A 57,671-nucleotide genomic window follows, 5' to 3' on the forward strand; every position below is an offset into this window, starting at 1 on the left:
TTCAGGGAGATCCTGTTGATTGTAGCGGAGAGTGGCGACTCCGGAGGGATTAGCGAAGCTCGAAGACCCTGGACTGAGCAAAGCGAGGGAAGCGGCTGAGAGCAAGCCCCTCGGAAAGCGTCCGCTCGCAGCGGAAATCAACTTTACATAGTTAATTCTATTGTAAAATTAAAACTGTAGGCAAACCCCATGATTACTGGAGTTTGTCTACAGTCTGAACACTCCGCACTTAGAGTAGTGTTTAAAACGGCCATCCGAACAAATAGCCGAGGGTTATGCATATAATACCTGAAACGGTTGTACCGAGTGAGGAGAACAGCATATATCGTTTTACAGCCATGCCGCTCATTCCTGAAAAGCAACAAACAAAATGACGCATTCCTGGAACGAAAAATCCTAATGTCACAGTCCAGGAACCATAGCGCCCAAACCAGCGTTCCACTCGCAGTACGCGCTTTTCGGAAAGACCAACCCATTTACCAAATCGCTCAACGATGGGACGTCCGACTTTTTTTCCAATGGTATATGTTACAAGTGTCCCGATGAACACACCTAAAATAGCAATGGTCATAGCCCCTACGAAATTGAGGAGCCCTGCAGAAGACAAGTATCCAGTAAAGACAATTACGAATTCATCCGGCATGGGTAAACCGAATATTCCGAGCGCTAGAAATAGAAAAACAGCAAAATACCCGTAATGGGTAACGAAATCTTGAAAAACACTCACTTGCATCCCTCTTTTGTCACTTCATTGATGATCACGTTCGTGGTTGCCATTGACCAATCGGGTCTCCAACATGAATCGCACCTTTTTCTTGAATTGTAGCAGAGAAATGGGAGTCGCCTGCGACAAATAACAGAATCGTTGAGCCGAATGAGAAATACCCAAAATCCTCTCCTTTTTTAGCTTCTTTGGAAGAAGAGTAGAGCTGTACGGAGTTTACATTGAGTGCGCCTACTTTTACAAGTGCTAATTTGTCATAAGTTGTTGCAAGCTCTGTTATCAGTCTATAGTTTGTTTCAAACGGTTTGTCTCCGTATGTCAGTCCCATTGTATTAACAGGATATGATTTATTTCCAAGTGCGTAGCGGTTTATGACTGTACCATCCGCTGGGTAATGAAAATGATGATAATCTGCTGGGGACAAATAGAATACAAAGTACCAACCATTTTTATAAGCAGATGCCCTCTTTTCATCCATGAATATTTCATTTATACTGTATGTATGACCTTTAATTGTAAATTGGTGTCCGTCTTCCACACGTCCATACGAACTTAGCTGTCCGTCACAAGGGGAAATGAGAATTTCAGGCGACTTATTGAAAGGCCGTGCTCCGGATTTTAGGGTGCGAGTGAAAAATGCTTGTAGGCTGTCATAGTGTTCTTTCGGATATTCCATTATGGACTCATCGATTTTATAGGCTTTTGAGTAGGTCTTAATAAGAGGTTTACTTAGACGTGAGGCTGACAAATGACGAAGGATACAAGATGAAACCGGGTTGCCTGTCAATTCCACTAATGATTTTAGAAGTTTCTTTTTCAATACTGTCACCATCTTTAACTAGTATTTATTATAAGGAGGTTTGCTATGTTTTCATTTAGATATATTGATTATACTAAAGTGAAGGCCCAACTGGCGAATGCAATTACTTTAGTCAATTTAAGTTTTGGTGTTATTGCTATTATACTAATTTCACGAGACTTGTCACACATGAGTTTGGTATTTATTTTTTTAGCCGCATTATTCGATCGTTTTGACGGTATGACTGCTCGTCACTTCCAAACAGAATCTGCTTTTGGAAAAGAATTAGATTCCTTGAGTGATATTATTTCGTTTGGCATCGCGCCAGCAGTTCTTATCTACCATTCAGCTTTATCTGGAATGCTTTGGGTAGGGCTCGCAGCGACGATTATCTATATTGCTTGTGGGGCGGTTCGCTTGGCTCGTTACAATGTTGAAGAGTTCGACGGAGTATTCCGTGGCGTTCCAATTACAGCTGCAGGTGTTATTTTAACGGCATTGTATTTCGCAGTTCCATATGTGGCGGCACCTTATCTTGTCATCGCAATGCTCGTACTGTCTTGGGCAATGGTTAGCAACTTTAAAATTTCTAAAGTTTAATGACCGACCTCTTCACTTAGCTACTTTCACACAATTGAGTGAAGAGGTTATTAAATTGAAGAATAATCTGGTCCGTGTTATAATTTTATTCGTTAAAAATGGAGGCGTACCCAAGAGGCTGAAGGGGGCTGACTCGAAATCAGCTAGGGCGTGCAAGCGCCGCGGGAGTTCAAATCTTCTCGCCTCCGCCATACATACATTGAACCGTCTTTGCGACTATGCGAGACGGTTTTATTTTGTTTTGGAGTGCACATATAGGAGCGTCCCCCTGTTCGTTCCATTCTCCTTACCAATCTGCTATTCTTAGAGTAGATAATCTACGGAAAGGGATGATTGAAATGGCAGGACCTGCTTTAAAACAACTACATTCTCACCGCGCTATTCACGAAGGCGGACTATCTGGTGCAATCGGAAAAACGGAGTTGCTGATTGACTTCCTTCAAGAAGGAGATCAGAAAAATGCTGAACGCGCGGCCAATGACTTAGTGGATTACTGGAAGACTCGAGTAATCAGTCATGCGGATGCAGAAGAGGACGGGTTTTATCAAGAAATCGTTACCGAAAATCCTACGATGGAAAAATCAGTTACACAGCTAACGCGTGATCATGATTTGATAAGAATTATTGTAGCAGACATAGAAGTGCTTAGAGAGACGGAAGGGATTAGTCCGAGCGTCCTTCAAAAGTTTTATGCGCTATTGGTAGTGAACGAAATCCATAGTCGTGAAGAAGAACGTCTGTTATTTACAGAGTCGCCTTCAAAAGACGCTTGAACCGTATAGACTTTTCTTGCATGTCTTCGCGCAAAGAGACGAATTTCCAATGAAAGGAGGACACTAAATGATGCAACAAGCACTTGCCGTACTCGCTGAAAAATTCGGGTATACTTCATTCCGGACAGGACAAGAGCAAGTCATCCAGCATGTTATGGGTGGACAGGACGCTCTGTGTGTCATGCCAACTGGCGGCGGTAAATCGTTGTGCTACCAAGTTCCGGCAATGTTATTAGAAGGAACAGTCCTCGTCATATCCCCACTCATTTCCCTTATGAAAGATCAGGTAGATGCACTGTGGCAGCTTGGGATTCCAGCTGCGTACATAAACAGTACATTATCATCTGAGGAATATTTCGGTATTCTTGAGAACGCGATTGCAGGACAGTATCGGCTCCTCTATATTGCACCAGAGCGATTAGAGTCCGAATCATTTCTGAGAGAACTAAGTAGAATGAGCGTGCCGATGATCGCAATTGATGAAGCGCACTGTATTTCGCAATGGGGTCATGATTTCAGACCGAGTTATAGAAATATTACTCGCGTATTGAACTGTTTTGATGAAAAACCAGTATTGCTTGCTTTGACTGCGACAGCAACGCCGAACGTTCGGGAAGATATCCGTGTGCAACTAGGAATTCCGCTAGAACAGACGGTGATGACAGGATTTGAGAGGTCAAATTTAGTGTTTACTGTTGTAAAAGGCCAAAATCGGGAGAAGTTCATCAAAGAGTTTGCAAGTAAAAATAAAGACGAAGCTGGAATTGTTTACGCGGCAACCCGAAAAGCAGTCGAGAGTATTTATGAGATGTTGAACCGCTCTGGATTTGAAGTGGCGAAGTACCATGGAGGAATGTCAGATACAGAACGTCATCACGAGCAAGAACGTTTTTTGAATGATGAAGCGACGGTGATGGTCGCAACAAATGCGTTTGGAATGGGAATTGATAAGTCGAATATCCGATACGTCATTCATTATCAAATGCCGAAGAATATGGAAAGCTATTATCAGGAAGCAGGACGTGCAGGGCGTGACGGACTCGATAGTGAATGTGTGCTCCTTTTCGCATCGCAAGATATTCAGACGCAACGTTTTCTGATTGACCAATCTCCTGATCCTTCTAGAATTCCAGCAGAACTCGAAAAGCTTCAAGGAATGATCGATTATTGTCATACAGAAAATTGCTTGCAGCAATACATCGTGACATACTTCGGTGAAACAGAGGCTCCGAAATGTGGGAGATGTGCTAATTGCACAGATACGCGTGAGCAGATGGACGTGACGCTGGAAGCCCAGAAAGTGCTGTCATGCGTCATTCGAATGGGACAGCGGTTCGGCAAGACGATGATTGCTCAAGTGCTGACTGGCTCTAGGAACAAAAAATTGCTGGACTTTAAGTTTCATGAACTGACGACATATGGATTATTGAAAGAAAAAAATGCGAAGGAAGTTTCCGATTTTATCGAGTTTCTGATTTCAGCAAACTGTTTACAAGTCGAAAACGGACAGTTTCCGACGATCCGGGTAGCAGAGCGTGGAAAAGAAGTTTTGCTTGGCAATGATAAGATTATGCGAAAAGGCTCATTTGTCTCGAAAGTACTTACAGAAAATGATCCATTGTTTGAACAGCTTCGACAACTGAGACGTCAGCTTGCTCAAGAGGCTGGAGTCCCACCATTTGTTGTATTCTCGGACAAGACCTTGAAGGATATGGCGATAAAGAAGCCAGCAACGTCTGCTGAGTTTTTAGATGTTGTGGGTGTTGGACAAACGAAGCTTGAGATTTATGGAGAGGCGTTCATCGAAGAGATTCAATCTTTTCAACTCCAAGAGATTTGACGATTTACTATTTCAAAAAAATATACAAAACAAAAAACATGCTAGATAAGCATGTTTTTTGTTTTGTTATCCGTTATTCTTCGTAACTTATTTGCCATTCGATACCAAATTGATCCTTTACTTTACCGTAGCATTTACTGAAAAAAGTCTCTTGTAACTCCATGGACACGTAACCATTCTGTTTGAGCTTTTCAAACGAGGAAGTAAGTTCATCCGTATCATCACTTACAAAAGCTAAGCTGATGTTATTACCAACTACAACAGGTGATCCAGGAAATGTGTCTGAGAACATGATCACGTCGTTTTTTATTGTAAGACGTGTATGCATAATGAGATCTTTCGCCTCTTCAGGTAAAGGGTATTCGGGATTTTGTGGTGAGTCACCAAATGACATAAACTCCGGTTTTTCAGTTTTGAAAACGTCTGCATAGAATTCCACTGCTTGGCGGCAATTTCCGTTAAATGTTACATATACATTAATCCCGATAGGAACCACTCCATTCTAATTGTATCAGACAAGTCTGTCTGCTTATCATATCATGTCTGCTATTTGAACGGTATTAGGAATGAACAGGAGTTCCAAAGATCGAGAACAAGATGAATGGAGTACTAAAAACCTTGGAGATGTAATGCGTCCCCGAACGCATGGCCATCTAATATAATCTCTTTGGATGAATCGTTTTAGTGAACCGTTGCTGTCCGTTGTTTGAACAAGCCATAAATGGTATAGGCTGCAACGAGTAGCAAGAGCACACCAGTAAAGGTGAATGCACCTCTGAAATTCAAATTCAATGCACCGATCGTATACGATCCTGCGACGACGCCCATTGAGAAAAATGCATAGAAATAGCCGTATGCTTTTCCGCGGTAGGCGGCTTCTGAGGAATCGATGAGCAATGAGTTGATGGATGGGAATAGAAATGCAAATCCGATTCCATATAATGCCATAGTTCCATATAGACTAATAAGCTCGTCTGCCTGACTTAAGAGCAACATACTGACGCCCATTAAGGAAATTCCAAATGCGAGTGTAATCATTGGTCTCACCCGATCGAAAATCCGGTTAATCGGCAATAAAAACACTAAAATTGCCACAATACCGAACGTGCTAAGAAGTGTGCCTGTGGTTTTTGTATCAAAACCAAGTGCTTCGACCTTTAACGGAAGAATAAGCGCTAGGACACCTTGTGAAAACATAAGGAAGAATGCGCCGGCAAAGGCACGTTGAATTCCTGGATGGCGGAACATTGCCCCAACATGTTTCTCCTTAGATTTTTCTTCTGACTTTTTGACCCTTTTCACTGAACGCAATAGCAGAAATGCTAGAAATGCTAGTATTGCCATGATGACGCCGTTCACGAGCATGATGAGAGGAGTCCCCTTTAATGGGTTCCCGATGATTGAAGCGACAATTCCGCTATAAGCAGGACCTGCAATCGCAGCCAATCCGACAAACGCTCCGGAAATTGCAACACTTTTTCCGCGTTTTTCAGGTTGAGCACGGTTAGCTAGAAATGTGAACGCAGCAGGGATGATCAAACCATTCGTAAAGCCATGAACAAAACGGACACCAACAAGTAACCAAGCAACATGGACTGTTGAATATAGCGTTAACGCTAAAGCGTTAGTTAAAAGTCCGATTAGCAAAATGAGGAACGGACCTCTCTTATCAGTAACAAAGCCCGAAATGACATTCCCGAACACGTTTGCGAGAGAATAAGTACCAACAACTAGCCCCGCTACGAAGGTGGATGCACCTAGAGAAAGAGCAAAGGGACTCATGATCGGTAGCTGGGAGAACAGATCAAAAAATGAAAAGAAAACGATTAAATAAACAAAAAATCGCATACATACGCCTCGTTTCGAGATTTCATAAACCATGCTTATTTTATCATGTTAAGGGTTTAAATCAACGTACAAGATTAAGGAATATGGAACAAACCGCACGATGTGTGACGAAATTGTAGAAAGTCATTCTAGTAAAGAAAAAATAGCAATCTAGCGAAAAAAACTGTAAAATAACGAATAGTCAAACGAAATGGGGGAATAAGACATGGAATCGAAGATAAGAATTGGAATCGCAGGTTATGGAAACCTAGGTAAAGGGGTGGAGTTTGCGATTTCCCAACAACCCGATATGGAGTTAGTTGGTATTTTCACGAGAAGAGATCCTAGTAGTGTTCAACCAGTCGGTGACAGCGTATCTGTGTACCAGTTAGCAGATGTTGAAAAGCATGTGGATGATGTGGACGTCATGATTCTTTGCGGAGGGTCCCGTGCAGATTTACCTGAACAAGGTCCTGCACTCGCAAAGTTGTTTACAACGATTGATAGCTTTGATACACACGCTAAAATTCCTGAATACTTCGATGCTATCGATGCAGCAGCGAAACCATCGGGCACAACAGCAATTTTGTCTGTGGGATGGGATCCAGGCCTGTTTTCATTGAATCGTTTATACGGAGAAACTGTTCTTGCTGACGGTGCCACATATACATTTTGGGGAAAAGGTCTTAGCCAAGGTCATTCCGATGCAGTTCGTCGCATTAACGGCGTTAAAGATGCCGTTCAATATACAATCCCTTCTGATGAAGCGATTTCAAAAGTTCGAGCAGGGGAACAACCAGAGCTGTCAACGAGAGAAAAGCATGTCCGGGAATGCTATGTCGTATTAGAAAAAGGCGCAGACGCAAATACTGTGGAAGATACCATAGTTACCATGCCAGATTATTTTTCTGACTATGACACAACTGTTACCTTCATATCTGAAGAAGAAATGCAACAAAATCATAGTACGATGCCGCATGGAGGATTTGTCATTCGTAGTGGAAAGACTGGAAAAGGCACAAACCAAGTGATGGAATATTCGTTGACATTGGATAGTAATCCTGAATTTACTTCAAGTGTTCTTACAGCATATGCACGAGCTGCATACAGATTAAATAAACTTGGACAACATGGTGCGAAAACGGTGTTCGACATTCCGCCAGGTCTTTTATCGCCTAAAGATCCTGCTCAACTTCGAAAAGAATTGTTATAAGATTACCCTGTATACTTTGAAAACAAGATAATTTGTACTATACTAGGAACGTAATTACTTAGGGGGGCGAAGGATTTGGCTAAAATGGATGAAACACTACACATGCTCAAAGAATTAACAGATGCAAAAGGGACGGGCGGAAACGAACGTGAACCACGTGACGTGATGAAACGCTACATCGAACCATTTGCAGATGAGATTGACCAGGATGGACTTGGTTCACTAATAGCCAAACATACTGGTGATGCAGAAGGTCCTAAAATTATGGTAGCAGGTCACCTCGATGAAGTCGGTTTCATGATTTCAAGAATTGACGACAAAGGATTCCTGAGCTTCCAAACAATCGGTGGCTGGTGGTCACAAGTTATGCTCGCTCAACGCGTGACGATTGTAACGCGTAAAGGAGATTCCATTACAGGCATCATCGGTTCTAAACCGCCACATATTCTTCCTGCTGAAGTACGCAAAAAACCAGTGGACATTAAAGATATGTTCATCGACATCGGTGCTTCATCTCGTGAAGAGGCAATGGAGTGGGGCGTTTTACCTGGAGATATGGTCGTTCCTTACTTCGAATTCACAGTCATGAACAACGAGAAATATTTGCTTGCAAAAGCATGGGATAACCGCATCGGTTGTGCAATTGCAATCGACGTTATGAAAGAACTGAACAAACAAGGTCATCCTAATACACTGTATAGTGTTGGAGCGGTCCAAGAAGAAGTCGGTCTCCGTGGCGCTCGAACAGCGGCGAATAAAATCAAACCGGATATCGGGATCGCAGTAGACGTCGGAATCGCTGGGGACACACCAGGAGTTACCGCAAAAGAAGCGGCAGCAAAAATGGGAGACGGCCCTCAAATCATTCTCTATGACGCATCTATGATCGCGCATAAAGGCTTACGTGACTTTATCGTCGACACTGCTGAAGAAAACGGCATTCCTTATCAATTCGACTCCATGTCAGGTGGCGGCACAGATGCTGGCTCAATCCACTTGAGTGGAAATGGCGTTCCTTCAATTGCAATCACTGTAGCGACTCGCTACATCCACAGTCACGCGGCGATGCTGCACCGTGACGACTATGAAAATGCTGTGAAACTCATCGTGGAAGTCATTAAAAAGCTTGACCAAGAAACAGTAAACAAGATTATTTCTGAATAAAAGAGGGAAGAGGCAGATCAGAACCTGGTCTGCCTCTTTTAATTTTCAATAAAGTATAAAAATACAGTTGACTTTATAATTATTCATAATTATACTGACATTAACCAATTTTATTCACGGAGGATGATTAGATGACAAGCGCATTCGAACTGAAATACATGGAAAAGCAATTGAAGGGTAAAGACTTTTTAGCAATTGAGGATTTTTCATCTGACGAAATTAACTTTTTGTTAGATCAAGCGACGAAAATGAAGAAGGATTTTTTAGCAGGTGACGCAACTAAACCGCTTGAAGGAAAAACTCTCGGAATGGTCTTCGAAAAAAATTCGACGCGAACTCGTATTTCGTTCGATGTAGGCATGTTCCAGCTTGGTGGGCATGCATTGATGATGAACCCGACGGAATTGCAAATTGGACGTGGCGAGTCGATTGCAGATACAGCGAAAGTGTTCTCTGAATATCTAGATGGGGTGATGATTCGCGCAAACTCGCATGAAATGGTAAAAGAATTCGCAGACAACGCCTCAATCCCTGTCATTAATGGCCTTACAGATAAATTACACCCGTGCCAAGCACTTGCCGATTTACTTACCATCAAAGAAGTGAAAGGTAAGCTTGCTGGATTAAAACTCGTTTACATCGGGGACGGCAATAATGTAGCACATTCGCTACTCATGGCGGCTGCTAAAATGGGCATCCACACAGCAATCGCTACACCAGTCGGTTATGAAATGGATGCTGACATTTCAAAGTCTATCGAAAAAGCAGCCAAACAGTCCGGCGTGACGATGACCCAATTGAATGATCCTATTGCCGCCTCAAAAGACGCTGACATTTTGTATACAGACGTGTGGGTGAGTATGGGAGACGATGAACAATCAGAACAGCGACTTTCAGATTTCGAAGGATTTGAAATCAACGAAGAACTAGCTTCTCACGCAAAATCTGATTACACATTCATGCACTGTTTACCCGCACATCGTGGTCAAGAAGTTTCCGGATCGGTCATCGACGGCACACAATCTGTCGTTTTCCAACAGGCAGGTAACCGCATGCATGCGCAGAAAGCTTTGCTAGCTGCTTTGCTGTAATAAGATATAAAAAAGGGATCGCAATTCACCTAATAGGTGTGTAGCGATCCCTTTTTTTGTTGGAGTCACTGTGCAGCAAATGCGTGCTCGAGTTCTCCAGTAATCTTCATCTTTTCCTGATCATCTGCGCGTTGCCACAACTTCTCAAAGAACACGCCTAAGCCAGGAAGCAGATGTTCTTCACCACGTGCAATCGCGTCATCGACTACCCCGCGAATGTCTTGAGCTTTGTTATCTGTCATATTAGCTGTAATAGCGTCCCTGATTTGAAAATTCATTCATCTGACCTCCTTTCCGCGTACTTGAGTTTAGTATCGCCAAGAGAGCTTGTCTTTGATACACTGAAAAGAAAAAAAGGAAGTTATCCCAAACTATGAAACGTATTGAATCTACGCAAAATGCACTTGTGAAACATTGGAAAAAACTTGTTACGACAAAAAAAGAACGCGAACGGTCAGAAGAATTTATCATCGAAGGGCATCATCTAGTTGAAGAAGCGTTAAAGATTGAAGGTTCCGTGCTTCACATTATGTTTCGGGAAGATGTTGAAATTCCATTTGAACTGGAAGAGTCTTCGATTCAAATCATTGAAATGACGAAAGCGGTAGCTGCAGAAATTTCAGAAACAGAACACCCACAAGGAATTTTTGCACACTGCAAACAGCCGATTCCTTCAGAAGACCTGTATTCAGAATGGAAACGCCTTCTGTTCATCGACGCTGTCCAAGATCCAGGAAACATCGGTACGATGATCCGTACAGCAGATGCTGCTGGAATGGACGCTGTGATTCTTGGTAAGGGGTGTGCCGATCCTTTTAACCCGAAAACTGTCCGTTCTGGGCAAGGTTCCCATTTTCATATTCCAATCGTAAAAGGGGATTTGAGTGAATGGATTGAACGTGCAAAACAAGGCGGTCTGCAAGTGATTGGAACAGGTTTGCAACAAGCAAAAGATCATTTCACAGTGGACGCAATGCCAGCTTTTGCACTTATTATGGGAAATGAAGGGGCAGGAGTTTCGGATGAATTCCTCGAACAGGCGGATACGATTGTTAAGATTCCATTGTATGGAGAAGCAGAATCATTGAACGTTGCTGTCGCAGCTGGCATCTTGCTCTACACATATGGACGCCGCTAAGACGTTCAAGTATTGAAGTATGAAGCGAATTCCGCTATACTGATGAGGTATACAAGAGCAACAGACAACAAAAGTGTTGACCGGGAAGAGGAAACAGAACATTTGACGATAGGGAATCCATACCTTGACTGGAAGTATGGATGGTCGAAACTGTTACCGTTCACCCCGCGAGCTGCCTTCAGGACCAGCATTTCGCTGTAAAGATGAGCCGGCTACGGACCGTTATTCCGAAGTTGAGAGATCATGTGCACGACCGGCATGATAATCAGGGTGGTACCGCGAATTCGTCCTCGTCCCTTTTTTAGGGGACGAGTTTTTTATTTTGTTAAGGTTTGTTATGTGACAGTGTTGAATTGCGTTTCAGGCGGACACTTTCCGAGGTGCTTGATCTCAGCCTCCTCGGAGCTTCGCTTCTGCGGGGGCTTCGAAAACACGTGCGCCTAACGCTTCGCTTTTACTCGCAAAAGCTGTTCTTCGTCACAGCTTTCGCTGAACCCTCAGGAGTTGCCGCCCTGCACTCCATTCAACGGTTATATGTCCAAAAGAAGTTACTTTAAAATCTACTTAACAAAGCTATTTTGAAAGGAGAATGACAATGGAGCAGCAGCTGGAACAGTTAAAACAGGAAGCACTGCAGAAAATTGAAGCCGCGGCGTCTGTGAAAGAACTGAATGACGTTCGCGTAGCTTATTTAGGAAAAAAGGGGCCAATTACAGACCTCTTGAAAGGAATGGGGAAACTTCCGGCAGAGGAACGTCCTAAAATGGGCGCACTCGTCAATGTCGTTCGTGAAAACGTCACGACTTCTCTAGAAGAGAAAATGGAATTGCTGGAGCAGCAAGCCGTTAATGAAAAACTTGAAAAAGAAACAATCGATATTACACTTCCAGGTAGACCCGTTAAACTCGGCAATCACCACCCGCTGACACGAGTCGTTGAAGAGATCGAAGACTTCTTCATCAGCATGGGATATGAAGTGGCGGAAGGTCCTGAAGTGGAACAAGACTACTACAACTTTGAAGCTCTGAACCTACCAAAAGGTCACCCAGCACGAGACATGCAGGATTCATTTTACATCACGGAAGATGTTTTGTTGCGTACCCACACGTCACCTGTCCAAGCGCGGACAATGGCCGCTAAAAAAGGGGAGCCCATCAAAATCATCTGCCCAGGTAAAGTGTATCGTCGAGATAGCGATGACGCGACACACTCTCACCAATTCACACAAATCGAAGGTCTCGTCGTAGGCGAAGACATCCGTATGAGTGACTTGAAAGGGACGCTCGCATTATTCGCGAAAAAGATGTTCGGTGAAGAACGAGAAATCCGTCTTCGTCCAAGCTTCTTCCCATTCACAGAGCCTTCTGTAGAGATGGACATCTCATGCTTCAAATGTGGTGGTTCGGGCTGTAACGTTTGTAAGAAAACTGGCTGGATTGAAATTCTTGGAGCTGGTATGGTACATCCGAATGTACTTGAAATGGCTGGATATGACCCTACCGTGTTCACTGGATTTGCGTTCGGTATGGGACCAGAACGAATTGCAATGCTGAAGTATGGCGTCGAAGACATTCGTCATTTCTTTACGAACGATATGAGATTTATATCACAATTTAACCGCACAGAAGTGTAAGGAGGAGACCCCATGTACGTATCAACGAAATGGCTAGAAAACTATGTAGATACAAAAGGCATCGCACCTGCGGATCTTGCTGAAAAGATTACACGTGCGGGCATTGAAGTCGATACGATTATCGACCGTTCTGAAGGGTTGACCAACATCGTCGTCGGACACGTTGAATCATGTGAGAAACATCCGGAAGCGGACAAATTGAACATTTGCCAAGTGAACGTCGGCGAAGAAACGGTTCAAATTATTTGTGGTGCACCGAACGTAGCCACAGGACAAAACATTATTGCTGCACTTCCTGGCGCAAAATTGCCAGGTGGCATGAAGATTAAAAAAGCAAAACTTCGAGGAGAAGTGTCAAACGGCATGATCTGTTCTCTCCAAGAGCTTGGTGTTGAAGGAAAGACTGTCGCAAAAGCTTATGCAGAAGGTATTTATGTATTACCAGCTGACGCTAAACCAGGTACAGATGCGCTTTCATTACTCGGATTGGATGACGTCATCTTGGAATTCGATTTGACACCGAACCGCTCAGATGCACTCAGCATGCTAGGCGTTGCATATGAAGTTGGTGCGATTTTGTCTCAAGATGTTAAGCTTCCGAAAATTGAGTACGCAGCTTCAAACGAAAAAGCAGAAGATGTCTTGACGCTGAAAGTAGAAGCGAAAGAAGACAATCCAATGTACGTTGCGAAAGTCGTGAAAAACGTCAAAGTTGCAGAATCACCACTTTGGCTTCAAAACTACTTGATGGCTGCTGGTGTTCGTCCTCATAACAACGTTGTCGACATTACGAATTTCGTATTACTCGAGTACGGTCAGCCATTACACGCATTTGACTACGATCGTCTAGAGACAAAAGAAATTGTCGTTCGTCACGCTGTTGAAGGTGAAAAGATTACGACACTCGATGCCGTCGAGCGTACGTTGCGTGCAGGGCAACTCGTTATTACAAATGGCAAAGAGCCAGTTGCGCTTGCAGGTGTTATGGGTGGAGCGAATTCAGAAGTTCATGATGGCACGACAACAGTTGTCATTGAATCAGCTTATTTTGCGCCTGCATCTGTTCGAAAAACTTCAAAAGACGTCGGCTTGCGCAGCGATGCAAGTACTCGTTTAGAAAAAGGGGTAGACCCGAACAGAGTTGCAGAAGCAGCAGAACGTGCGGCTCAATTATTGACGGAGCTTGCTGGTGGAGAAGTGTTGGCTGGAGCTGTTCAATTCGATGAGTTGAATAAAGAATCCGTTCGCATTTTATTGTCACCAGATTATGTGAACCACCGTCTAGGGATGAAGATTCCAATGGACGAAATGGTTTCGATTTTAGAACGTCTTCAAATTCCTGTGGAAGCAGCGAATGGACAATTAATCGTCGATGCTCCTACACGCAGACAAGATTTGCGTATTAAAGAGGATTTGATCGAAGAAATTGCACGTCTCTACGGATACGATGAAATCCCGATGACACTGCCGATTGGTGAAAGTGTCCCAGGAGGATTGAACAGCTTCCAGGAAAAGCGCCGTCTCGTTCGTCGCTATATGGAGAGTGCTGGTCTTTATCAGGCGATCACGTATTCACTAACTTCGCGTGCGGAATCTCAAAGCTTTGCACTGGAGACAGCTCCGGTAACAGAACTTCTTATGCCGATGAGTGAAGATCGAAGCGTATTACGTCAAAGCTTGCTTCCACATTTGTTGGAGGCAACGACTTACAATGTAGCTCGTCGTATTGACACGGTTTCTTTATATGAGACAGGTTCTGTGTTCTTAGGAACGCAAGAAGATGGACTTCCTAAAGAGGTTGGTCATGTTGCAGCAGTGATCACTGGCAAATGGGTGGATCACGCTTGGCAACAAGAAAATAAGAAAGTCGATTTCTTTGTGATGAAGGGAATCGTCGAAGGGCTGATGGATACACTCGGCCTTACTGAGAAAGTAACATATGCGAAAGCGAATCATGATGGCTTGCATCCAGGTAGAACAGCGGACATCTTGTTGAATGACGTGGTGGTCGGTGTGCTCGGTCAATTGCACCCATCTGAACAGAAAAAGCGCGATTTGAAAGAGACCTATGTGACGGAAATGAACTTAGCGTTGCTGCTTGCTGAATCAGCTGAAGCACTCGTGTATGAGCAAGTTCCACGCTATCCTTCGATGTCACGTGATATCGCCCTAGTTGTTTCGAAAGACGAGGCAGCAGGGAGCTTGATTGACATTATCCAAGAAGCTGGAGGCAAGTTGTTGAAAGATGTATCTGTATTTGACTTGTACGAAGGCGACAAAGTGGATGAAGGCATGAAGTCACTCGCATTCTCGTTGACGTATTTCGATGCAGAACGCACGCTGACAGATGAGGAAGTTGTCACGCGCCACGACAAGGTACTCGCTGCACTGAAAGAAAAATCAGGCGCAGTGTTACGAGGATAATTCTAGATGAAAAGAGAGAGAACCGGCGAATTGCCGGTTCTCTCTCTTTTTTGTCTGTATGAGATTTAACAATGTACCCGCCCGTTCCGAGTTGGAACTCGCTCGTTCTGGCAGGCAACCCGCCCGTTTTGAGTAGGAACTCGCTCGTTTTGACAGGCACCACGCCTGTTCCAATAGCCTGCTTGACGCGAGAATATAATATAGGTCGAACCGTCATCGGATTCGCGACCAATTAATCCCTTACTCTCTCCAAACCTAGATCCGAGATTAAATTTGTTCCTCATTCATGTAAACTATTTTGAAATTAAGCACTTGGACCTCGTACCTAATGAAAGCTCAAAGTGAATTGTGTCAAAAACGTGATAATGCTATTTTCGACCAAAGCCTTCCCCTTCTATGGAAGAACCGATACACTAAAGAAAAAAGAGGTGACAACATTGATTTATAAACATCGAACCAAACCACGACTTTTAAGTGGACTACTAGCTTTAGAGAAACGTCTTTCGCCAACACACGAAAAATATGAGTACATCCAGAATGAGGTTTATAAAACCCGTGCCGGTTATGGAGGCGAGCAAGAATACGATCGCTATATGAAAGAAGTCCGGACTGACTACCCACATGCCATACTCCACGATCTTTCCCTACAACACGAAGGTATCCATTTTCAAATCGACTCACTATTCATCACACCAGACTCCATCATCATCTCAGAAATAAAAAACATCGCCGACAAAATTTTCATCAAAGCCAAACCTACACAATTTATGAAGCAACTGCCTGACGGAACACGGTTGCTATTCCGAAGCCCAATTGCAGAAGTGGAACGTAAAATTCAGTTTCTCGAAAAGTGGTTAGCTAGCCGTAGTGTTCATGTGAAGGTAAAGGGGCTCATTGTATTTGCATATAACAATGAAATGTTTATTGAAGAAAAGCCATCTATGGAAGTAATTACTGCCTATGAGGCACCTACTTATTTTCGTTCATTGACCCCACAGACCCAAATTTTAGAAGAACGGGATATCGCAAGAATTGCAAAAGCGCTAGCGCGCGGACATAAGGAATACAATCCATATCCAATAACTGAACGATATAAAATAGCCGAACGTGATATTAGGAGCGGGGTATTTTGTTCAAGATGTGAAATTCCAGCAATTATGAGATGGTCCGACTTAAGATGGGATTGCCCAGTCTGCGGTGTACGTGAAATCGGGAGTCACCAAAATGCAGTGGTAGATTGGTTTATGCTAATGTCCGGACCACTGACCAATCGAAAGTTTTGTGAATTCACTGGGATCACTAATCGCCACACTGCCAAAAGAATGCTAGCTCGCTCAGATATTCTAAGGCGAGGGCAGGGACGCGGCAGTCGTTACACATCATTAACATAACATTATTGGATAAGTTGAAATACAAGTGATGTTTTGTGCGCTTCGCTTTGCGAAGCGTTTTCGTCTTTCCGCAGAACCAGATGATTTTGTTACACGCCCTCAGGTTTCCTGTTCCTTGCCCGCGGCAGGCAACTTTTCTTAAATCGTATCCTAGCTCGCGACCAATCAATTCCCTCAGTTCAAAACCAAGATTAATTGGTGTTGCTTCGCTCCGCTACGCATTTAGTGATGGATAGCGGGGGAGTAAGGACTGCCTCACTATCCATTACTAGCCTGAACCCGCCCGTTCTTCCGAGCAACCCGCTCGTTCCGACGAAGAACCCGCTCGATTTCCCGAGCAACCCGCCCGTTCTGCGCCAAACCCCGCTCGTTCTTCCGAGCAACCCGCCCGTTCCACGCCAGAACCCGCTCCATCCCTCAAAAATCACCCCTCACCCCTCACCCACGCTTCTTAGCAGCCAACACCGCCGCTTTCTTCGCATTCGCAAAGTGCCACTTCGTCATCGAACGCAAAAATGGTTCGCCTTTAGAAAGTAAAATCGAGGCTGCGGTTTCATCCACCTTCTTCCCAGCACCTTTAGGAAGTGTTCGTCCCGCCAATCCACTCAATCGGTCCATTTCATCCAAAAACGCAACCCGCGCGATAATCGATGCCGCTGCAACGGCGACATGTAGCCCCTCCGCCTTCGTTGCAAACAACACATTTTCCCGCACAATCTCACGTTCATTCTTCAAGTGGTTGTAATACACACTGCGCTCCGCGAACTGGTCTATCAAAATGTAATCTGGATGCTCATCTTCTATTTTACGCAACACATGACGTATTGCCTGATTATGCAACAACGCTTTGATTTTTCCTTGGGACCAGCCCTTTGCTTGTACTGTATTGTATTTTTCGTTTTGTAGTGTGAGCACACTATACGTCAACACGGATTTCAAATCCGGAGCAATCGATCTCATGTAGGGGTCTGTCAGCAACTTGGAGTCCTTCACTCCAAGTTCTGCGACTAGAGGAATCTGTTCCGCACGCACATAACATGCGCAAACCGTCACGGGACCAAAGAAATCTCCAGTCCCAGTTTCATCGGACCCAATTACAGAAAGTGTCTCAAGTCGATCGGGAAGGGGAGCTCCTTTCACAACAACTTTTTTCTTCGGAGCACCCGAGCTCGAACTAGCTTCCAAATCAGACTGCCATTTCGCAGCTTCCACTTCAGCACCACCCCCTTGAAACAAAACTTTCCCCGAACGATATGCAGTGATCGATGCATTGGCAGTTTTTGCTGCAAACACCACACCAGGGGCATTACGTGTCACACGATCACTCGCATAATACGCTTTTAACTCAGTCAATTTTTTATCAGACAAAATTATTACAGAATTCGACATACAAATCACCCTTTCAAACCGTACATTCTAAAACGTTTTGTATAGTATACCGTGTACAGAAGAAAGCACAAAAATAGTTAGCTGGCAATGCCTATGTTCACAAATAAACCTTTTTCGTGGTATGATTAAGTTCATAGTTTTGGGCAGGAGGTTATGGCAGTGGAAAAAGAACAAAAAACACGGATTACCATCGATATATACGGTCAAACGTATACCATCATCGGGACCGACTCGTCTGCTCACGTTCGGCAAGTGGCAACACTCGTGGACGACCGAATGCGTGAACTCCGTGCGCATAATCCGTATTTGGATACGACGAAAGTTGCTGTGCTAACAGCTGTCAACAGTGTACATGACTATTTGAAGTTACAAACTGAAAAAGAATTACTTGAAGAAGAATTGAAAAAGTTGAAGGGCTGACGGCTGCTAATGTTAGATATACTTATATTATTTCTATTGGTTGGAGGACTGATTACAGGCTTTAGAAGAGGATTGCTTGTACAAGTCTTACATATGACAGGTTTTATCGTTTCGTTTATCGTTGCATACGCGTATTACAAACAACTTGCGGATAAATTCGTTTTATGGATTCCATATCCGGGAGTTACCGCAGAGTCCAAGTTAAGCTGGTCATTTGGACAGTTGGATTTGGATCAGACGTTTTATAGGTTGTTAGCATTTATCCTGATTTTCTTTGTTGTTAAATTCCTACTGCAACTCTTTGTATCGATGTTCGACTTCCTGAAACACTTGCCTGTACTTGGATTCATCTCGCGTTTCTTTGGCGCGGCATTAGGATTTGTTGAGTTCTATATTATCATTCTATTACTCATTAGTTTCCTTGCTTTGCTGCCAATCGACTTTGTTCAAAAATTATTAGATTCTTCTTTACTGTCGAAAACCATGTTCGAGCATACACCGGTCATTTCAAACGCAGTAAAGGAATGGTGGTACGTTTACACAAAATAAGTCTGACCAGCTTCCCCCCCGAGCGGCGGGAAGCTTTTGTGCAGTCAGGGAACGAATAGAAAGAGGAGGTTTTGTTGATGAACAAAAAAGTGATCATACAAACGTTGGAAAAAATTGCACTTTATATGGAATTACTCGGAGAGAATCATTTCAAAGTTGGCGCTTTCCGTAAAGCAGCGAACGTCCTTGAAGTCGACCCAAGAAGCCTCGCTGAAATGGATGATATTTTGACCTTGAAAGGAATCGGAAAGGGAACAGGTGCGGTCATTCAAGATCTAATCGACAAAGGTGAGTCAGACCTATTGAACGAGCTTCAAGAAACCGTTCCAGCAGGAATGATTCCACTGCTTGAAATCCCTGGCCTTGGGGGCAAGCGAATTGCGAAACTCCATGAAGCACTCGGTATTGATTCAATAGAATCGTTAAAAGAAGCTTGTGAGAAAAACGAGGTGAGCGCTCTTCCTGGTTTCGGTAAGAAAACGGAGGAAAAGCTACTTCATGAAATTGAACAGCTTTCTCAGCGTAAAACCTCATTCCCACTTTGGCAGATGGTTAAATTCGTTGGACAAGTTGAGCCGATTTTGGATGAAATCGAAGAAATTAGCAAATATTCAGTGGCGGGAAGTTACCGCAGAACGAAAGAACAAAGTAGTGACATGGATTTCATCATCGTGACAGATACACCTTCAGTTGTCCGTGAAAAGTTGCTGAAACTACTTCCTACTTTAGAAACGATTGCAGCAGGGGACTCAAAGCTCTCCGTAACATTGGAATTGGAAGAAATCATCGACGTCGATTTCCGGTTCGTGACAGACACACAATATGCAAGTGCGTTGCATCATTTTACAGGTTCAAAAGACCATAACGTAAAAATGCGGCAACTCGCAAAATCACGTGGTGAAAAAATTAGTGAATACGGTGTCGAGCAAGAGGACGGAACGGTCTTAACGTTCGAATCGGAAGAAGACTTTTTCGCTCACTTTGACCTACCGTTCATCCAACCAAACTTACGTCAAGATGGTCGGGAATTGGATCGCATAGACGAATTAGACGGTTTGGTCACACTTAGTGATATTCGGGGCGACTTCCACATGCATACGACCGCATCTGACGGAGGATATTCGATTCGTGAAATGGCAGATGCATGCAGAGAACGTGGGTACACCCACATGGTAATTACAGACCACTCTCAATATTTGAAAGTCGCGAATGGGCTAACACCTGAACGGCTATTGGACCAATTGAAAGAAATTCGGGAAATCAATGAAGAGTATCCAGACATTGAAATTTTTAGTGGGACCGAAATGGATATATTGCCGGACGGTACTTTAGATTTTGACGATGAAGTACTCTCGCAACTCGATTTTGTAATCGCATCCATCCATTCGAGTTTCAGTCAATCCCAGGAACAAATCATGGAGCGATTGCATTCGGCAATGAAAAATCCACACGTCGATTTAATTGCCCATCCAACAGGTCGTCTCATTGGAAAAAGGGATGGTTACAATCCGGATGTGCCTCAATTGATCGAATGGGCGGCGAAATATGGTAAGATTCTAGAACTAAACGCGAGTCCTCATCGCCTTGATTTAGACAAAGAATACTTAGAAATGGCGCAAGAAGCTGGCGTCAAGATTTCGATCAATACAGATGCCCATGCGAAGGAGCAATTGGAGCTCATGGCTATTGGCGTAGAGTATGCACAAAAAGCATGGTTGAAAAAAGATACAGTTGTCAATACCTGGTCATTAGATCAGTTCAAACAGAGAATCGTCGATAAGTGAAAGGAAGGGATCCGCGATGGATTCACGCGTATTAAAAACTTTAGAGTTTGACAAAGTCTTAGCCCAAGCGGCACAGCAGTGTACGTTCCCTGCTGGACGTGCTGAGATGGAAAAATTGAAACCGGATACCGACTTTGAAACGGTAAAACGCCTTTTGGAAGAAACGGACGAAGGACTTGCTATTTTACGTGTACGAGGTAATGTTCCGATGGGTGGAATTACGGACATCCGACCGCATGCGCGTCGTGCACAAATCGGAGGCGTCTTAAGTGCGCAAGAATTGATGGAAACTGCGTCAACCATTCGAGCGAGCCGTATTTTCCGTCAATTCATTGAAGCGGTTATACAAGATGAAGAAGTGGAAATTCCTAATTTCATCGCAATTAAAGAAGCAATGCCAATCGTCACCGGTCTTGAACATGAAATCAATAGTGCAGTCGACGAAAACGGACGCGTATTGGATAGTGCATCCAGTGCCCTGCGTTCAGTCCGTCAAAGTCTACGCATTCAAGAAGGTAGAGTCCGTGAAAAATTGGAGAGCATCATTCGTGGGAAAAACGCGGCGAAGATGTTGTCCGATAGTATCGTGACCATTCGGAATGAACGATTTGTGATACCTGTGAAGTCCGAGTACCGCAGTCATTACGGCGGCGTCATTCATGATTCGTCTTCATCAGGTCAGACGGTATATATCGAACCTGATGCAGTCGTGCAAGCAAATAACGAAATCCGTACGTTGAAGTCAAAAGAAAAAGAAGAAATTGAAAAAATTCTTCGAGAGCTTTCTGCAATTGTTCAAGAACACGCTCATGAGTTGTTCATCTTAGTCGACCAGCTTGTGAAAGTGGATGTCATTTTAGCAAAAGCAAAATACGGAATGGCGAATAAATGTACGAAGCCAACAGTGAACCAAGACGGCTATATGCGCCTCGCAAAAGCCCGTCATCCACTATTACCGATCGAAGAAGCAGTGGCCAATACGATTGAATTCGGAAAAGACATTACCACGATCGTCATTACTGGACCGAATACAGGTGGTAAAACCGTGACATTAAAGACCGTCGGACTGTGTACATTAATGGCACAAGCCGGATTACCGATTCCAGTGTTAGACGGTTCGGAAATCGCTGTTTTCGGATCCGTTTTTGCCGATATTGGTGACGAACAATCCATCGAACAAAGTCTCAGTACGTTTTCATCTCACATGGTCAATATTGTTGATATCTTAAAGAAATTCAATCATGATTCGCTCATTATTTTCGATGAACTCGGTTCAGGAACTGATCCACAAGAAGGGGCAGCACTCGCAATCTCTATTTTGGATGAAGTCCATGGAACAGGTGCGCGAGTAATGGCGACCACGCACTATCCTGAACTGAAAGCTTACAGTTACAACAGAAATGGCGTTGCGAATGCAAGTGTAGAATTCAATGTCGATACATTGAGTCCAACGTATCGCTTGTTAATAGGCGTTCCAGGGCGTAGTAATGCATTTGAAATTTCAAAACGACTTGGTCTTGGAGATCATCTAATCGAGCGTGCCAAAACGTTCACTGGAACGGACCGTGGTGAAGTTGACTCGATGATTGCTTCCTTAGAATCTAGTCGTGTTCAATCTGAAAAAGACGCAGAACGCACTCATGCTTTACTTTTAGAAACCGAATCGTTGAAAAAAGAGCTTGCTGAAAAACTTGCTGAAAACGATGAGATGCAAACCCGTTTAACTGAAAAAGCGAAAGAGAAAGCCAAAAAGATTGTTGAAGAGGCAAGGCTCGAATCCGAAGCAATCATTTCGGATCTACGTGCGCTTAGGATGACTGCCGGTGCATCAGTGAAAGAACACGAACTCATTGAAGCACGAAAGCGTCTTGAAAATGCTTCACCGAAAGAAGCGAAAAAGAAAGTACTGAAAGCGAAAGCGGCTCCACGTCCGTTACAAGTAGGCGATGAAGTCAAAGTCTTAAGTTACGGTCAAAAAGGAACACTCGTTGACAAAGTATCTGATACTGAATGGGTTGTTCAAATCGGTATTCTAAAAATGAAATTGGAGCAATCTGGGCTGGAATTTGTAAAGCCTGAAAAAGAAAAGAAAATAGTAGCGTCCACTGCAATACGTGGTCGTGATCAGCATGTTAAACTGGAGCTCGATCTTCGTGGCGAACGTTATGAAGATGCAATCAGAAGGACAGAGAAGTATTTGGATGATGCATTGTTGTCCAATTATCACCAAGTGTCCATTATCCACGGGAAAGGAACAGGTGCACTCCGTCAAGGCATCCAGACCTATCTTAAAAAGCATTCACGTGTGAAAAATTTCCGTTTTGGTGATGCAGGTGAAGGCGGACTTGGTGTAACTGTTGTAGAGTTGAAATAATTTTTATAGGAAAAGTGAAACCTATTCGAGGCTCATTCGTACTCGTTAAGACATCACCGTAAAGGGGCCAACGAATAATGTCAAAGTCTGGGTTTTGGAGTCATCCGTTAGTAGAAACAGCCGGTTATTTTAGTACCGTCGTCCTTTGTCTCGTTGTTTCAATGGTCATTTTTGAGATAGTGACAAAATACAGGTGTTGGGATGAAATAAAAAAAGGAAACTTAGCTGTTGCTTTTGCAACGGGGGGGAAAATATTCGGTGTTGCTAACATTTTTAGATATTCAATCGAACAGCACAACACGCTTCCACAAATGATCGGGTGGGGTTTGTTTGGATTTACATTACTCATTTTTGCCTACTTGCTGTTCGAATTTTTAACGCCGATGTTCAAAGTGGATGAAGAAATTGAAAAAGATAACCGTTCTGTAGGATTTATTTCGATGATTATTTCGGTCGGATTATCCTTTGTTATTGGTGCAAGTATTTCATAAGAGTATGTTCAGTAGGAGACGATTACGCAAATGGAAAAATTATCGAAAATATTACTCGCATTGTGCGTGTTATTTATCGCCTTCGGTATTTGGTGGATGGTCAAGCAAACCCCGTAACTCTCGTAGTTACGGGGTTTGCAATTCCTTCCATTGTTAACGTTGTAAACGCCTTCATTTTTCGCTATACTTAGTAAAGAATGAATATTCTATGAATATACTATGGAAAAGGAGGCTGTTTCATGACGAACAAACCATGGCTTTCACAGTACCCATCTGAAATTCCTGCGGTTATCGACTTTGTTCCGATCCCTCTTCAAGAATATTTAACCCGCACTGCGTCCAAGTATCCTAAAAAGAATGCAATTCACTTTTTAGGTAAAGACATTACGTTCGGAGAGTTTTACGAATCCTCTTTGAAGTTTGCGAACTACCTACGGAAGCTTGGAATTGAAAAAGGCGATCGAGTCGCCATCATGCTACCGAATTGTCCTCAAAATGCCATTGCCTATTATGGGATTTTGTTTGCAGGAGGTATCGTTGTTCAAACTAATCCACTATACAAAGAGCGTGAAATCTCGTATCTGATGTCAGATTCAGGCGCCAAGGCAATTATTACGCTGGATTTACTATTTCCTCGAGTATCATCAATTTTAAAAGAAACACAGCTGGAAAACATTATTGTAACTAGCATTAGAGACTACTTACCATTCCCGAAAAACGTCATTTATCCATTCATACAAAAGAAAGAAAACGGTATTGTAGTGAAAGTGGAACACCGAGGAATCCATCATCTATACACTGAAATCATGAAGTCGACACAAGCAGAATCGATCCAATTGGAATTTGACTTTGAAAAAGATATTGCTTTGCTACAATACACAGGGGGAACTACGGGGCCTCCAAAAGGAGTCATGCTTACGCACAAGAACCTGATTGCAAACGCGGAAATGTGCAACGCATGGCTGTACAAATCCAAAGAAGGCGATGAAGTCGCTATGGGAATTTTACCGTTCTTCCATGTCTATGGGATGACGACTGTGCTCATATTCTCAGTCATGTGTGGAAACAAAATGGTTTTGATCCCGAAATTCGATTTCAAGACAGCACTAAAAGAAATTGACAAACAGAAGCCGACGTTATTCCCAGGTGCACCGACAATCTATATTGGCTTGCTTAACCATCCAGATGTTGCAAAGTACGATTTGTCGTCGATTAAAGCCTGTTTGAGTGGGTCAGCTGCACTTCCAGTAGAAGTGCAAGAGAAATTTGAAAAGGTGACAGGTGGGAAACTGGTAGAAGGATATGGTCTCACAGAAACATCTCCAGTCGCAATTGCTAACTTTGTATGGGAAGGTCAGCGGAAACGAGGTTCCATTGGGGTACCATGGCCAAATACGGACGTCGCTATATTACCACCAGATTCGGCTAATCCGATGAAACCAGGTGATGTAGGAGAGATTGCCATTAAGGGGCCACAGGTGATGGCTGGCTATTGGAATCGCCCCGAAGAAACAAAGGAGTCATTCCGTGAAGGTTGGTTTCTAACAGGGGATCTTGGTTATATGGATGAAGATGGCTTCTTCTACGTCGTTGACCGGAAAAAAGACATGATTATCGCAAGTGGTTTTAATATTTCACCACGAGAAATCGAAGAAGTACTATATGAAAACGAAGCGATTCAAGAATGTGTGGTCGCAGGAGTACCGGATCCTTATCGCGGGGAAACCGTGAAAGCCTATATTGTCTTAAAAGAAGGATATTCACTGACAGAAGAAGAACTAGATACGTATTGCAGAGCAAATATGGCGTCATTCAAAGTTCCGCGGATTTATGAGTTCCGAGATGAGCTTCCGAAGACCGCTGTTGGGAAGATTCTAAGAAGAGCTTTAGTAGACGAAGAGAAGAAGAAAGTCGAGCAGCAACAGCTTACATCCTAACTAAAAGGCTTGACTAAAAACTAAATAACTATTAATATGAAAATATGAATGAACCATCATTCATATTTTCTTTTTTATGGTGGTGAGAAAAATTGAAGCGTGAAAAACCGAAATATAAAAAAATTGTGGACGCCGCTGTGTCAATTATCGCACAAAATGGGTACCACCAAGCACAAGTGTCAAAGATCGCAAAAGAAGCAGGCGTCGCAGATGGTACCATTTACTTGTACTTCAAAAACAAAGAAGACATCCTCATTTCTGTATTTCAAGAGAAGATGGCGGTTTTTGCAGACTACGTAAAAGAAATTTTAGAAATGGATTTATCCGCCTCCGACAAGCTTTTTAAAATGATTGAGAACCACTTTAAAGTGCTGCACGACGATCGCAACTTAGCCATCGTCACACAACTGGAACTACGGCAATCCAGCAAAGAACTCCGTTTTCGTATCAATGAAGTACTAAAAGAATACTTAACCTTATTGGATGCATTGCTTCGAGAAGGAATCGAAAGTGGGGAGTTCTCTCCAGATCTCGACATCCGACTCGCTAGACAAATGGTTTTCGGCACAATTGACGAAACCACAACATCCTGGGTCATGAACGACCAAAAATACGACCTACTCGAACTAGCCCCAAGAGTACACAAACTACTACTCTCTGGCATGAAAGGGTAACTTTTTTTCTTTAAGATTGAAGAATATTGTTTTGCTAATAAGAATCCGTTGATTGTAACGGAAGATGGCGACTCCGGAGGGATAAGCGAAGATCGAAGACCCTGGACTGAGCGAAGCGAAGGAAGCGGCTGAGATTGAGCCCCTCGGAAAGCGTGCATCTGGAGTGGAAATCAACCCAGTTAATCGACTATATGTAAACTAAATTGTCGCAACAAAGTGGAAAATCTTTATTTTTAAGAAACTAGTATGCTATCATTGAAGGCGCTTCCATTTTACAAATCATCATAGCAAACCGTACTGAAAAAGGATGGGATGACATGGATTTTTTGAAAGTCTCAATTGACCAAGGGGTCGCCGTCGCAACTATCAACCGTCCCCCTGCTAACGCACTCTCAAGAGCGCTCATTCTAGAAGTTGGCGACTTACTAGAGCAACTGAAAGACATCGATGAAGTACGAGTTATCGTCCTTCACGGAGAAGGCAAGTTCTTCTCAGCTGGAGCCGACATTAAGGAATTCACAACTGTCACTTCAGGAGCGGAATTCTCAAAACTGTCATCAGACGGTCAACGCATCTTCGAGAAGTTGGAAACCTATCACAAACCAGTGATCGCAGCCATTCATGGTGCAGCATTAGGTGGAGGTCTCGAGCTTGCCATGGCTTGTCACATGCGTTTTGTAACTGAAAACGCAAAACTCGGTCTACCAGAGTTACAGCTTGGCCTAATTCCTGGCTTCGCTGGAACACAGAGACTTCCAGGATATGTAGGGAAAGCCAAAGCAGCCGAAATGTTGCTGACGAGCGATCCGATTACGGGACTTGAAGCTGTGAAATGGGGACTCGCGAACCGCGTCTTTGCTGAAGACGTGATGCTCGCTGAAACGATGGCGATCGCACACAAAATTGCAAAGAAGAGCCCAGTAGCTATGAAGGCTGCATTGGCCATGCTTCAATTCGCCAAAGACGATTCCTATCATAAGGGCGTCGAGGCAGAAGCGAATTCGTTTGGAGAAGTATTTGTATCAGAAGATGCCAAAGAAGGCATTCAAGCATTTATAGAAAAACGTGAACCTAAATTTAATGGACGATAATACGTCAAGGAGGTCTGCAGTATGAACATTTATGCTTTAGTAAAACGTACATTTGACACAGAGGAAAAGATCGTTGTAAAGAATGGTGCCATTCAAGAAGACGGTGCGGAATTCATCATTAATCCGTACGATGAGTATGCTGTTGAAGAAGCGATTCAAGTTCGTGATGAGCATGGTGGGGAAGTAACTGTTCTTTCACTTGGTGGAGAGGATGCTGAAAAGCAACTTCGCACAGCACTCGCAATGGGCGCGGACAAAGCGGTATTGATCAACACAGAAGATGATCTGGATGAGATGGATGAATTCTCAGCATCTAAAATCATCTCTGAATACTTAAAAGACAAAGATGCTGATTTGATCATCGCTGGTAACGTTGCGATTGACGGTGGATCTGGTCAAGTTGGACCACGTGTCGCAGAACTTCTGGGCATTAACTATGTCACAACAATAACTGATTTAAAGATTGATGGGACATCAGCAACACTTGTCCGTGACGTTGAAGGGGACTCAGAAACAATCGAAACTTCATTGCCACTTCTCGTAACAGCTCAACAAGGATTGAACGAGCCTCGTTACCCATCACTTCCAGGAATCATGAAAGCAAAGAAAAAGCCTCTTGAGGAATTGGAATTGGATGATCTCGATCTTGATGAAGATGAAGTCGAAGCAAAGACTAAGACAATCGACATCTTCATGCCACCAGAAAAGGCAGCAGGTCGTGTCCTCGAAGGCGATATTTCTGATCAGGTAAGTGAATTGGTAAATCTATTGAACAAAGAAGCGAAAGTCATATAATACCAGCAATTTAAACCGTTCTAGGAGGGACTCTATATGTCTAAAAATGTATTAGTACTTGGCGAAGCTCGTGAAGGCGAACTGCGTAACGTCTCATTTGAAACGATTGCTGCAGCAAAAACAATTTCAGGAGGCGGAACAGTGACAGCTGTTCTCCTTGGTGACTCTGTTGAAAATCTAGCTCAAGAGATGGTTCATTACGGCGCGGATCGCGTTGTAACGGTTGAACATCCTCACCTGAAGCAATATACGTCAGATGCTTACAGCCAAGCGTTCATGGCAGTCTATGAGCAAGAGAAGCCAGATGCAATTGTCTTGGGTCATACGGCGATGGGGAAAGACCTTTCTCCGAAACTTGCAAGTAAACTAAGCTCAGGACTCATTTCTGATGTGACTAAGATTGAAGGAGAAGGCGATGCAGCTGAGTTCATCCGCCCGATCTATTCAGGAAAAGCATTTGAAAAAGTTCAAAGCAAGGGTGGACTTCTATTCATCACGATCCGTCCAAATAACATAGAACCACTTGCGAAAGATGAAAGCCGTTCAGGTGACGTTTCATCATTGACAGTCGATATTACAAATCTTCGTTCTGTAATTGCAAACGTTGTTCGTAAATCTACTGAAGGTGTAGATTTGTCAGAAGCGAAAGTAATTATCGCTGGTGGACGCGGTGTGAAGAGTGAAGACGGATTCAAACCGCTTGAAGAACTTGCACATCTGCTAGGTGGAGCTGTTGGAGCTTCACGTGGTGCATGTGACGCGGATTACTGTGATTACTCCTTGCAAATCGGACAAACAGGTAAAGTAGTTACACCTGATTTGTACATTGCGGTAGGAATCTCAGGCGCAATCCAGCACATGGCTGGAATGTCGAATTCAAAAGTAATCGTTGCTATCAACAAAGATCCAGAAGCGAACATCTTTAAAGTAGCAGACTACGGTATCGTAGGTGACCTATTTGAAGTTGTGCCAATGATGATCGAAGAAGTTAAGAAACTAAAAGGTTCACCAGCTGTTTAATCAGTTGATGAAATAACGGATCGATTTGAGAGAGCAGAAGTGGTTCCTTCACTTCTGCTCTTAAGTATTTGTAGATGAAATTGAGCTAGGAAGGTAGTAGGCAGATATTTCGCCTGTTGAATAGCTGCATGGTATAATCACTACATAGTTGTTACCTATAAAGGAGGACTTACCCAATGGCTATTTTGAATGCAACAGATGCAGATTTCACAGAGATAACTAATGATGGTGTAGTACTTGTTGATTTTTGGGCACCGTGGTGTGGACCTTGTAAGATGATCGCTCCAGTTCTTGAAGAGTTGGATGGCGAAATCGAAGGGAAAGCAAAAATCGTTAAAGTAAACGTGGACGATAACCAAGAAACAGCAAGCAAGTTCGGCATCATGTCAATCCCAACATTGCTCGTTATGAAAAACGGCGAGACTGTTGATAAAGTGGTTGGCTTCCGTCCGAAAGAAGAACTCGCTAAATTGGTTGAGCAACACGCATAAGTTTACTATCTCAAACCGGGTCCCTTTTCTAGAGGAACCCGGTTTTTTTGGCAGGTGATTCTAGATGAATGAATTGATCCAAAATAAGCTTGCAATCCTTCCTGATATGCCTGGCTGTTATATGATGAAAGACCGTCAAGGGACTGTGATTTATGTGGGCAAAGCGAAAGTTCTAAAAAACCGTGTACGCAGTTATTTCACAGGCTCCCATGATGCGAAAACACAGCGGCTTGTGACTGAAATCGAAGACTTCGAAACAATTATCACGTCTTCTGATATTGAAGCGCTGATCCTCGAATTGAATTTGATCAAACAATACGATCCAAAATACAACATCATGTTGAAAGATGATAAAACGTATCCGTACTTGAAGTTGACTGCTGAAAGACATCCTAAACTAATTGTCACACGCATTGTGAAAAAGGATAAAGGACGATATTTCGGACCGTATCCGAACGTTACGGCAGCGACGGAAACGAAGAAATTATTAGATCGGTTGTATCCATACCGTAAGTGCCATACGCTTCCGGATCGTGTTTGTCTGTATTACCATTTAGGGCAATGTCTTGCACCTTGTGTGTACGATGTTCCTAAAGACACTTATAAAGAAATGACAGATGATATTGCTCGCTTCTTAAATGGTGGCTATAAGTCTATGAAAAAAGAGCTTACTCAAAAGATGAGTGATGCTGCTGAAAATCTCGAGTTTGAACGAGCAACTGAATATCGTGACCAAATCTCTAACATTGAAACCGTCATGGAAAAACAGACGATGACGATGCATGATTTTAAGGATCGGGACATTTTTGGCTATGCTGTTGAAAAAGGCTGGATGTGCGTTCAAGTATTTTTTGTGCGTCAAGGAAAGCTTATTGAACGTGACGTCTCTCTTTTCCCAGTCTATCGAGATCCAGAAGAGGAATTGTTGACATTCATTGGACAGTTTTATGGAAAATCATCTCATATTAAACCGAGTGAAGTGCTGTTGCCACCAGGTATTGACCGGGAGATCGTCGAACAATTGCTGGATGTACATGTCTACATTCCTCAACGAGGGAAGAAAAAAGATTTGGTTCAGCTTGCAAATAAGAACGCATCCATTTCATTGAAACAAAAGTTCCAGTTAATCGACCGACAAGAAGAGCGGACGATTGGAGCTTGTGAAGAGTTAAGCGATGCGATGAACATCTCAATTCCATTGCGAATTGAGGCGTTTGATAACTCCCATACTCACGGAGTGGAGCCAGTTTCAGCAATGGTTTCATTTGTCGATGGAAAACCGAATCGTAAAGACTACCGGAAATACAAGACGAAAACCGCGGCGGCACATGACGATTACGGCGCAATGCGCGAAGTCATACGTAGACGGTATACGCGTGTCCTAAAAGACAATTTGCCATTACCAGATTTAATTGTCATTGACGGTGGGAAAGGGCAGATGGGCATTGCGCGGGAAATCATTGAAGATGAGTTAGGACTATCTATACCGATAGCCGGGCTTGCGAAAGATGATAAACACCAAACTGCGCAATTACTATATGGATCACCACCTGAGCTGATCCCATTAAAGCGTTCCAGTGAAGCGTTCTATTTACTTCAACGAATCCAAGATGAAGTCCACCGTTTCGCAATTACGTTTCACAGGCAACGGCGCGATACAGGTTCTCTTGTATCGGCGCTGGATGGATTGCCGGGAGTTGGTCCTAAGCGTAAGCAGAAATTACTGAAACACTTTGGTTCTGTCAAGAAAATTAAAGTTGCAACGAAAGAACAGCTTGTTGAAGCTGGGCTCCCAAAAGTTGTTGCGGAATCTGTAGTTGAATATTTTGCAGAAAAGAACAAGAATGCAGAACAAGCGAAAGAGTAAAAGAACGGGCCATGGCCCGTTCTTTTTCATGAAATGGATAGACTTATTTCTATTATAAAAGCGTTGAGAGGGAAGGGTGCTCATAAAACAGGAAAAGTGATCATAAATCACAGAAAGTGCTCATAAAAATAGGATTGTAATCATAAAACACGGAAATTGCTCATAAACCCAGCGATGTGCTCATTAATCACAGAAAATGCTCATAATTCACCAAAAGTGATCATAACCACCCGCAAGACTCAGTCACGCGGCACGATTCTCTATAAACCGCATTACTAACTCGCGCAAAATGTTCACTTTACCAATCAAAAACAAGTGCTGTTATGTGTGCTTCGCTTCGCGAAGCATTTAATGATCAATTAGAGATGATTTGAGTCACTTTAGTCCACATGTAACCTCCAACTCCCACTTGCAGCTGTTGATGTGCTCATAAAACAGGAATAGTGCTCATAAATCTTAGAAAGTGCTCATAAAACAAGGATTGTGATCATAAACCACGGAAATTGCTCATAAACCCCAAAAAGTGATCATAACCACCCGCAAGCCTTAGTCACGCGGCACGATTCTCTATAAACCCCAGCACTAACTCGCGCAAAATGTTCACTTTACCAATCAAAAACAAGTGCTGTTATGTGTGCTTCGCTTCGCGAAGCATTTAGTGATCAATTAGAGATGATTTGAGTCACTTTAGTCCACGTGTAACCTCCAACTTCCACTTGCAGCTGTTGATGTGCTCATAAAACAGGAAAAGTGATCATAAATCTTAGAAAGTGCTCATAAAACTGGGATTGTGATCATAAACCACGAAATTTGCTAATAAACCCAGCGATGTGATCATAAATCACAAAAAATGCTCATAAACCCCAAAAAGTGATCATAACCACCCGCAATACTTAGTCACGCGGCACGATTTTCTAAAAATCCCAGCACTAACTCGCGCAAAATGTTCACTTTACCAATCAAAAACAAGTGCTGTTATGTGTGCTTCGCTTCGCGAAGCATTTAGTGATCAATTAGAGATGATTTGAGTCACTTTAGTCCACGTGTAACCTCAACTTCCACTTGCAGCTGTTGATGTGCTCATAAAACAGGAAAAGTGATCATAAATCACAGAAAGTGCTCATAAAACAGGAAAAGTGATCATAAATCACAGAAAGTGCTCATAAAACAAGGATTGTGATCATAAACCACAGAAATCGCTCATAAACCCAGCGATGTGATCATAAATCACAGAAAATGCTCATAACCCACCAAAAGTGATCATAACCACCCGCAAGCCTTAGTCACGCGGCACGATTCTCTATAAATCCCATCTCTAACTCGCGCAAAATGTTCACTTAACCAATGAAAACAAAGAGTATGCCTGCAATAAACAAAGATCAAAATCCACGCAAAAAACTGGAGGATGAGAAACCGCTCATCCTCCAGCCAAGTAATTATTTTTCTATCTTATAGGTCTCATCCCAACGCACTTGCAAGATGATTTGTCCGGTTTTTTCATCGCGTGAGCCGTAACATTCCGTCAAGCAACCGTTCGCAATCTGATATTGCTCAGCTATGAAGCCGGACTCCAAGTGATACGAATCCTTAGTAGCTGGAGAAATAATTCTTTCAGACAACTGATAGTCAGCTTCTTCCTTACCTGAACTCACTAAAATCAATTCGCCCCAACCAGCTTCTTTAAAAAAGTCCTGTATTTCATCGACGGAAAAGACAGGGAATTTACGGGCGATCTCTTTTCCCGCCCAATAAAGAATATCATCTTCATGTTTCCCGAGAATGCCAGGAATTACATGGTCTCTCAGTAGTTCGTAGCCGAATCGTGTCGGCTCTCCAGTTGATTCGTGTGCCAAAACGCGAGCATCCCTTTCGTATCTATCAAATTACCTCTCATGGTATGTCATTAGATTTGCAACTAAAAGGTCAATCATACAAGTTCGTCACCTTGACCTTCCCAATATGGAGGAGTACAATGTACATGTTATTATATTGTAACATGAAGAGACGGACCGTCAAACATTCGCTTGTCGTTTTATCAGGTAGAAAAAGACATCCGGCTCCGAAATAAGGGAGGGTAAATCACTTGGTGAGAGAATCAGAGTTTTACTGGCGCCGACTGCATTCATTGCTTGGAATTATTCCAATTGGCTTGTTTGTGACGCAACACTTAATTATCAACCATTTTGCAACAAAAGGTGCTGAGTCATTTAACACAGCGGCGCACTTTATTGAAAACCTGCCGTTCATTTATTTCCTTGAATGGTTCGTCATCTACATACCGCTTATGTTCCACGCGTTTTACGGAGTGTATCTCGCATTTACTTCGAAAAACAACGTGCAACGTTATGGAACTTTCCGTAACTGGATGTTCATGTTGCAGCGTGTAACGGGAGTATTCCTTGTCATCTTCATTGCATGGCACATTTATGAAACACGTATCCAGAAATTATTTGGTGCGGAAGTTAACTACGATATGATGGCAGATATTTTCCAATCTCCATTCATGATCGTGTTCTACGCGCTAGGTATTCTTGCGGCTACTTTCCACTTGGCGAACGGCGTTTGGTCATTCCTAGTAACTTGGGGATTGGCACAATCACCACGCTCACAGAAGATTGTTACTTATGTAACACTAGGTATTTTTGTAATTCTTTCTGTGATTGGAATGCGCGCACTATTTGCATTCGCTTAAGAAATACTACGTTATTATGTAAACTTTGAGGAGTGAAACAATAATGTCAAAAGGTAGAGTGATTGTCGTCGGTGGCGGTCTTGCCGGCCTAATGGCGACCATCAAGGCATCAGAAGAAGGCGTCGGAGTAGACTTGTTTTCCCTCGTTCCTGTAAAACGTTCTCACTCCGTTTGTGCTCAAGGCGGTATTAATGGCGCTGTAAACACAAAGGGTGAAGGGGATTCCCCTATGATTCACTTTGATGATACGATTTACGGAGGCGACTTCCTTGCGAACCAGCCCCCTGTAAAAGCGATGGCTGAAGCAGCACCAGGAATCATCCACTTGCTTGACCGTATGGGCGTTATGTTCAACCGTACTCCGGAAGGTCTATTGGACTTCCGTCGTTTTGGTGGAACAATGCACCACCGTACCGCATATGCAGGTGCGACTACTGGACAACAGCTCCTTTACGCATTGGACGAGCAAGTTCGTGCGCAAGAAGTTGCGGGGCTGGTTCAGAAATTTGAACACTGGGAATTCCTCGGCATCATCATGGATGACGAAGGCGTTTGCCGTGGTATCAAAGCACAGAACCTTAAAACTATGGAAATCAAAGCATTCCCTGGTGACGCTGTTATTATGGCAACAGGCGGACCTGGAATCATCTTTGGTAAGTCAACGAACTCTGTTATCAACACAGGTTCAGCCGCTTCCATCGTTTATCAACAAGGGGCTAAATATGCAAACGGAGAATTCATCCAGATTCACCCGACTGCAATTCCTGGAGACGACAAACTTCGTCTCATGAGTGAATCTGCACGTGGTGAAGGTGGTCGGATTTGGACATATAAAGACGGTAAGCCTTGGTACTTCCTTGAGGAAAAATATCCTGCTTACGGAAACCTCGTACCACGTGATGTCGCAACACGTGAAATCTTTGACGTGTGTGTAAACCAACGCCTTGGTATTAATGGTGAAAACATGGTTTACCTTGACTTGTCGCACAAAGATCCACATGAGCTCGATATCAAGCTTGGCGGAATCATTGAGATCTACGAGAAATTTACTGGGGATGACCCACGTAAAGTTCCTATGAAAATTTTCCCTGCAGTCCACTATTCAATGGGCGGACTTTGGGTCGATTACGACCAGCACACATCTATCCCGGGCTTATTTGCTGCGGGTGAATGTGATTACTCACAACACGGTGGTAACCGTCTAGGTGCCAACTCTCTGCTATCTGCCATCTATGGCGGAATGCTTGCTGGACCAGAAGCCGTTAAGTATATGAAGGGTCTGAAGCATTCTGCAGATGATATGCCTTCTAAGATCTTCGACGACGCTGTGAAAGAAGAGCAAGTGAAGTGGGAAGCAATCCTCAACATGAAGGGAACTGAGAACGCATATGTAATCCACCGCGAACTTGGGGAACTAATGACTGAGAATGTGACGGTAGTTCGTTACAATGATCGTTTGGAAGCTACGGATAAAAAGATTCAAGAATTGCTTGAGCGTTGGGAAAACATCAACATGACGGATACGCAACAATGGTCGAACCAAGGTGCGACATTTACACGTCAGTTGAAAAACATGCTTTACTTGGCTCGTGTCATCACGCTTGGTGCACTGAACCGTAACGAAAGTCGTGGGGCTCACTACAAGCCTGATTTCCCGGAACGTGATGATGAAAACTTCTTGAAGACGACAATTGCGACGTTTGACGGTGAATCTGCACCGATCTTAACGTATGAAGACGTGGATGTTTCCCTGATTCCACCTCGTAAACGTGACTACTCTTCATCTAAATAAACTAGACGCGACTCGAGTAAGACGATAAATTCGCATCGAAAGGAGACTGACGGAAATGAGTGAACACCAAACAGCTGTTCAAGAACAGGCAGCTCCCGCTAAAACCGTAATGTTCGAAATCCAGCGGCAAGATACACCTGAATCTGCGCCGTACATGGAATCTTTCGAAGTCCCATATAAAGCCAACATGAACGTCATTTCTGCTTTGATGGAAATTCGACGTAACCCAGTGAACGCTAAAGGTGAAAAAACAACACCTATCAACTGGGACATGAACTGTCTGGAAGAAGTTTGTGGAGCATGTTCAATGGTTATCAACGGACGTCCACGCCAGTCGTGTACAGCGTTGGTCGATCAATTGACTCAGCCAATTAAATTAGAGCCGATGCGTACATTCCCGGTCGTTCGTGACTTGGTTGTCGATCGTGAAGGCATGTTCGATTCTCTTAAGAAAATCAAAGCATGGATTCCGATTGATGGTACGTATGATCTTGGAGAAGGACCACGTATGCCTGAGCGTAAGCGCCAATGGGCATATGAGCTTTCTAAGTGTATGACGTGTGGTGTATGCCTAGAGGCATGCCCAAATGTTAACGATCAAACAAACTTCATGGGACCATTTGCGATCTCACAAGTTCGTTTGTTCAATACACATCCAACTGGTGCACAGAACAAGGACGAGCGTTTGTCAGCGTTGATGACAGATGGCGGACTTGGTGAGTGCGGTAACTCACAGAACTGTGTAGTGGCTTGTCCGAAGGGGATTCCTTTGACAACTTCTATTGCGGCGATGAACCGTGCGACGACTGTACAAATGTTTAAGAACTTCTTCGGAAGTGACCATATGGTAGACTGATGTTTACTTGAAGAGAGTCCGGAAAGTCAGCGAGAGCTGATTTTCTGGGCTTTTTTTGTTGGAATGAATTCTTGGAGGGTGTTGATTTTCGTTTCAGACGGACGCGTTCCGAGGGGCACGGATGGTGAGCAGGTCTCCAGGGTCTCCCCATCGTGCTGATCCCTACGGAGTCGTCGTCTTTCACTACAATCAACGGTTAGTAGTGGAAGACGATGATTCCATTCCAAAAAAGAGTTCAAAGCAGAATTACTACTTATTGTCTGAGTTGTTTGATATAATGGAGAAATGAATGGTCATTCACTTTATGGACTGGGGGAGAATAGAATGAAGCAGAGTTATATAAAGAATTTTGAGGAGTGGGAAGAGGGGTTTCGGTTTTCAGCGACGATGCGGGTTCGGTTTTCTGAGACGGATATGTTTGGGCATCTGAATAATACGGTGACGTTTGCATATTTTGAACAGGCGCGGATTGATTATTTGAAGAGTTTAGGGTTGATGAATGATTGGCTGGATCCGAAGGGAGAACGCATTCCTGTTGTGGCTGATTTGCAATGTGATTATATGAAGCAAGTGTTTTTTGATGAATCGATAGATGTGTATGTAAAAGCAAATTCGATTGGGAAGAGTTCCGTCGATATTCATTATATGGCGAAGAATGTGAAAGGTGAGGTCGTGTTCACAGGACGAGGTGCAATGGTGCAAATCTCGAAGAAGACGGGCTCGGGTGTCGCTTGGACAGAAGAGGAAAAGGATTTGTTCTACGAAAGAACTAGGAATTAAGCCGGCACAGCCTCCCCCTATTTGGAATACTGTAAAAGGAAACCGAATAGGAGGGGCGCGTCTTGATGGAGGAGTTAAACAACCGATCTGTTCTCACGGGTAGGGAACGTGAAATTTTCACATTGCTCATAGCCGATCATACAACGAAAGAAATTGCGGGGAAGCTTGGAATCAGTGAAAAAACTGTCCGCAATCACATTTCAAATACAATTCAAAAGCTTGGCGTTTCTGGTCGAGCACAAGCGATGATAGAATTGCTTAGACTCGGCGAGCTCAGTTTGAATTAGTATCAGAATGCTATTAGAAAGGTTGCGGAGAGTTTTGCAACCTTTTTTTCTTTGTCATTCATTCACATTGAAATTTGTAAGGCGGTAAGATCCAATAGGGTGTGCTAAACTGAATCTTAAATAATATATTGATGAACACATTTAAAGGAGGAATAGGTGATGAAATCGATTACTAAAAAAAGGACGAAGGCATATTTCATTGACTTAGCGATCTCGACTGCCGTGGTAGGTGTGGCTGAGTATTTTCTTCGGAAAAAGGTGAAGAATGAAGCAGTTCATGCTCTTGTGACGCCATCCCTTGTCGCGTGTACCCTCGAATGTGCTCAATTACTTAGAAGTGGACAAACTGTCGGCTATAAGAAAATGGGATTGGTTTTGAAAAATGGAGATGGGTCAGATTTAAGCTCCAATCAGATTATAAAAAGAACGTTCTATCGTGATACTTTCAGTGCCTTGCAGTTCATTGGGAATCGCCAAGAGTTTATAAAAAATGATGGGGAAATATTACCACATGATTCCTATGCAAGAACAGTTGTGAAGGAAGTATAATAAGTAGGTGATGAATGAGTGCATTTGGTCTTGTCGCCTCTTTAAAATGTGACAATCCCGTGGAGTCAATGTTCTTAAAGTGGGGCTTTGGCAAATCCTTCGATTAGTTATTTATTGCATTTTTGAAGATTTAAGAGGAAAATAATAAGCAAACTCATGATTTGGAGCTGGTATCATTGACAGAAAAAGTCACAGCGAATCTTGAAGAAATTCATCACATGGAGAAAGATTTGCGTTACATTGCAGCGATTATTAAGCAACAAGGGCGCCAGATTTTAAGTAATTATACCATTACGCCTCCTCAATTCATCGCACTCCAATGGTTATTTGAGCATGGAGATATGACTATTGGGGATTTGTCGAACAAAATGTTTTTAGCATTCAGTACGACAACTGATTTAGTAGATCGCATGGAAAAGAATGAATTGGTGAAACGAGTACGTGACGAAAAAGATCGTCGAGTTGTTCGGATCCATTTGTTGGCAGAAGGCGAGCGCGTAATCGAAGAAGTAATCGATAAGCGACGTGACTACTTGCAAGATGTGGTAAAAGATTTTAACCCAGAAGAATTGTCAACGTTTACAGAACTACTATCAAAACTACACGTGGAAATGAGCACAGAATAACATGAAAGAATTCTCAGATTTACCAATCGGCATTATCGACTCAGGAGTGGGCGGCCTTACAGTGATGGACGAGCTCCTGAATCGGATGCCGAACGAACAATTTCTATACATAGGAGATGACGCCCGCTGCCCTTACGGCAACCGGTCTCCACAAGAAGTCGTCAAGTTCACTCAAGAATTAATCAGTGCCCTCAACGAATTTGGCGTCAAAATGGTGGTCATCGCATGTAACACTGCGACCGCATTTGCGTTGGAACACGTACAACCTATGTTCGACTTTCCAATTATCGGTGTAATTGAACCAGGCGCACGGACAGCGGTTAAAAAATCCGTGACAAAACAGATTGTTGTTCTCGGGACAAGTGGGACTGTGAAAAGCCAGGCATATGACCATGCGATTTTAGCATTGTCACCGGATGCTTGCGTTCATGGGCTCGCGTGTCCTGAATTTGTTCCAATTGTGGAACGGGGCGTATATAAATTGGCAGAGGCGGATCTAGTCGTCGAGAAGACGCTTGCGCCACTATCTTCCGAGACATTCGATGCTGTGATTTTAGGATGTACACACTTTCCTTTGTTGTCGCATTTCATACGAAAGCACTTACCTGCAGGGACAGAGCTCATTACTTCGGGGTCTGCGACAGCCGATACGGCAATTCGTATTTTGGATGAATTACAGCTTCACCGAGAAGCGTCGACGGAACGACTTTCTACGTTCTATACGACGGGAAACCCAGCTCATTTTGAACTAATCGTAAAAGATTGGTTACATATAGCGGATCCAGTTGTGGAAAAGCTAGTTCTATAAAATGTAGTAGATTTCAAATTCACTAACCCGGCGTACTGATTGCCGGGTTTTTGCGTGGGTTTGAATGGTTATGATAAGATGGATGGATGAAAAGAAAGAGGGAATATATGAATGAGACATGATAGACGAGCAGTTAACGCACTACGAAATGTGCAGATTGAAAAAGATTATTTACTTCATCCCGAGGGATCAGTTCTGATCACAGTAGGTAATACAAAGGTTATTTGCAACGCATCTGTTGAAGACAGGGTACCCCCATTTTTACGTGGTAGCGGAAAAGGATGGGTTACTGCAGAATATTCAATGCTTCCACGAGCAACGGGGCAACGGACACAACGTGAAGCAACGAAGGGGAAAATTGGTGGACGTACGATGGAAATCCAACGTTTGATCGGCAGAGCGCTACGTGCAGTAATTGACCTAGAAGCACTTGGTGAGCGGACGATTTGGATTGACTGTGACGTCATCCAAGCTGACGGCGGAACACGTACTGCATCGATTACAGGCGCGTTTGTTGCGATGGCGCTAGCGACTGCAGGGATAGCCGAGCAAAAGAAATTATCCAAATTCCCGATTAACCAATACCTAGCTGCGACGAGTGTCGGGAAATCAGAACAAGACGAACTTATCCTCGACTTGGATTACATCGAAGATTCATCAGCAGCAGTTGACATGAACGTCGTCATGACGAGCAAAGGTGAGTTTGTTGAGTTACAAGGTACAGGAGAAGAGTCTACTTTTACACGTAAAGAGATGAACGGATTACTAGACCTTGCTGAAAACGGCATCCAACAATTGATCGACCTACAAAAACAAGCACTCGGGCCGATTTGTGAAATGATCGAATCTAAAGAGGAGGCTGCACAATGAAACAAATTTTAGTCGCAACGAACAATAAAGGAAAAGTGAGAGACTTTGAAGAGCTGTTCAAACCTCATGGTATCGAAGTGATTTCTCTGAAAGATTTGGATGAGCCGATCGATGTCGAAGAAACAGGAACGACTTTCGAAGAGAATGCGATCCTGAAAGCAGAGGAAACTGCAAAGATTCTAGGTAATTGGGTCATTTCTGATGACAGTGGTCTTGAGATTGACGCTTTAAACGGCGAACCAGGGGTCTACTCGGCCAGATACGCAGGGGAACCGAAAGACGATGAGGCCAATATCGATAAAGCGTTAAGCGGCCTTAAAGACGTTCCTGAAGGCTCAAGAGGCGCACGCTTCCGTTGCGTGTTAGCCATTGCAGGACCGGGAATCGATACAAAAACGTTTTCTGGAAGTTGTGATGGTTCAATTCTATTTGAACGTCATGGGGAGAATGGCTTCGGGTACGATCCAATATTCTACGTACCTTCAGAAGGAAAAGCGATGGCGGAGTTGACGCCATCTGAAAAAGCAGCGATTTCTCACCGTGGTGTAGCGATGCGTAAATTCGAAAAAGAACTTCCGAATCTGATTGGCGAGGCGGGGATGAACGCATGAAACTGATCGTAATGAGCGATTCTCACAGTGATTTGAAAACGATTAAAGCAATCCGCAGCCGGGAAACCGATGCAGATGCATTTTTTCACTGTGGGGATAGTGAATTGGCGGTAAATGCGGACATCTTACAAGGCATGGAAATCGTTCAAGGCAACTGCGACTGGAATGCCGCGTTTCCTGAATCAGTGGTTGCCGAAGTGGGCACAAAAAAAATCTTGATGGTCCACGGTCACCAACATGGCGTGAAACAATCGCTCATGCAGCTCAAATACGCTGCAGAGCAAGTAAACGCCAACATCGTCCTGTTTGGACACTCGCACCTATATGGAGCGGAATTGCAAGATGGTGTACTCTACGTGAATCCAGGGAGTACGTTACTTCCTAGAGGTGGACGAGTGGCAACGTATGCAGTCATCGAACAAGAGGATTCGCTCAAGGTGACTTTCCGCAGTCCAGACACTGGAGAAGCGGTAGAAAAAGTTATTTTCACAACAAATTAAAAACCTATTGACTTCTATTCATTCTTTGCATATAATAAAACCTGTCGTTCAAATCATTTATGATTTTGACGCAGTTGTCTCAGTAGCTCAGCTGGATAGAGCAATGCCCTTCTAAGGCATCGGTCGGGGGTTCGAATCCCTCCTGGGACGTTTTTATAGTAAAATTGGTTCTTTTAGAATCGTATTGGAAACGTTTGAACCCTTGTTGCAACAAGGGTTCAGGCGTTTTTTCTTTATATCGAGAATACGACTGAATAAGTTAGAAAACGATTCGTCGGTATACAAAATGTATACAAGGTAAACATCAACTAGCATAGATTTTCACCTGAATTGCTTCATTTCGTTCTCCCATTACTTTTAGAACGTGAGCATAGTAATCCAAAGTAGTTTGGATATCAGCATGTCCTAATCGTTTGGATACTGAATGGATGTTAGCACCTTTATACAGAAGTACACTGGCATGTGTATTCCTAAGTCCGTGCATGGTGATTGAATCTATTTTCAGATTTTTAAGAATGGTTCTAAATACATCATTCGCACCTTTGTTCGTGACTGTCTTGATTAGAGTTGGACGGTAAAAGATTAACCCATGTGGATGATGCCTGGATTCTTCAACCAGGCCAGCAAATTGCTCCATAACTTTGAGATCAATTGATAATGTCCTTTCTGACTGCGCATTCTTCAATGGTCCGAAGCCTGAACCGCCTTGATAATACCAACTGCGCGTAATCGACAATGTATTCTCTTTGAGATTAAAACTATCTGTTGTTAATCCGACAAGTTCTCCGTAACGTGCTCCAGTTACCAGTCCTAAGAGGATTAGATGGAAAGTCGTTGTATTGCTACTTAATTTGTTAAATAGTGCGTTGTACAGCTTCATGCTGTCGTCATAACCTAAATGCTTGTCCTCAGACTTCTTTGCTGCGTTTGTAGCATGGATTTCAGCCTTCCTCGCAAAGTCGTTAGAGATATATCCATTTAAAAGTACGTGCAATGAATAAACTCTTCTGGCTGGCCATAGTGCCGGCTTTTCTATTGGTAATGCAGATTGTAACGGGATGGTTTGGCTATGACTTTGCAGCGGATGTGGTTGGCGAGGAGGCTACTGGATTTATTAATGCAGTGTTTGCCCTACTGGCTATACTCGGGGTCGTCGTGGACCCAACAACCGATGGTGTGGAAGATAGCAAACAAGCAATGAGGTATCACAAACCTAAGAAGGAGGAAAAATAATTATGGCTAAAATTTTTATTGATGAGGGACATGGAGCACATGATCCAGGTGCACTAGGTAAACTCTCAAAGGAAAAGGACAATGTATTGAAAGTCGGCTTGCGATTATAAACGTTGCTTGAAAGCGCGGGACACACAGTAAAAATGTCGCGCTCAACAGATGTTTTTATTCCTCTGTCCACACGTGCTCAGATGGCAAACAACTGGGGTGCTGATTACTTTGTAAGTCTGCATAACAACTCAGCTACCGATTATAGTGCAATAGGATTTGAAACGTTTATCTTTAACGGTAGCGTGAGTGCTGAGCCTTTTAAATTACAGGAAGCCATCCACAAGGCGATTGCAAGCAACATCGGCATCCGTGACCGTGGACAAAAACGCGGCAACTTAGCAGTACTCAGAGAATCAGCTATGCCGGCAGTGTTGATCGAGTATGCGTTTATTTCCAATGCGGGAGACGAAAGCATTCTAATCAACAAAGTGGAGCAACTGGCACAGTGGACAGTAGAGGGGATTGTTTCCTATGCAGGCGGCTCACTAAAACCCACACCACAACCACCAAAGGAGAAGGAAGATGAAATGGCTCAATTACTGCCTGACACACAAAAAAAGGACATGAAAAACCTATTACAACGCGCATATGATGAAAAGGTGTTTAGTGATAATCACACATCTAAAAAGACGATACAATGACACATGGGCAAGCAACAGACTTGTTGATTAGTTTTGTAGCGCGTAAAAAATAAATGATTATAAGCCCCATCCTTAATTGGATGGGAATTTTTAATTCTCATGGAGATTGAGGGAATTTTCGAACTTATAATGAATATCTTTAAGTAATATTTAAAAAAGGTTGGGGGAATTAAAATGATTTACGTAAAACTGCTAGGATTTGGGCTGGGATTGACAATTATTATTAGTGTCTTTTCTGCACTAGGTGTAATTTTTCAAGTTGATGACAATGGAATGATTATCTTTCAAATCTTTGCGTTTTTGATTGCTGCAGTTATTTTAACTTTATACATGAAGAAGAAAGATCCAACATTGAAACAGTTTGGCTTTGAAATAAAGAGAGTTAATAAAACTTTCTTTATATTTATCGGATTAATCGTTATGATACAGCCACTTGTATTAGGGATTGACTTTTCGCTATCATTTTCAACATTATTTCTAATTCTATTTCAAATGATTCTGGTTGGCTATACAGAAGAAACATTGTTTCGTGGCGTATTCCTTTATCATTTGCAAAATAAAAGCCCAAAGTCTTTTCTCTTATTTTCAAGTATCGTTTTTGGTCTCCTGCATGTTGCTAGTGGACTAAATCCAAGCGAATCTTTCATTTTTGTTATCCTACAAATTGTCAATGCTTTATTGTTTGGTCTAGTTATTGCTTTTTTGTTTTACTACACTCGAACAATTTATTTGGTAATAGCATTTCATACTTTGTTCAATATTTTTGCATCTATTGTTCGGGAAAGCTCTTTTGAAAAAAGTCTGTTAGCTGTCATCCTACTTGTAGTTACATATATTATTGCACTCATATATTTCAACTACTCAAGTAAACGAGCAAGTAAAATAGTGGTATGATAACATCATCTGTCCATGACGAGTTCTGATATATGACATTATCCTTTACAATTCTAAACTCAACAGTTAAGGTGTTCAAAATCCTTAAACAAAAACATACCAGACATGAGACCCTATCTATCGAAAGAAGTTACTACAAGGAGAGTTGTTTCATTCGGATGCAATCGGATTGATGCATGTGGCGATTGATCGTGGGCGTTTAGTTGTGAAAGAAGAGCAAGTGATTTGACGATGGTGGCAACCCATGATAGATTATGAAAGCAGATTTGCAACTGTAGACCTCTTTAACACTAAAAAAGAGAACGCATAAAGTCCTGTCCTAAATTGGATAGGACTTTTTTGATTTATCGGGTTAAAGTAATGGTAAATACTGCTTATTTAAGGCGTAAATTGTAGACAAAATGGCGATATATTGGTAGTGTTAAGGAGATTCATCAGATTTTTCTTGTACATTCCAACCCTATCCTTATTTAGATGGGGTCTTCTTAATGAACAATAATTGAAAGGCGAATAACCAGAGTTCAACTGACTGATTTGACGGAAAAAACAGTAAATGTTAAAGTTATACAGATGTCAGGTTTAACTCTTTGTCCATAATAACCTTTAGTCTTCCAGTGACTAAAGAACAAAAAGCGACCTAACCATTATTGGACGGGTCGCTTTTTTAATTTATTTCAGCGATTCTATTCGTTGGTCGAGAAGTAGCTGCAACTCATCAATATCTTCCAACGTCGCCTGATTACGAATGAAGCTGCGTGTTCTCGATCGATTACTTAAATACTTGGCGCGCTCTTTGTTTTGTTCTTGCCACTTCTTATTCGCCTCTGTTTGACTGTTCTTCAATTAAGCGGTTCCTCTCTTTCAGTAGTTTATTTTTTTCCTTCCTTCCTTAAGACAAGGTATCTAATTCCCAACACACCGATGATTACGCAGGACAGAACAATAATTATCAGTAATATCTTCATAATTTTATGGTATACATAGGTAAGAAGAGAGGGGGATTAACCTCCCCATCTCAACTTTCTTATCTCTAGCCTCAACTTTTCACTTTCTAACTTCGTATTCTGGTTGCTGAGTATCTGACTGATGGTTAGGATTGAAATGGTTGAGGCTATTATTGTTCCCAAGTACGCCACTTGTTCACCTCCTTTTATACTTCAATTATACTATGCGTAGTATATAAAGGTAAGTCTTTTTTAAAAAATAAAATAAAAGTATTGACGGAATGCCCTGTCCTTAATTGGACTGGGCTTTATTCTTTTTCGGAAGAAAGTTTGTATATCTTTAATTTCAATAAAGTCTGACAATTAATAGAGGAGTTTGATATAATCTAGAAAACGAATTGAGTTGGTATGTTCAGCAAACGGGCCATTTTACGGAAGAAATTAGAGACAAAAGTATGATTCAGAAAGTAGGTAAATAAATGATTCCATTAGTATATGACCAAATTAATGTATGGGGCAAGGATGATGAATTTTTTTTAGGGCTCCTGAATAAGATAAATGCTAAAAAAATAGCTGATTTGGGTTGTGGAACAGGAAGATTGACAACTCATTTTGCAAAGGCAGGATATCGTATTACAGCTATTGACCCGAATGAAGAAGCGATTGAATATGCGAAAAGTAAGGAATATCCAGATGTAGTGACTTGGATTGTTGGTGATAGCACAAATTTACAAACAAATGCGTTCGACGCTGTTATTATGACGGCAAATGTTGCACAAGTATTTCTTACAAAGGATAGTTGGAAGAACGTCATTTCAGATGCACATCGAGCATTAAAATCTGGAGGGCACTTTATTTTTGATACACGTAATCCATTAGCGAAAGTATGGGAACAGTGGGCAAAAGATGAAACTCCTGATGTTGCAACGGATCAGCTGAGTGGTGAGCAGCTTGAAATTTGGACGGAATACGAAGGGTTCGTAGAAGATGTATTTACGTTTTATGAAACTGTGAAAAATGCACGTACGGATGAAATAGTTATTCATGAAAAAAGGCAATTAAAATTCCGAACCCAAGAAGAGATTTATGAATCATTACACCAAGTAGGTTTTTCAAAAATTCGAACCTATGGAGATTGGGAATTTAAACAGGCAACAGAGGAAACAAAATCATTTATTTTTCACGGTGTAAAATAAGGGGTTTCTCGGTATAACAGCCGAGCACGCTAACGATTAAAATACAGACCTTAATAAAGCAAACGGGCACGATTGTGGCACAACCCAGATGGAATCATTAAATTATATTTCATTGCTTCAACTAGATTTAGGAAAAAGGCGACTACTCTTAATTGAGCGGTCGCATTTTTTTATTTTGGTTTACATACGAACATACATTCGGTATTATAAAGTCAAGGAGGGACGAATGTGCGTATAACTTTGGAGAAAGCTGTTAACTACGGTGAGTCATTAGATATGATGTATTTAGCAAAGGATGGCAGTATTACTAAGCGACGAATCAATGTACTTCAGCTAGGTGATAAATCTTTTCGAGCTTATTGTCATCTTAGGAAGTCTAAACGAACCTTTGCGATCGATAATGTTTTAGCACTTGTCCCTCTAATCGAACGTGAAAGGGCAGTGATTTAATGTATGACCAAAACCGAGACCGCGGAAAAATCAAGTGGACCGCGATGATGCTGCCGGAACATATCTCTTTATTGCGCGAGTGGCAAAAGGAAGATGATTACGTTAAGCAACCCGATCTAACAGACTTTGACTTGCAGGACATCCAGGAGCAACTAGAATCAGCAATGATGCGTAAATGTATGACACAGATAAGGTCGTGGAAAGAAGGCAAGGTGACGGGCTATCTGGGCACTGTAGAAGAAATTGACGTACACAAACAACTAATCGTGTTGCAAGACCCCTTTGAAATAGAACGGATACTAGCTACAGACATTATTGCAGTTCAACATGTGGATTGAGTGCGTCCTGTCCTTATAGACGGGACGTTTCTGGAGAAATGACAAAGGTATTTTTCGGAAAGAGTCTGATAGTTCATTACGAGGTTTGGTATAATCTAGATGGGATATCAAAAATACATCGATCAATGGAAAGAGTAAGGACTATTTAATTTCTAATCAACTCATCAAACGGGTGTGATAGGGCATAGTGATGTTTCAAAATAGAGCTAGATTGTTTAAAAACATAGAACAGTTTTGACTGAGGGAGTGGGTTTTTTTGAGAGCTAAATGCCTCAAATTCAATGAATTTGGTAACCCCCAAGAAGTAATTAAAATTGAATATAAAGATATTCAACCCCCAAAAGAGGATGAGGTACTTGTGCGCATGGTAGCCAGACCAATTAACCCATCTGATTTAATACCGATAAGAGGTGCTTACTCTCATAGAATATCTTTACCAAATATTCCGGGTTATGAGGGAGTCGGAATTGTTGAAAACGTAGGTTCCTTGGTATCTCAAAGTTTTATTGGCAAACGTGTTTTGCCTTTGAGGGGAGAAGGCACTTGGCAGGAATTCGTTAAAACATCAGCAGAATATACAGTGGTAATTCCAGATTCTATTGATGATCTTACAGCTGCACAAATGTACATAAATCCAATTACAGCTTGGGTCATTTGTACGCAAGAGTTAGGGTTAAAACCAGATGATGTCCTCTTGGTAAATGCTTGCGGCTCAGCCATCGGTCACATTTTTGCTCAGTTATCAAAAGTTCTTGGGTTCCGATTAATTGCAATAACTAGGAATGATAAATACTCAAATGATCTACTAAAGCTCGGTGCTTCTTCCGTGATTAACACCTCTCTATATCCATTGCGAGAAACAATTATGGACTTGACTGGCGGGGTTGGAGCTGATGCAGCTATTGATTCAATTGGAGGAGCAGATGGTAACAACTTAGCATTTTGTGTTCGTCCTGAAGGTACTTTTTTAACCTTAGGTCTTTTATCAGGAATCCAAGTAGATTGGGCGAGGATTACAAAAGAGACAAAAGTGAATGCAAACTTATTTCATTTGCGGCATTGGAATAAGAGAGTTTCAGCAAATGCTTGGCAGGAGACATTTACTGACGTAATTACATTGATCAATGACAAAAAATTAAGTCTTATGAGACCTGAATCATATTATAGCTTATCGGAAATACGGGAAGCTGTAAGGTTTATTGAATCTTCGGAAGGAAATCAGGGCAAGGTGATTTTAACGAACTGAGAGAGCTGCTTATTCCATTGAAGAGATCGATTGCAACATAACCTGTACGAATAATCATTAAACACTTTTTCATTGGTGTTATGGGAATAAGTTGAAAGCAAAAAGAGAGGGGGTAGATGCCTCCTCTTTTGAGTATAGTACTCAAGACTAATTTTATATCGTCAGAATGCGATTGTATAAGTTTACATTTAATAAATAGGTATACATTTGGTATACAAACTCAGTGCTATCTACTGATGTATAACGATTCGCCTATGTCCCCCTGGGACGTAATAGTAAAGTGAAAACACCGAATCTGTTGATAGCTAACCGATTCGGTGTTTTTGGTCGTCCTAAAAAGAGCTGTGCAGGACACAACTCCAGAATAATTTAGAATAGGGTTCGAGTTGGTGATGCACAGGCGTCGTTTAAAGTAGGTGCCTGTGCACGGAACAATCATGAATGTTTAACCAAACATGAAAGTTTCTTGCACAGGCACTTAATACTGAAATGCAATGGCTACCTAAGTAAATCTGCTATTTCTTCTTCAGTCAAGAAGCACCATTGGCCGATTTCTAATGATCCGAGGTGAATATGCTTAATTCGAACTCTCTTTAAGTGTCTGACAGTATACTGAAAATGTCTGCACATTCTACGGATTTGTCGATTTAATCCTTGGGAGAGTGTTATCCGAAATGTATAATCATCAAGCTGAAGTACAGAGCAAGCATTTGTTCTGGAAATGCCTTTTCTTCTAGGATTGTAAATATCCACACCGTTTGATAAACGGACTAGAAAAGACTCTGTAATCCTTTTGTCAACGGTTACTAGATACTCTTTTTCCTCATTGTTTTCTTCTTTCATTAACTTATTTACAACGCTTCCGTCATTTGTTAATAGAATAAGACCTTCAGTTTCTTTGTCTAGACGTCCGATCGGGAAAATACGTTCAGGATAGGCTATATAGTCAATAATATTATTATCAATAGTAGGTGAGGCTGTACAAGTAATCCCGATTGGTTTGTTAAGCTTCACATAGATTTTCTCTGATGTGTGTTTAATTCTGTGACTGTTTACTTCGACTACATCGTTCTCCTCAATAAAACATACATGACGTGCAATCTCGCCATTCACTAAAACTTTCTCAGCAGTAATAAATCGCTCAGCTTGTCTTCTGGAACAGAATCCAGAAGAACTAATATATTGATTCAACCTCACATTTTTCGCTCCTTATCAACTGCTTCTTACTTCATGATACCACGTATGTATGTTTGCTGAATTCACAAGTGGAAACACATGACCACAAGAAACAAAAGTAGGTGCCTGTGCGAGGAACAATCATGAAAGTTTCTTGCACAAGTACCTAACACTTTGTCCAATACGATATTGTGTTAGGCACCTGCTTTCAAAGAAAAGCGTATTGCTAAATGGAGAAATACTATATACTATAAAATGAAAATCTGTGTTTAAAGATTATTGAAAAGGAAGAGGTAAAAAGCTTGAACAAAAAACGCATGTTAGTTATTTCGTTCGTTCTATTTTTAACTGGATTTATGACTACTCCGGTTGCAAAAGCGGCATCCGGTTTACAATTCGATACAACGGTTTCAGGTGCGATAACCGAACAACAATCATCGGATGAATACACCATTACACTCGAGCAGCCAGGCACTCTCACAGTCACTTTGAACGCCTATTTATCTGAAGTAATAGTAGATCTTAAAACACCAGATGGTGATAGGGTTGACGGCTATGAGGTCATTTATAACGGTCGTCTGGATAAGCCATCATCTTATAGTAAGGAATACGTTCTGGAATCGGGTGAATATAACTTAATCGTTAAAGATCATGAAAAAAGAAGTTATGGCAACTATGACCTAAGTGCAACATTCGATTCTGCAAATAACACTGAAATAGAACCGAATCAGTCTTTCAACGAGGCAATGTTGCTAACAGTTGGAGGAAAGAAAGTAAGAAGTTTGATTAGCCTGAGTGATAGGGATGATTATTACAAAGTTGAGCTCAAAGCGCCGGGGAGATTTCAGATGAATGCTATTTCCTATATGCCTAACGCATCGATCCGATTGTTTGACGAGCAACAAGAACTGATAGCGTACGAGAGTTTCGGATTTAAGAATGACGCACCTGTCTATTGGAACCACCAAATGGACCTGGAAGCCGGAACTTATTACATTTTAGTGACGGGTCAAGGATCTTACTACGGTGTATATGAAATGAGCCTGGATTTAGAACTCGCCAACAACGAAGAGATGGAGCCGAATAATACTCGAGGGACGGCAATTCCTCTACAGCTCAATGACGGAAAAACGCATACTGGTTTCTTAAGTTATTCTGACAGGATTGACTATTATACGCTTGAAATGAATTATGATGGCTATTTGACCATTAACTTTACATCAGAATTCAGCCAATATGAACTTATGAAAGAAAAAAGTATCTCTTATGGTTCTGATACGAACTTCGGAGCAATAGGGAATCCTGTGACCTCCACTCAAAAATTGAAGCTTGAAAAAGGAACCTATTATTTTAGCCCTTTTAAACAGGTGGACTGGCAAAGTGGTGTTTATACAATGTCATTTAGCGCTGAACCTAGTTTTATTGATATGACAGATCGTTATTCCGCAGCAGTCACTTATCTAGCGGATAAGAAAGTTGCCAAAGGAATTAGTAAAACCGAGTTTGGCATGAAAAATAATATCAAAAGAGTTGATGCAGCGATTTGGCTGGCGAAAATTTTGAATCTCGATACTTCTAACACGAGTATGCCGCAGTATGGGGATGTACCAAAAAGAGCTTGGGGCGCAGTGAATGCATTAAAATCAGCAGAAATAGCAACTGGCAAATCATCCACTTATTTCGGTGCTAACGAAACAACCACGCGTGGCGAGATGGCACTCCTCCTCCAAAGAGCATATAAATTATCAAGCGATGGGGTCGAACTGTCATTTAAAGATGTATCTCCACGCTATGAAGAAGCGGTTAAAGCATTATTGAAAAATAACGTAACTCAAGGAAAAACATCAACACAATTTGGAACGAGTACTTCTATTACCCGAGGAGAACTGGCGTTATTCTTATATCGTGTGGACACAACAAGATAACAAAAGGACCGGTGTAGATGGATTTCATCTAACAGCGGTTCTTTTGTGTATTTGATTATAACGACGATGGTCTTAGTAGATAACACATTTTTAGAGAAGCTATGCAATAGCAGAATATTGCTATTTTGAGCGGAATCGATGCCTGTGTGAGAAACAATCATGGATGTTTAAATAAATATGAAAGTTTAATGTGCAGGCACCCCAACACTACCGAAAAATCTTCTAACAGGAATGCTCCTTTCTTATCACTTTTTCTTTTCCTAATTTTACTGAGAGTTTTTCTTTTGATAGCTATTTGAGAAAGCTGACTAACATACCTATAAGTTTATCTATAATTATAACGTTAAGAATGATGCTGAAAAAATGCAAAGCGAAGCCGACTTCCTAGCCTTTAAATGAGAAGTGGACTTCGCTTTTTTCTTTCAGATATACACCAATTATTTGAATAGTGTTAGAATGACTTATATGATTATTAATTAGGAGATGAATGGTATGAATGAGCGACTCAACAGACCAAAGAGATTTGGGGAAATACTCGATTTGACCTTTAGCTTAAGTAAAAATAATTTTAAAATCTTTTTCTTTATTTCCCTGCTATTTATGGGACCCGTCTATCTGATTGAAGCATTGATACAACTCGTGTCTGGCGTCAATTTTTTCAGAGAGGTTTCTGTAGGTGGGGCTTGGTATGAAAATATTGCAGCGAGTTTCGAAGTGGAAGAAACAACCAGTCTAGGTGCCGACATAGGCGTGATACTACTAGGCATTGTTAGCTTATTCATATTTCCTGTTGCTACTGCGGCAACTTTATTGGTTGTCGATCATATTCGTAAAAATGAAGCCTATACAATTGGTTCGGTCGTTAAGAAAGCTTTTGCTAGATACGGTGCAATTATTGGGAGTACGCTTTTATTTACACTCATGGTCACGGGATTAATACTATTACCTATCATGTTTATCGCATTCGTCTTCATAATTGGAATAGCAACACTTCCTGTAGTTGGTATTATTGTAGGAGTACTACTATTCTTAGCTTTTGCAATCGCGATTGGATATTTACTTACCCGTTGGAGCTTTTATTTTGGATCTGCAGTACTTGGAGAAGGAACTCCAGGGTTTACAAGAAGTTGGAGACTGACTCGCACGCAAGGTTGGAAGTTAGTAGGACTGTACATAATCTTCTTTCTACTCATCTCAATTGTCAGCAGTGCTTTTGAACTTACATTTGGGTTATTTTTAGGCAATAGTGTTTTGCTTTCAATGATTCTATCGCTCGTAAATATTGTCACAACATTAATATTTACTGTTGGTTTTGCAGTTATGTACTTCGATTTAAAAGTAAGACATGATGCAGAGGATTTAAAAGAACTGATTGATGAGTATGCAGTGGTTCAATCATGAACTCTATAAGGATGATCTTCTATGGATAATGTACAGAACGCAAAAGGCGAACTGGAAAACATTTTAAGTAAGAAAGAGTATACAATTTATACAGACCAGCAAACGAATTTCTTCACGGTTTTATGGGAGAGGATTAAAGCTTGGTTTGTTGATTTTTTGGAGCGTCTTTTTCCTTCTATGGAGAAGACGAGCATGATTGCTGGGCCCATTTTGGCGATTGTTATTTTCGTCATGATTATTCTCATTGCTATCGCCTTGGTTTATTTTGTTCGTAAACGAAAGCGCAGACAAATAGTTCACTCTAAAACACCTCTACAATCCATGAAGGAGATCGATTGGTCTTTTCAGATGCACTTGACTGAAGCGAGTAAACAAGAAGATCTGAATAGACTCACGCCTGCAACTCACCATATGTTTTTAGCAATCCTTCTTTATTTTCATGGAAAACAATGGGTGGAAGCACGTATTTGGAAGACCAACTGGGAGTATTATGAAGAGCTCAAAAAAGTAAATCGGCAATCTGCCAATCAATTCTATCATATTGCTCGATTCTTTGATGAAGTTACGTATGGAGAACGAGAAGTTCAAATCGATGAATATAAGGAATTTCGGATAAAGGTAATGGAGGCTTTAGGTGAATCCGTTGAATAAAATTATTCATGAGAAAGGAGGGGAGATTAGTTTGCAAAAAAAAAGATTGACCCCAAAAACTTGGATCGGACTGTCACTTTTTTTAATTGTCCTGCTCTTCTCTCGATACCTTCTAGTGCAAGACCAACTAAAAGAGTATCCAATTTTCGCTTCTGACTCTCCTTCTCCCACAGGAGTAAAAGCATTCTATACGTACTTAGAGAAGAGTGAGGAAAGCGTCAAAAGATGGACAGAATCTCCAAGTGATTTATCTACAACGTCTGAAAATCAGTTACTCATTATGTTGGAGCCTTATTTCATTCCAACTACTGAAGAAATTGGTGCATACAAAGAATTCATGAATTCTGGAAATACCATTCTATTACTTAAACAAAACCCAAAAGGAATGTTCGAACTGGAAACCGAGCCTGTCGATACAAATGAAGGTCTTATAGTCGATAAAGCAAACAGGACCTATTCAGCCGAACTCCTTGAATCCATTCGACTCCTTGAACAATCTGATGATGAAGTTTTACTTTCAGACGAATTGGGAACTATTGCACTGCAGCGTTCTTTCGGTAAGGGGAATTTAATCGTTGCGAATTCACCAAACTGGATGATAAATAGTGAACTATTAACAGATGACCACCTAGCCCTTATTCTATCACTTCTAAATGAAGTGAATTCTAAAACGATTTTGTTTGACGAATATATACATAGTAGCGATAGTGCATCGATTTTTTTCACCATTTATCCAAGATGGTTTTTACTCTTACTAGTACAAGGAACAGTGTTAACACTCCTATGGCTATGGGTTCTTGGAAAACGATTTGGACCGGTTTTCATTCCTAGAGAAGAAACAGTTCGTTTCAGTGATGAAGGTCTTCGAGCATTGGCTGCTTGGTACCTCAAGGGGCGTCGTTATCATGACTCATTGGTCATCCAAGCTGATTATGTAAAAACGTTGTTACAAGAACGTTGGCGGATTCCTTATACAATGGAATGGGAAAACCTGACAGATCACTTCGAACAAAAATGCCCTCATCTTCACAAAGATGAAATACAGGAGATGCTCATTGGGCTAACTCCCATGCTAAGTAAAGAAAAGGTAACCAAACAAGACTACTTATATTGGTCGAAAAAGCTAGAGACCATTCGGAAAGAGGTAGACAAAAATGAGAATGCATCTATTAACCTTATTGGAAAAATATGAAGAACGAGTCTTTGGCCAAAGTACTACACTTAGACTTTTATTGTCTGCTGTTTTGTCAGGCGGGCATGTATTACTAGAAGGAGTACCGGGGACTGGAAAAACGCAAATGGTTAAAACATTGGCAAATTTACTTGGCGGTGATTTTAGAAGAATACAATTTACCCCCGACTTACTACCAAGTGACATTACAGGAAGCATGATTTACAACATGAAAGAAGGTTCTTTTGAAACGTTAAAAGGACCGATTTTCACGAATGTCCTTTTAGCTGATGAAATTAACCGGACACCCGCAAAAACACAAGCAGCACTACTAGAAGCAATGGAAGAAAAACAAGTTACCATCCAAGGGAAAACGTATCCGTTACCCGATGTATTTTTCGTAGTAGCCACTCAAAACCCAATTGAATTTGAAGGTACTTACCCATTACCAGAAGCACAACAAGATCGTTTCTTGTTTAAACTTCTTATTGACTTTCCTTCGTTCAATGAAGAAAAAGACATATTAAAACAAATAATCGAAAAAAGTTTTGACAGAACATCGGTCTCTTCAATTCTCGACATGGAAACGTTTTTAACAATCCAGCATGAAATTGAACAAGTAACACTCGGTGATGGTGTGCTCGATTATGTTATGCAGATTTTACGAAAAACGAGAGAAACAGAATCCATTCGTTTCGGAGCGAGTACTCGTGCAGGTATTTCAATCGGTAAAGCTGCACAAGCATGGGCTTATTTAGAAGGTCGTGATTACGTAACACCTGACGACGTTAAAATCGTTGCCAAGCCATCTTTAAGACATCGAATTCAATTATCTCCACATGTAGAATTGGAGGGAACGGCTGTTGACCAAATCATCGAAGAACTTGTGGGGGCGATTCCTATTCCAAGGTAGTGGAATCGTACCAACGAAACGATTACTCATTATTTTTTTCGTACTATCTATTGCTTTAATCACGCTCGGAAGTCTCTTCGACATGGATTGGGGCATTTTCATTGTCATGAATCTTCTTATTCTATTTGGAAGTTTGTTGGACTTGTTGTATTCCCCAAAGAAAAACCAAGTTCATTTCAAACGTACAATTGAGAAAGAACTGGAAAGAAACCTTTCCTATACAGTCGATATTGAAGTGGACAATACTTCAGAGCATGCCTTCAATTTTCTTCTTGTAGATGGAATTCCACAATCTTTTAAAAGTTCTTTTCCAATTAAAGGAGAAATAGCAAAAGAGACTGCAGTGCAGGTATGTTATGAAACAAACGCTTCTGTACGAGGAAACTACAAAATAGAGCAACTCCACTGCCGTTATACAAGCAAGTTAGGTCTTTGGGCAAAGCAAAAAACAGTTTCGTTGGTCGATTTCGTAAAAGTTATTCCAGACTTAACTGAAACGAAAAGCTATTTGGGGAATGCACAACGATTTTTATTGTACGAGGGTTCAAAGATCCGTAAACAACAACGCGGCGCAGGAGAATTTGCCCAGATTCGAAACTACGGAGTGGGCGACGACCCACGGATGATTAACTGGCGGCAAACTGCCAAACTGCAAGAAGTGATGACCAATGAATATGAACCTGAACATGGAAAATATGTAACCATTTTAATCGATTGCGGAAGAATGATGGGTGCGGAATTAAAGAATGGAAATCGTCTTGAAAAAGTAATGGAAGCCTCTCTAACTGTTGCGGCGGCAGCTTTACAAAAAGGGGATTACGTTTCTGTTCTAGCCTTTTCAAAAGAAGTTAAAGTATTTGTACCACCCGCAAAAGGAATACCTCATTTGCAAACGATTCTCCAAGCAATTTACTCTCTTGAAGTGGATGCTGCTGAGTCGAATTATGCTGCTGTTCTCATTTATTTAGAAACCATGCAAAAGAAAAGAAGTCTACTATTACTCTTTAGTGATGTTCGCTCATTTCTTCATGAGGAAAGTGCGCTAGCCTATTTGCAAAGACTTAGAAGACGCCATATGTTTTTAATGATTGGCATTGAGGACACAGCCCTTTATAATCGCATCAATGAAGAACCGGTGGATGTACAAACCGCAATGGTGAAAAGCATTGCTCAACAACAACTGCTTCTAAAGAAAAAAAGGAAATTGAAATGGGAAAAAAAAGGCCTTCAAATGATTGAGGCCCGTGAAGAAAACTTAGCAGTAGCAGCAGTTTCACATTATATTGATATTATGAATCGAAACTTGATATAGATTCTCTTCTGTCTAGAAAAACTTTTCCAATCAATACGTACACAATTAAGCCAATCACAGTAATGATAGCAACTGCATATTTTGCTTCTAATGGTATTGATGCTGGAGTGATGAAGCCTTCAATCAATCCGGCAATGATAAATAAGGGAATCGTACCAATTAGTAACTGAACAGATCGCTTTGCCTGTGTTTTCAATTGGTAGGCTCTGGAGAACTTGCCTGGGACAAAGAGCTTATAACCCATTAACAGACCTGCTCC

Annotated in this window: 58 protein-coding genes and 2 tRNA genes (1 of these 60 running past the window's edge); 49 read left to right on the forward strand and 11 right to left on the reverse strand. The window is 41.9% G+C overall.

Annotation, left to right across the window (positions count from 1 at the left end):
• Positions 1–241: 241 nt before the first annotated feature.
• Together N693_RS0102685 and asd are read right to left on the reverse strand one after the other, a co-directional pair.
• Positions 242–733 carry a DedA family protein gene (locus tag N693_RS0102685; RefSeq protein ID WP_037592626.1) on the reverse strand — a complete coding sequence of 164 codons (492 nt, stop codon included), beginning with the start codon at positions 731–733 and terminating at the stop codon, positions 242–244.
• A gap of 25 nt (positions 734–758) precedes the next feature.
• A complete protein-coding gene (gene asd / locus N693_RS0102690) occupies positions 759–1,544 on the reverse strand; it encodes an archaetidylserine decarboxylase (protein ID WP_025783245.1) in 786 nt (261 codons plus the stop codon).
• A 45-nt stretch (positions 1,545–1,589) separates the two neighbouring features.
• On the opposite strand from asd, the gene pssA reads away from it, so the two are divergent.
• The 4 genes from pssA to recQ all read left to right on the forward strand — a co-directional run bounded on the left by pssA (position 1,590) and on the right by recQ (position 4,736).
• Positions 1,590–2,123, forward strand: coding sequence for a CDP-diacylglycerol--serine O-phosphatidyltransferase (pssA, locus tag N693_RS0102695; RefSeq protein WP_025783246.1), 534 nt, complete (start codon positions 1,590–1,592; stop codon positions 2,121–2,123).
• 100 nt (positions 2,124–2,223) lie between these two features.
• Positions 2,224–2,314 (forward strand) — tRNA-Ser (locus N693_RS0102700).
• Between the two features lie 147 nt (positions 2,315–2,461).
• Positions 2,462–2,896 carry a hemerythrin domain-containing protein gene (locus N693_RS0102705; RefSeq protein ID WP_025783247.1) on the forward strand — a complete coding sequence of 145 codons (435 nt, stop codon included), beginning with the start codon at positions 2,462–2,464 and terminating at the stop codon, positions 2,894–2,896.
• Between the two features lie 67 nt (positions 2,897–2,963).
• Entirely contained in the window at positions 2,964–4,736 is a 1,773-nt protein-coding gene (gene recQ, locus N693_RS0102710; RefSeq protein WP_025783248.1) for a DNA helicase RecQ, read from the forward strand.
• 73 nt (positions 4,737–4,809) lie between these two features.
• Here the strand turns inward: recQ and N693_RS0102715 are convergent, their stop codons facing one another.
• Complete coding sequence (locus tag N693_RS0102715; protein WP_025783249.1) at positions 4,810–5,223, reverse strand: VOC family protein; 414 nt, start codon at positions 5,221–5,223, stop codon at positions 4,810–4,812.
• 194 nt (positions 5,224–5,417) lie between these two features.
• Positions 5,418–6,584: an MFS transporter gene (locus N693_RS0102720; RefSeq protein WP_025783250.1), complete on the reverse strand. Its 1,167-nt coding sequence runs from the start codon at positions 6,582–6,584 to the stop codon at positions 5,418–5,420.
• Positions 6,585–6,789: 205 nt separating this feature from the next.
• Between N693_RS0102720 and N693_RS0102725 the strand changes: the two genes are divergently transcribed.
• From N693_RS0102725 to argF, 3 genes are all read left to right on the forward strand, one after another.
• Entirely contained in the window at positions 6,790–7,776 is a 987-nt protein-coding gene (locus N693_RS0102725; protein WP_025783251.1) for a diaminopimelate dehydrogenase, read from the forward strand.
• Positions 7,777–7,851: 75 nt separating this feature from the next.
• A complete protein-coding gene (locus tag N693_RS0102730) occupies positions 7,852–8,940 on the forward strand; it encodes a M42 family metallopeptidase (protein ID WP_025783252.1) in 1,089 nt (362 codons plus the stop codon).
• Between the two features lie 131 nt (positions 8,941–9,071).
• A complete protein-coding gene (gene argF, locus N693_RS0102735; RefSeq protein WP_025783253.1) occupies positions 9,072–10,031 on the forward strand; it encodes an ornithine carbamoyltransferase in 960 nt (319 codons plus the stop codon).
• A gap of 65 nt (positions 10,032–10,096) precedes the next feature.
• Here argF and sspI read toward each other — a convergent pair whose 3' ends face one another.
• Complete coding sequence (sspI, locus tag N693_RS0102740) at positions 10,097–10,309, reverse strand: small acid-soluble spore protein SspI (RefSeq protein ID WP_025783254.1); 213 nt, start codon at positions 10,307–10,309, stop codon at positions 10,097–10,099.
• Positions 10,310–10,404: 95 nt separating this feature from the next.
• On the opposite strand from sspI, the gene N693_RS0102745 reads away from it, so the two are divergent.
• The 4 genes from N693_RS0102745 (at position 10,405) to N693_RS0102760 (ending at position 16,617) form a co-directional block, all read left to right on the forward strand.
• Positions 10,405–11,169: an RNA methyltransferase gene (locus tag N693_RS0102745; protein WP_025783255.1), complete on the forward strand. Its 765-nt coding sequence runs from the start codon at positions 10,405–10,407 to the stop codon at positions 11,167–11,169.
• 595 nt (positions 11,170–11,764) lie between these two features.
• Complete coding sequence (gene pheS / locus N693_RS0102750; protein ID WP_025783256.1) at positions 11,765–12,802, forward strand: phenylalanine--tRNA ligase subunit alpha; 1,038 nt, start codon at positions 11,765–11,767, stop codon at positions 12,800–12,802.
• 12 nt (positions 12,803–12,814) lie between these two features.
• Complete coding sequence (gene pheT / locus N693_RS0102755) at positions 12,815–15,226, forward strand: phenylalanine--tRNA ligase subunit beta (RefSeq protein ID WP_025783257.1); 2,412 nt, start codon at positions 12,815–12,817, stop codon at positions 15,224–15,226.
• Positions 15,227–15,663: 437 nt separating this feature from the next.
• Entirely contained in the window at positions 15,664–16,617 is a 954-nt protein-coding gene (locus N693_RS0102760) for a nuclease-related domain-containing protein (RefSeq protein WP_025783258.1), read from the forward strand.
• Between the two features lie 438 nt (positions 16,618–17,055).
• Here N693_RS0102760 and rnhC read toward each other — a convergent pair whose 3' ends face one another.
• Positions 17,056–18,006, reverse strand: a complete 951-nt coding sequence (gene rnhC, locus N693_RS0102770) for a ribonuclease HIII (protein ID WP_025783259.1) — start codon at positions 18,004–18,006, stop codon at positions 17,056–17,058.
• 153 nt (positions 18,007–18,159) lie between these two features.
• Between rnhC and zapA the strand changes: the two genes are divergently transcribed.
• The 12 genes from zapA to uvrC all read left to right on the forward strand — a co-directional run bounded on the left by zapA (position 18,160) and on the right by uvrC (position 31,499).
• Entirely contained in the window at positions 18,160–18,426 is a 267-nt protein-coding gene (gene zapA / locus N693_RS0102775; protein WP_125103208.1) for a cell division protein ZapA, read from the forward strand.
• A gap of 9 nt (positions 18,427–18,435) precedes the next feature.
• On the forward strand, positions 18,436–18,975 hold the full coding sequence (locus N693_RS0102780) for a CvpA family protein (RefSeq protein ID WP_025783261.1): 540 nt from the start codon (positions 18,436–18,438) through the stop codon (positions 18,973–18,975).
• A 77-nt stretch (positions 18,976–19,052) separates the two neighbouring features.
• A complete protein-coding gene (gene polX / locus N693_RS0102785; protein WP_025783262.1) occupies positions 19,053–20,759 on the forward strand; it encodes a DNA polymerase/3'-5' exonuclease PolX in 1,707 nt (568 codons plus the stop codon).
• 16 nt (positions 20,760–20,775) lie between these two features.
• On the forward strand, positions 20,776–23,133 hold the full coding sequence (locus N693_RS0102790; RefSeq protein WP_025783263.1) for an endonuclease MutS2: 2,358 nt from the start codon (positions 20,776–20,778) through the stop codon (positions 23,131–23,133).
• Positions 23,134–23,210: 77 nt separating this feature from the next.
• Positions 23,211–23,624 carry a DUF350 domain-containing protein gene (locus N693_RS0102795; protein WP_025783264.1) on the forward strand — a complete coding sequence of 138 codons (414 nt, stop codon included), beginning with the start codon at positions 23,211–23,213 and terminating at the stop codon, positions 23,622–23,624.
• Positions 23,625–23,863: 239 nt separating this feature from the next.
• Complete coding sequence (locus tag N693_RS0102800; RefSeq protein WP_025783265.1) at positions 23,864–25,561, forward strand: long-chain-fatty-acid--CoA ligase; 1,698 nt, start codon at positions 23,864–23,866, stop codon at positions 25,559–25,561.
• A 92-nt stretch (positions 25,562–25,653) separates the two neighbouring features.
• The gene (locus N693_RS0102805; RefSeq protein WP_025783266.1) at positions 25,654–26,235 is read left to right on the forward strand and encodes a TetR/AcrR family transcriptional regulator; all 582 of its coding nucleotides are present in this window, start codon (positions 25,654–25,656) and stop codon (positions 26,233–26,235) included.
• Positions 26,236–26,552: 317 nt separating this feature from the next.
• Positions 26,553–27,326, forward strand: a complete 774-nt coding sequence (locus N693_RS0102810) for an enoyl-CoA hydratase (RefSeq protein WP_025783267.1) — start codon at positions 26,553–26,555, stop codon at positions 27,324–27,326.
• A 21-nt stretch (positions 27,327–27,347) separates the two neighbouring features.
• Positions 27,348–28,121: an electron transfer flavoprotein subunit beta/FixA family protein gene (locus tag N693_RS0102815; RefSeq protein ID WP_025783268.1), complete on the forward strand. Its 774-nt coding sequence runs from the start codon at positions 27,348–27,350 to the stop codon at positions 28,119–28,121.
• Between the two features lie 36 nt (positions 28,122–28,157).
• Entirely contained in the window at positions 28,158–29,141 is a 984-nt protein-coding gene (locus tag N693_RS0102820) for an electron transfer flavoprotein subunit alpha/FixB family protein (protein ID WP_025783269.1), read from the forward strand.
• 176 nt (positions 29,142–29,317) lie between these two features.
• Positions 29,318–29,632 carry a thioredoxin gene (gene trxA / locus N693_RS0102825; protein WP_025783270.1) on the forward strand — a complete coding sequence of 105 codons (315 nt, stop codon included), beginning with the start codon at positions 29,318–29,320 and terminating at the stop codon, positions 29,630–29,632.
• 64 nt (positions 29,633–29,696) lie between these two features.
• Entirely contained in the window at positions 29,697–31,499 is a 1,803-nt protein-coding gene (gene uvrC, locus N693_RS0102830; RefSeq protein ID WP_025783271.1) for an excinuclease ABC subunit UvrC, read from the forward strand.
• Between the two features lie 1,436 nt (positions 31,500–32,935).
• Here uvrC and N693_RS0102835 read toward each other — a convergent pair.
• A complete protein-coding gene (locus N693_RS0102835) occupies positions 32,936–33,352 on the reverse strand; it encodes a DUF2507 domain-containing protein (RefSeq protein ID WP_025783272.1) in 417 nt (138 codons plus the stop codon).
• Between the two features lie 230 nt (positions 33,353–33,582).
• On the opposite strand from N693_RS0102835, the gene N693_RS0102840 reads away from it, so the two are divergent.
• The 12 genes from N693_RS0102840 (at position 33,583) to N693_RS0102895 (ending at position 42,020) form a co-directional block, all read left to right on the forward strand.
• On the forward strand, positions 33,583–34,191 hold the full coding sequence (locus tag N693_RS0102840; protein ID WP_025783273.1) for a succinate dehydrogenase cytochrome b558 subunit: 609 nt from the start codon (positions 33,583–33,585) through the stop codon (positions 34,189–34,191).
• Positions 34,192–34,234: 43 nt separating this feature from the next.
• Positions 34,235–35,983 (forward strand): succinate dehydrogenase flavoprotein subunit, encoded by a 1,749-nt coding sequence (gene sdhA, locus N693_RS0102845; protein ID WP_025783274.1) that lies wholly within the window; start codon positions 34,235–34,237, stop codon positions 35,981–35,983.
• Positions 35,984–36,038: 55 nt separating this feature from the next.
• Positions 36,039–36,839 carry a succinate dehydrogenase iron-sulfur subunit gene (gene sdhB, locus N693_RS0102850; protein WP_025783275.1) on the forward strand — a complete coding sequence of 267 codons (801 nt, stop codon included), beginning with the start codon at positions 36,039–36,041 and terminating at the stop codon, positions 36,837–36,839.
• 324 nt (positions 36,840–37,163) lie between these two features.
• Positions 37,164–37,619 carry a thioesterase family protein gene (locus N693_RS0102855; RefSeq protein ID WP_025783276.1) on the forward strand — a complete coding sequence of 152 codons (456 nt, stop codon included), beginning with the start codon at positions 37,164–37,166 and terminating at the stop codon, positions 37,617–37,619.
• A gap of 65 nt (positions 37,620–37,684) precedes the next feature.
• Positions 37,685–37,906 (forward strand): helix-turn-helix transcriptional regulator, encoded by a 222-nt coding sequence (locus tag N693_RS0102860; protein ID WP_025783277.1) that lies wholly within the window; start codon positions 37,685–37,687, stop codon positions 37,904–37,906.
• 159 nt (positions 37,907–38,065) lie between these two features.
• Positions 38,066–38,455, forward strand: a complete 390-nt coding sequence (locus N693_RS0102865; protein WP_025783278.1) for a hypothetical protein — start codon at positions 38,066–38,068, stop codon at positions 38,453–38,455.
• Positions 38,456–38,673: 218 nt separating this feature from the next.
• Positions 38,674–39,081, forward strand: a complete 408-nt coding sequence (locus tag N693_RS0102870) for a MarR family winged helix-turn-helix transcriptional regulator (RefSeq protein ID WP_125103293.1) — start codon at positions 38,674–38,676, stop codon at positions 39,079–39,081.
• Between the two features lies 1 nt (position 39,082).
• Positions 39,083–39,889, forward strand: coding sequence for a glutamate racemase (murI, locus tag N693_RS0102875; protein ID WP_025783280.1), 807 nt, complete (start codon positions 39,083–39,085; stop codon positions 39,887–39,889).
• A 111-nt stretch (positions 39,890–40,000) separates the two neighbouring features.
• Positions 40,001–40,759: a ribonuclease PH gene (gene rph / locus N693_RS0102880; RefSeq protein ID WP_025783281.1), complete on the forward strand. Its 759-nt coding sequence runs from the start codon at positions 40,001–40,003 to the stop codon at positions 40,757–40,759.
• Positions 40,756–41,370 carry an XTP/dITP diphosphatase gene (locus tag N693_RS0102885; RefSeq protein ID WP_025783282.1) on the forward strand — a complete coding sequence of 205 codons (615 nt, stop codon included), beginning with the start codon at positions 40,756–40,758 and terminating at the stop codon, positions 41,368–41,370. The genes rph and N693_RS0102885 overlap by 4 nt, the downstream gene beginning before the upstream one ends.
• On the forward strand, positions 41,367–41,870 hold the full coding sequence (locus N693_RS0102890) for a metallophosphoesterase (RefSeq protein ID WP_025783283.1): 504 nt from the start codon (positions 41,367–41,369) through the stop codon (positions 41,868–41,870). Before N693_RS0102885 ends, N693_RS0102890 begins: the two co-directional genes overlap by 4 nt.
• Positions 41,871–41,946: 76 nt before the next feature.
• Positions 41,947–42,020, forward strand: a tRNA-Arg gene (locus N693_RS0102895).
• A 154-nt stretch (positions 42,021–42,174) separates the two neighbouring features.
• On the opposite strand, the gene N693_RS18805 is transcribed toward N693_RS0102895, so the two are convergent.
• Positions 42,175–42,864, reverse strand: a complete 690-nt coding sequence (locus N693_RS18805; protein ID WP_025783284.1) for a site-specific integrase — start codon at positions 42,862–42,864, stop codon at positions 42,175–42,177.
• Here N693_RS18805 and N693_RS0102905 point away from each other — a divergent pair.
• From N693_RS0102905 to N693_RS0102915, 4 genes are all read left to right on the forward strand, one after another.
• Positions 42,864–43,103: a phage holin gene (locus N693_RS0102905; protein WP_037592627.1), complete on the forward strand. Its 240-nt coding sequence runs from the start codon at positions 42,864–42,866 to the stop codon at positions 43,101–43,103. The two genes, N693_RS18805 and N693_RS0102905, sit on opposite strands and share 1 nt — an antisense overlap.
• Positions 43,104–43,105: 2 nt before the next feature.
• Positions 43,106–43,213, forward strand: a complete 108-nt coding sequence (locus N693_RS20780) for an N-acetylmuramoyl-L-alanine amidase (protein ID WP_081760024.1) — start codon at positions 43,106–43,108, stop codon at positions 43,211–43,213.
• Between the two features lie 3 nt (positions 43,214–43,216).
• Entirely contained in the window at positions 43,217–43,795 is a 579-nt protein-coding gene (locus tag N693_RS18810; RefSeq protein ID WP_371257543.1) for an N-acetylmuramoyl-L-alanine amidase, read from the forward strand.
• 174 nt (positions 43,796–43,969) lie between these two features.
• Entirely contained in the window at positions 43,970–44,689 is a 720-nt protein-coding gene (locus tag N693_RS0102915) for a CPBP family intramembrane glutamic endopeptidase (RefSeq protein ID WP_025783286.1), read from the forward strand.
• Between the two features lie 669 nt (positions 44,690–45,358).
• On the opposite strand, the gene N693_RS20355 is transcribed toward N693_RS0102915, so the two are convergent.
• The gene (locus N693_RS20355) at positions 45,359–45,532 is read right to left on the reverse strand and encodes a hypothetical protein (protein ID WP_172643565.1); all 174 of its coding nucleotides are present in this window, start codon (positions 45,530–45,532) and stop codon (positions 45,359–45,361) included.
• Positions 45,533–46,112: 580 nt separating this feature from the next.
• On the opposite strand from N693_RS20355, the gene N693_RS0102935 reads away from it, so the two are divergent.
• From N693_RS0102935 to N693_RS0102950, 4 genes are all read left to right on the forward strand, one after another.
• Complete coding sequence (locus N693_RS0102935; RefSeq protein WP_025783287.1) at positions 46,113–46,829, forward strand: class I SAM-dependent methyltransferase; 717 nt, start codon at positions 46,113–46,115, stop codon at positions 46,827–46,829.
• A gap of 228 nt (positions 46,830–47,057) precedes the next feature.
• Positions 47,058–47,279, forward strand: coding sequence for a transcriptional regulator (locus N693_RS0102940; protein ID WP_025783288.1), 222 nt, complete (start codon positions 47,058–47,060; stop codon positions 47,277–47,279).
• Positions 47,279–47,617 carry a YolD-like family protein gene (locus N693_RS0102945; protein WP_025783289.1) on the forward strand — a complete coding sequence of 113 codons (339 nt, stop codon included), beginning with the start codon at positions 47,279–47,281 and terminating at the stop codon, positions 47,615–47,617. The genes N693_RS0102940 and N693_RS0102945 overlap by 1 nt, the downstream gene beginning before the upstream one ends.
• Positions 47,618–47,873: 256 nt before the next feature.
• The gene (locus N693_RS0102950) at positions 47,874–48,863 is read left to right on the forward strand and encodes a zinc-dependent alcohol dehydrogenase family protein (RefSeq protein WP_025783290.1); all 990 of its coding nucleotides are present in this window, start codon (positions 47,874–47,876) and stop codon (positions 48,861–48,863) included.
• A 498-nt stretch (positions 48,864–49,361) separates the two neighbouring features.
• Here the strand turns inward: N693_RS0102950 and N693_RS0102955 are convergent, their stop codons facing one another.
• A complete protein-coding gene (locus N693_RS0102955) occupies positions 49,362–50,060 on the reverse strand; it encodes a pseudouridine synthase (RefSeq protein WP_025783291.1) in 699 nt (232 codons plus the stop codon).
• Positions 50,061–50,341: 281 nt separating this feature from the next.
• Here N693_RS0102955 and N693_RS0102960 point away from each other — a divergent pair, with 281 nt between their 5' ends.
• From N693_RS0102960 to N693_RS0102985, 6 genes are all read left to right on the forward strand, one after another.
• Positions 50,342–51,964, forward strand: a complete 1,623-nt coding sequence (locus N693_RS0102960; protein WP_025783292.1) for an S-layer homology domain-containing protein — start codon at positions 50,342–50,344, stop codon at positions 51,962–51,964.
• A 492-nt stretch (positions 51,965–52,456) separates the two neighbouring features.
• Positions 52,457–53,365, forward strand: a complete 909-nt coding sequence (locus N693_RS0102965) for a hypothetical protein (protein ID WP_025783293.1) — start codon at positions 52,457–52,459, stop codon at positions 53,363–53,365.
• A 21-nt stretch (positions 53,366–53,386) separates the two neighbouring features.
• On the forward strand, positions 53,387–54,016 hold the full coding sequence (locus N693_RS0102970) for a DUF4129 domain-containing protein (RefSeq protein ID WP_025783294.1): 630 nt from the start codon (positions 53,387–53,389) through the stop codon (positions 54,014–54,016).
• Positions 54,017–54,047: 31 nt separating this feature from the next.
• On the forward strand, positions 54,048–55,208 hold the full coding sequence (locus N693_RS0102975) for a DUF4350 domain-containing protein (protein ID WP_025783295.1): 1,161 nt from the start codon (positions 54,048–54,050) through the stop codon (positions 55,206–55,208).
• A complete protein-coding gene (locus N693_RS0102980; RefSeq protein WP_025783296.1) occupies positions 55,171–56,100 on the forward strand; it encodes a MoxR family ATPase in 930 nt (309 codons plus the stop codon). Before N693_RS0102975 ends, N693_RS0102980 begins: the two co-directional genes overlap by 38 nt.
• Positions 56,051–57,412 (forward strand): DUF58 domain-containing protein, encoded by a 1,362-nt coding sequence (locus N693_RS0102985; RefSeq protein WP_025783297.1) that lies wholly within the window; start codon positions 56,051–56,053, stop codon positions 57,410–57,412. The genes N693_RS0102980 and N693_RS0102985 overlap by 50 nt, the downstream gene beginning before the upstream one ends.
• Here the strand turns inward: N693_RS0102985 and N693_RS0102990 are convergent.
• Positions 57,390–57,671, reverse strand: partial view of a stage II sporulation protein M gene (locus N693_RS0102990; protein WP_025783298.1) — the final stretch only. The gene runs 699 nt beyond the window's last position; the window shows 282 of its 981 coding nt (coding positions 700–981); its start codon lies off the right edge, out of view; its stop codon occupies positions 57,390–57,392. The two genes, N693_RS0102985 and N693_RS0102990, sit on opposite strands and share 23 nt — an antisense overlap.

Source organism: Sporosarcina sp. D27 (genome assembly GCF_000586555.1).
Classification (GTDB): domain Bacteria; phylum Bacillota; class Bacilli; order Bacillales_A; family Planococcaceae; genus Sporosarcina.

Coding starts and splice junctions, on each gene's coding strand:
- pheS (WP_025783256.1), top strand. CDS start 11,765: ATGGAGCAGCAGCTGGAACAGTTAAAACAGGAAGCACTGCAGAAAATT.
- N693_RS0102685 (WP_037592626.1), bottom strand. CDS start 733: ATGCAAGTGAGTGTTTTTCAAGATTTCGTTACCCATTACGGGTATTTT.
- N693_RS0102865 (WP_025783278.1), top strand. CDS start 38,066: ATGAAATCGATTACTAAAAAAAGGACGAAGGCATATTTCATTGACTTA.
- trxA (WP_025783270.1), top strand. CDS start 29,318: ATGGCTATTTTGAATGCAACAGATGCAGATTTCACAGAGATAACTAAT.
- N693_RS0102885 (WP_025783282.1), top strand. CDS start 40,756: ATGAAACAAATTTTAGTCGCAACGAACAATAAAGGAAAAGTGAGAGAC.
- N693_RS0102980 (WP_025783296.1), top strand. CDS start 55,171: ATGAGAATGCATCTATTAACCTTATTGGAAAAATATGAAGAACGAGTC.
- pheT (WP_025783257.1), top strand. CDS start 12,815: ATGTACGTATCAACGAAATGGCTAGAAAACTATGTAGATACAAAAGGC.
- N693_RS0102915 (WP_025783286.1), top strand. CDS start 43,970: ATGATTTACGTAAAACTGCTAGGATTTGGGCTGGGATTGACAATTATT.
- N693_RS0102745 (WP_025783255.1), top strand. CDS start 10,405: ATGAAACGTATTGAATCTACGCAAAATGCACTTGTGAAACATTGGAAA.
- N693_RS0102780 (WP_025783261.1), top strand. CDS start 18,436: ATGTTAGATATACTTATATTATTTCTATTGGTTGGAGGACTGATTACA.
- N693_RS0102935 (WP_025783287.1), top strand. CDS start 46,113: ATGATTCCATTAGTATATGACCAAATTAATGTATGGGGCAAGGATGAT.
- N693_RS0102790 (WP_025783263.1), top strand. CDS start 20,776: ATGGATTCACGCGTATTAAAAACTTTAGAGTTTGACAAAGTCTTAGCC.
- murI (WP_025783280.1), top strand. CDS start 39,083: ATGAAAGAATTCTCAGATTTACCAATCGGCATTATCGACTCAGGAGTG.
- N693_RS0102890 (WP_025783283.1), top strand. CDS start 41,367: ATGAAACTGATCGTAATGAGCGATTCTCACAGTGATTTGAAAACGATT.
- N693_RS0102945 (WP_025783289.1), top strand. CDS start 47,279: ATGTATGACCAAAACCGAGACCGCGGAAAAATCAAGTGGACCGCGATG.
- N693_RS0102795 (WP_025783264.1), top strand. CDS start 23,211: ATGTCAAAGTCTGGGTTTTGGAGTCATCCGTTAGTAGAAACAGCCGGT.
- sspI (WP_025783254.1), bottom strand. CDS start 10,309: ATGAATTTTCAAATCAGGGACGCTATTACAGCTAATATGACAGATAAC.
- N693_RS0102870 (WP_125103293.1), top strand. CDS start 38,674: ATGGAGAAAGATTTGCGTTACATTGCAGCGATTATTAAGCAACAAGGG.
- argF (WP_025783253.1), top strand. CDS start 9,072: ATGACAAGCGCATTCGAACTGAAATACATGGAAAAGCAATTGAAGGGT.
- sdhA (WP_025783274.1), top strand. CDS start 34,235: ATGTCAAAAGGTAGAGTGATTGTCGTCGGTGGCGGTCTTGCCGGCCTA.
- N693_RS0102725 (WP_025783251.1), top strand. CDS start 6,790: ATGGAATCGAAGATAAGAATTGGAATCGCAGGTTATGGAAACCTAGGT.
- N693_RS20780 (WP_081760024.1), top strand. CDS start 43,106: ATGGCTAAAATTTTTATTGATGAGGGACATGGAGCACATGATCCAGGT.
- N693_RS0102905 (WP_037592627.1), top strand. CDS start 42,864: ATGAATAAACTCTTCTGGCTGGCCATAGTGCCGGCTTTTCTATTGGTA.
- pssA (WP_025783246.1), top strand. CDS start 1,590: ATGTTTTCATTTAGATATATTGATTATACTAAAGTGAAGGCCCAACTG.
- rnhC (WP_025783259.1), bottom strand. CDS start 18,006: ATGTCGAATTCTGTAATAATTTTGTCTGATAAAAAATTGACTGAGTTA.
- N693_RS0102855 (WP_025783276.1), top strand. CDS start 37,164: ATGAAGCAGAGTTATATAAAGAATTTTGAGGAGTGGGAAGAGGGGTTT.
- zapA (WP_125103208.1), top strand. CDS start 18,160: ATGGCAGTGGAAAAAGAACAAAAAACACGGATTACCATCGATATATAC.
- recQ (WP_025783248.1), top strand. CDS start 2,964: ATGATGCAACAAGCACTTGCCGTACTCGCTGAAAAATTCGGGTATACT.
- N693_RS0102815 (WP_025783268.1), top strand. CDS start 27,348: ATGAACATTTATGCTTTAGTAAAACGTACATTTGACACAGAGGAAAAG.
- N693_RS0102705 (WP_025783247.1), top strand. CDS start 2,462: ATGGCAGGACCTGCTTTAAAACAACTACATTCTCACCGCGCTATTCAC.
- N693_RS0102860 (WP_025783277.1), top strand. CDS start 37,685: ATGGAGGAGTTAAACAACCGATCTGTTCTCACGGGTAGGGAACGTGAA.
- N693_RS0102820 (WP_025783269.1), top strand. CDS start 28,158: ATGTCTAAAAATGTATTAGTACTTGGCGAAGCTCGTGAAGGCGAACTG.
- N693_RS0102970 (WP_025783294.1), top strand. CDS start 53,387: ATGGATAATGTACAGAACGCAAAAGGCGAACTGGAAAACATTTTAAGT.
- rph (WP_025783281.1), top strand. CDS start 40,001: ATGAGACATGATAGACGAGCAGTTAACGCACTACGAAATGTGCAGATT.
- N693_RS0102965 (WP_025783293.1), top strand. CDS start 52,457: ATGAATGAGCGACTCAACAGACCAAAGAGATTTGGGGAAATACTCGAT.
- N693_RS0102810 (WP_025783267.1), top strand. CDS start 26,553: ATGGATTTTTTGAAAGTCTCAATTGACCAAGGGGTCGCCGTCGCAACT.
- N693_RS0102720 (WP_025783250.1), bottom strand. CDS start 6,584: ATGCGATTTTTTGTTTATTTAATCGTTTTCTTTTCATTTTTTGATCTG.
- uvrC (WP_025783271.1), top strand. CDS start 29,697: ATGAATGAATTGATCCAAAATAAGCTTGCAATCCTTCCTGATATGCCT.
- sdhB (WP_025783275.1), top strand. CDS start 36,039: ATGAGTGAACACCAAACAGCTGTTCAAGAACAGGCAGCTCCCGCTAAA.
- polX (WP_025783262.1), top strand. CDS start 19,053: ATGAACAAAAAAGTGATCATACAAACGTTGGAAAAAATTGCACTTTAT.
- N693_RS0102800 (WP_025783265.1), top strand. CDS start 23,864: ATGACGAACAAACCATGGCTTTCACAGTACCCATCTGAAATTCCTGCG.